We start from the raw sequence: 42,654 nt of genomic DNA on the forward strand, positions 1-42,654 counted from the left end.
GCCCGCCGCGGGGAGTTCCTCGTGGCGGGCGCGCCGGGTTTAAGGCGTGCGGTGAGCCAGCGGGGAGCCCGCCGGCCGACCGTGCGCTAGATGCGGATGCCGGTCATGCGCTCGATCTGGTCGCGCAGCTCAGCCGGGGCGAACTGCTGGAACGCCCAGGCGATGATGCCGCCGAGGCCGAGCACCACGACCAGGGCGCCGATGACGCCCAGGGCGGCGGAGCTGCCGACCGGCAGGGTCGAGGAGCCGCTCGAGCCGTCGTTGCCCGGCTTGTTGTCGTCGCTCGGCTTGCCGTTGTCGTCGTCGCCCGGCTTGTCGTCGTCGGAGTCTTTCAGGTTGAAGCCGACCTTGACCGGGTCGTGGTCGGAGGCGCGGAAGACGATGTTCTCCGGGTCGTCCTGGTAGAAGTCGACGACGTTGTAGTTGCGTCGCGAGTACTCGAAGGCCAGCGGCTCATCGGCGTTGATGTCCCAGACCTTCGCGTCGACGACGCGGTCCATCGCCGCGGCGTTGCCCAGCGCGTGGTCGAGCGAGCCCAGCCGCGCGGAGAACTGGTAGGAGATGCCGGCGTCGTGCTCCTCGGCGATGTTGGTGTAGCCGCCGTGCTCGAGCACGGCCAGGGTGCGCTCCTTGGAGTAGGAGTTCAGGTCGCCCAGGATGAAGGTCGGGGTGTCCGCCCAGTCCTCCTGCTCGTCCAGGTGGGCCAGCAGGGCCTCGGCCTGGCGGGCGCGGACGTTCGGGTTATTGCCCTGGCCGTCGCCGGAGTCGGCGTCGTTGTTGGCCACGGAGCCCTTCGACTTGAAGTGGTTGACCACGGCGACGAAGCTCTCGGCGTCGTCGGAGCCCGCGGCGTCGTCGGCCTCGGTGCCCTCCGCCTCGGTGCCCTCGTCGGCATCGTCGGCGACGCGGGCGGCGTCGTCAGTCTCGTCGGTGTCGTCGGCGTCGTCGCCGGCGCCGGCGGCGCGGAACTCCTGGGCCAGCGGCTGGCGGGCCAGGCCGGTGAAGGCCTCGTTGTCGAAGATGCGCGACTCGCCGACCGGTTCGACGGTGTCCGGGTTGTAGATGAAGGCGGTGCGGATGACGTCCTCGGCGGTGCCGGTCTCCTCCGGGGAGGGCACGTAGGCCCAGTTGCCGCCGGCGGCGTTCAGCGCGTCGACCAGGCGGGAGAGCGCCTCGTCGCGGCGGTCCTTCGAACCGGTCACCGAGTAGGTGTTCTCGATCTCCTCGAGACCCAGCACGTCGACGTCGAGGCGGTTGATCGCCGCGACGATCTTGCGCTCCTGGTCGCCCAGGGCCTCGGCGGTGTAGGCGCCGCGCACCGTGCAGTTGCGCGCGGTGACCGGGTTGTTCTCACGGTCGTTGTAGGAGCTGCAGTTGTGGTCGGCGCCCAGCGAGGTGAAGTAGTTGAGCACGTTGAAGCTGGCGATCGAGTAGTCGCCCTCGACGGAGTCGATCGCCTCGAGCGCGGCCGGACGCGAGTCCTCCCACGTGATCGGCAGGTCGGCGCCGGCGGTGTTGCCGGTCACCGGGGCGGTCGGCTGCAGCGACCAGGCCTCGAAGCGGTAGTCCAGGACCACCGGGTGGGCGAAGTCCACCGCGTCGCCGGTGCGCAGCGACTTGATCGTCTTCGCGTCGTCCTGGGCGATCCACGGCAGCGGGGTCGCCTGGTCGCCGCGCAGGTAGTTGCGCGAGCGGCCGTCGTCGAGGACGAGCACCTCCTCGGTCTGCTCCTCGGTCAGCTTCTGCACCGGCGAGTCCGCGGCCGTGTCCGGCTCGTGGACCTCGGTGGCCTGCAGGTACGGCTCGTCGCCGGTGGCCAGCTGCACGGTGCCGAACTGGTTGAGGTTGTAGTTGCCGGTCACGGTCATGTCGCCGGTCGGCTTGACCAGCATGCCCTCGAAGGCCTCGCGGGCCTCGTCGCCGGCGGGAATGGCCTCGATCTCGAGGGCGACGACGGGCTCGAGGTCCTCGACCGGCTCGACGTCGGTGGCCTTGATCTGGGTCAGCTCGTAGTGCTCGCCCGCGGTGCCGGTGACGGCCACCGAGGCACCGACCTCGGGAAGCTCCTTGCCGGGACCGGTGTAGACGAACAGGCCGTGCGAGGCGTCGCCGGCCTTCGGCTCCTCGGAACCGGTGCCCGGGTCCTGCAGGTAGAAGCCGTCGAAGCCGCCCTCGGGGTAGGCCGCGGTGACCACGCCCTCGACGGTGACGGTCTGGCCGTCCAGCGGGGTGGTCGGCCCGGTTCCCTGGACCTCGGCGGCGGTGACGCGCTCGCCCGGCTCGACCGGGGTGGAGCCGTCATCGCCGTCGGAGCCGTCGTCGGAGTCGTCACCGTCGCCCGGGTCCGCGGCGTCGTCGGAGGCCTGCGGGGTCGGGGTGTCCACGGTGAAGTCGACCGAGTTGTCGTCGGTGTCCACGCCGTCCTCGGCGCGCTGCACCGAGGTGGTGTTGGAGGTGGCGGCCGCCGGGGCGCCCTCGAAGTTCTGGGCGGAACCCCAGCCGACCAGGTCGACGACCTCGCCGTCGGCGTCGGTCAGCTCGGCGATGGCCTGCTTGGCGCTGAAGTTGAAGCCCGCCTCGAGGTCGACGCCCGGAAGCTCCTCGCCGTTGTCGCCGCCGGCGCCGGCGATCAGCAGGTGGCCGCCGGCCGGGACCTCGCCGGTCAGCGTCGTCGCCGCACCGGAGTTGCCCTTGGTGGACTGCTGGTCGAGGGTCCAGCCCTCGACGCTGATCGCCTCGTCGGTCGGGTTGTAGAGCTCGACGAAGTCACGGTTGAACACGGCGCGGGAGTTGCCCCCGCCGCCGTAGACCTCGTTGATGACCACGTTGGAGCCGTCCGGGGCGGCCACGGCCTGCGGGACGACGATCGAGCCGGCGGCCGCCGTGACCGCGGCCGTCAGGGCGGCGGTCACGGCACGGCGCACCGGACGGCGCAGGGGACCGCGCACGGTCGGGGCGACGGGACGTCGGAAATCGGAGGGGGAGGGGCGCGGGGGCGTCATATCTGCACGCTTCCTGGGAGGAGACAGGGGACGAGCTCATTATCAGCGCCCAGGCGGCTGTCGGCAGGGTGTAGGGGCGACGCCCGCGCCCGGCGCCAGCGCGTTCACCCCCGGGGCGGGAAGAATTCCGCCGCGCGCCAACCGCACGCCACCGCAGGTTCACCCCCGCGCGGCTCACTCTGCCCGGCGCGGGCGGGGCCCGGGCGGGTGAGCGAGGTGGGCGGGGCTTAGTTTCCGCAGCACCGGGGCGGTAGGCTCTGTGACGTACCGATACCTGCGAAGCCCAAAAAGGGGAGACCTGTGGCCCGTGTAGTAGTCAATGTCATGCCCAAGGCGGAGATCCTGGACCCCCAGGGCCAGGCCGTCGTCCGCGCCCTGCACCGCACCGGCGTCGAAGGCGTCGCCGACGTGCGCCAGGGCAAGCGCTTCGAGCTCGAGGTCGACGACTCCGTCGACCGCGCCGAGCTGGAGAAGGTCGCCGAGACCCTGCTGGCCAACACCGTCATCGAGGACTTCGAGGTCGTCGTCGAGGCCGCGGGGGAGGCGCAGTGACCGCCCGCATCGGAGTCATCACCTTCCCCGGCACCCTCGACGACGTCGACGCCGCGCGCGCCGTGCGCTACGCCGGTGCCGAGGCCGTGGCGCTCTGGCACGCCGACGCCGACCTCAAGGGCGTCGACGCCGTGGTGGTCCCCGGCGGCTTCTCCTACGGCGACTACCTGCGCAGCGGCGCGATCTCCGCGATCGCGCCCGTGATGGGCGCCGTCGTCGAGGCCGCGGGCAAGGGCATGCCGGTGCTGGGTATCTGCAACGGCTTCCAGATCCTCACCGAGGCCCACCTGCTGCCCGGGGCGCTCACCCGCAACCAGAACCTGAGCTTCCACTGCGTGGACACCGTGCTCACCGTCGAGAACACCGACACCGCCTGGACCCACGGCCTCGACGCGGGCTCGGTCTCGGGGTCCGGCTCGGTCCCCGGTGACGGCGCCGGGATCCTCATCCCGGCCAAGCACGGCGAGGGCCGCTTCCAGGCCTCCGCCGAGACGCTCGCCGAGCTCGAGGGTGAGGGCCGCGTGGTGTTCCGCTACACCGACAACTTCAACGGCTCGATGAACTCGATCGCCGGCATCTGCAGCGCCAACGGCCGCGTCGTCGGCCTCATGCCGCACCCCGAGCACGCCATCGACCCGCTGACCGGCCCGTCCACGGACGGCCTCAAGCTGTTCGTCTCCGCGGTCGGCACCATCGCCGCCTGACCGTCGCGCCCGAAGCCCGAAGGGAGTTCCCCCACACCATGACCGTCCACAACGACACCGTCGCCGCGGCGCAGGCCGACCCGCACGCCGAGCAGCCCTACCGCGAGCTCGGCCTCAAAGACGACGAGTACCACCGCATCAAGGAGATCCTGGGCCGGCGCCCCACCGACGCCGAGCTCTCCGTCTACTCCGTGATGTGGTCCGAGCACTGCTCCTACAAGTCCTCCAAGGTCCACCTGCGCTACTTCGGTGAGACCACCACCGACGAGATGGCCGAGAAGATCCTCGCCGGCATCGGCGAGAACGCCGGCGTGGTCGACATCGGCGACGGCAACGCGGTGACCTTCCGCGTCGAGTCGCACAACCACCCCTCCTACGTCGAGCCGCACCAGGGCGCCGCCACCGGCGTCGGCGGCATCGTCCGCGACATCATGGCCATGGGCGCGCGCCCGGTCGCCGTGATGGACCAGCTGCGCTTCGGCCCGGCTGACGCCGCCGACACCCAGCGCGTGCTGCCCGGCGTGGTCGACGGCATCTCGCACTACGGCAACTGCCTGGGCCTGCCCAACATCGGCGGTGAGACCTCCTTCGACGCCACCTACGCCGGCAACCCGCTGGTCAACGCCCTGTGCGTGGGCACGCTGCGCTCCGACGACCTGAAGCTGGCCTTCGCCTCCGGCACCGGCAACAAGGTCATGCTCTTCGGCTCGCGCACCGGCCTCGACGGCATCGGCGGCGTGTCCGTGCTGGCCTCCGACACCTTCACCGAGGGCGCCGAGCGCAAGCTGCCGGCCGTCCAGGTCGGCGACCCCTTCGCTGAGAAGGTGCTCATCGAGTGCTGCCTCGACCTCTACGCCGCCGGCGTGGTCGTCGGCATCCAGGACCTGGGCGGCGCCGGCCTGGCCTGCGCGACCAGCGAGCTGGCCGCCAACGGCGACGGCGGCATGCGCGTCAACCTGGACAATGTCCCGCTGCGCGCCAAGGACATGACCGCCGCCGAGATCCTGGCCTCCGAGTCCCAGGAGCGCATGTGCGCCGTGGTCACCCCGGAGAACGTCGAGCGCTTCCGCGAGATCTGCGCCCACTGGGACGTCACCTGCGCCGAGATCGGCGAGGTCGCCCCCGGCGACCGCCTGATCATGACCCACCAGGGCGAGGTCGTCTTCGACGCCCCGGCCCACACCATCGCCGACGACGCCCCGCAGTACAACCGCCCCTGGGCCCGCCCGGCCTGGCAGGACGAGCTGCAGGTCCAGCAGCCGGTCGAGCGGCCGGCCGACCTGGCCGAGGCGCTCAAGAAGATGGTCGCCTCCCCGGCGCTGTGCTCGCGTGCGCACATCACCGAGCAGTACGACCGCTACGTGCGCGGCAACACCGTCAAGGCGCTCAACTCCGACGCCGGCGTGCTGCGCATCGACGAGGAGACCGGACGCGGCGTGGCCGTCGCCTCCGACGCCTCGGGCCGCTACACCAAGCTCGACCCGAACACCGGCGCGCGCCTGGCGCTGGCCGAGGCCTACCGCAACGTCGCCGTCACCGGTGCCCGCCCGGTCGCCGTGACCAACTGCCTCAACTTCGGTTCCCCGGAAAACCCCGACGTGATGTGGCAGTTCCGCGAGGCCGTCCACGGCCTGGCCGACGGCGCCCAGGAGCTGGGCATCCCGGTCTCCGGCGGCAACGTCTCCTTCTACAACCAGACAGGTGACGAGCCGATTCTGCCGACCCCGCTCGTCGGCGTGCTCGGCGTGATTGACGACGTCGCGGACGCCACCGGCCACGACCTGGGCAGCGTGCCCGAGCCCGAGTACATCTACGTGCTGGGCAAGACGCACGAGGAGTTCGGCGGCTCCGTCTGGCAGGAGATCTCCGGCGGTGGGCTCAACGGCCTGCCCCCGCAGGTCGACCTCGCCGACGAGGAGCGCCTGGCAGACTTCTTCGTGCCGGCCGCCGCGCACGGCCTGCTCACCGCCGCGCACGACTGCTCCGAGGGCGGCATCGCCCAGGCGGTCGTGGAGATGGCGATGCGCTCCGGCCTGGGTGTGGACCTGGATCTGACCGCGGTGCACGAGGAGCTGTTCACCGCGCTGTTCTCCGAGTCCGCCTCGCGTGCGGTCATCGCGACCACCGCGGACCGCGCCGACGCCGTCGAGAGCCTGCTCGGCGAGGCCGGCGTGCCGTTCATCCCGGTGGGCAAGACCGTCGCGGACTCGCGTGAGCTGAAGGTCATCGGCGAGGACGACGCGTTCACCGCCGACCTGGACGAGCTGACCGAGGCCTGGTCCGCCACGCTCCCCGACCTGTTCGGGCATGCCGTGGGTGCCAACTCGAACCCCGAGGAGCTCGAGGAGCTGTAGGGGAGCGGGGCTTCGCCCTGGTCCTGGGGTGATGCCCCGGGAAGTTCCGGGAGAGTCGCCGTGCCGGAGGACGGTGCGGTGGCTCTTTCGTGCTTCGGGGGTGTTGGGGGCCGGGGGGCTGGGGGTCGGGCCGACGGTTTCGCTGGCCGTCGGGGTGTTGCGGCCCGGGGTACCGGGAAAATGTGTCATGGGGGAATTCAACGACCCGCGTTTTCCCAGGTCGATGAGAACCGGTCGGGCTGGGATGACACAAAAAGTCGGGTCGGGGAGCCGTCCCTGGGGATAGCGGGTAGCCAGACCGGGAAAATCAGGCAGTCCCGGGGAAAATCAGGCAGTCCCGGGGAAATGGGGCAGGAGCGGTGCCCCGGACCTCCCGGCCGGCCCCGGGCCCCCGACCGACCCCGCCCCGCTGCTACACCCGCCCGCTGACCACGTAGTGCGGGCGGGACTCGTGGCCCGGGGCGGTGCCCAGCTCCGCGTCCAGCTCCTGGACCCGCGGCACCTCCTCGACCTGAACGTCCCTCAGCCCCGCCTCGCGGAAGACCTCGGCGAAGGCCTCCGGCCCGCGGGATCCGGCCAAGGGCAGCGTCCGGACCGTCTCGTCCGTGTAGGTCCGGGCGAATTCGTCCGGACCGCCGGCCGACTCGACCTCGAGGTCACCCACGGTGCCCTCGGGAAACCAGTTCGCGTCCACGCAGACCACCCGGCCTCCCGGGGCGAGCAGCCCGGACCAGGACCGGACGGCGGCGACCGGGTCGCGCAGGGTCCACAGCAGGAAACGCGAGACCACGGTGTCAAAGCCCACGCCCGTCCCGACGCCGGCCGCGGCCAGGCCGGGGGCGGGTGAGACGGCGTCGGCGCGCACGAAACGGGCCAAGGGTGCGGCGGCGCGACGTCGGCAATCGAGCTCGGAGCGCGCGGCGGCGAGCATGCCCTCGGCGGTGTCCACGCCGACGACCGCGTGACCGAGGTCGGCGAGCAGGAAGGCGAGGTAGCCCGAGCCGGTGCCACAGTCGAGGACGCGGGCCGGCGGTGCGGGCAGGTGCGCGGCGAAGACGCCGGCCCACAGCTCGCGGTCGACGCGGGCGCGGCGGCCGTGCATCTGGTTGCCGTGGTAGGCCGCGGCGCGGTCGGACCAGTAGCGGTCGAGCCGCTCTTGGAGCTGAGTCAGGTCGGTGCGCAGGGAAGTGGTCATTTCGGCTCCTGGTCCTCCTTGAAGGTGTCGAAGAGCAGCACGATGCGCCCGTGGACGTCGACGCGGTCGACGCGGGTGCGGTAGACGGGCTCGAGGACCTCGGGAAGCAGGATCTCGTCGGGGGTGCCCGCCGCGACGACGCCGCCGTGGTCGAGCAGCACGAGCCGGTCGCAGTAGCGCGCGGCCAGGTTCAGGTCGTGGAGGACCACAACCGTTGACCCCTCCCGGTTCGCGACCAGGTTCAACAGCTCGTACTGGTAGCGCACGTCGAGGTGGTTGGTCGGCTCGTCGAGGAAGAGGTACGGGGTCTCCTGGGCGAGCGCGCGGGCGATGAGCGCGCGCTGGCGCTCGCCGCCGGAGAGCGACTGGACGTCGCGCGGGGCGAGGTCCAGGGCGCCCAGCGAATCGAGTGCGGCCTCGACGATGCGCTCGTCCTCGGCGCGCGGGCGGGCCGTCGCGCCCAAGTAGGGTAGGCGACCGAGCATGACCAGGTCCGCCACGCGGATCGGGATGTCCGACTCCTGTTCCTGGGTGACCACCGCTATCTCGCGGGCCAATTGCTTGCGTGGGATCGAGCCCAGCGCGCGGTCGCCCACCATCACCGAGCCGGCGTCCGGGTCCAGCGACCCGTAGAGGCAGCGCAGCAGCGTCGTCTTGCCCGAGCCGTTCGGCCCGACAAGTCCCAGCACCCCGGACGGCGGTACGTCGAGGTCGACGCCGTCGAGCACGCGCTTGCGCCCGCGGTTCAGCGTCAGCCCGCGCGCGCGGATGCCGGCGGCGCTGTTCACATCGCCGACGCGCCCTGCGCCGGCCTCCGCGCCTGCACTGCCGCCGGCCGCGCCCTCACCGGATGTCACTGATTGTTCTCCAGGAACTCGTCGACCTTCTCCAGACCGTCGACGGCCAGCGGCGTCGGCGGCTCGGCGAAGTTGAGCAGCAGCGGCATGATGCGGTTCTCGCGCACGGCGTTCGAGTTCTCCAAGCCCTTGATCTGCTTGACCGCGTCAACCACCGGCCCGGCCTCGCCCTCGGAGTAGAGCGCGATGATCACGTCGGGGTCGCGCGCGAGGAGGTCCTCGGCGGTGACCTCGAAGACGCGCTCGGAGGAGTCTCCGTAGACGTTCTCCAGCCCGGCGGACTCGACGATCGGGTGCGACATCGATCCGGTGCCGTAGGCGTAGGTCACGCCGCCGCCTACGGTCGGGTAGAGCACGGCGACCGAGCGGCCCTCGCCGCTGGCCTTGTTCGCCAGTTCGGCGACGCGCTTCTCGAGGTCCGCCACGACCTCGTCGGCCTTGTCCTCACGGTCGAAGACCTTGCCGTAGAGGCGCACCTCGTCGTAGACGTCGTCCCAGGTCACCGGCGACTTCAGGGCGTCGCAGAAGCCGGGCTCCTCGAGCATGCGCACCCCGCCGGTGTCGCCCATGGTCTGGCGGTTGACGGTGTCGGTGAAGCCGAGCACGAGGTCCGGCGAGGTGGCCACGATCTCCTCCTTGGAGATCTGCAGGTGTCCGGAGGCGTCGAGCTTGTCGGTGATGCTCGGGATCTCGGCGATCTTCGCGTTGGTGGCGTCGTCGTAGTACTCGGTGGGGTACTGGCCGGCGCGCGCGGTGACGCGGTCGAGCACACCGAGCGCGTTGAGCGTGGCGATCGACGCCGGCTTGAGCGTGGTCACCCGCTCCGGCGCGGCGTCGAAGTCGACGGTCTCGCCGCAGTTCTCGACGCTGACGGCGGCTTGATTGGCGACGCCGCCCCCCTCGCCGTCGGCGGTTCCCTCGCCGTTTGCGCCGCAGGCGGCCAGCGGCAGCACCAGCGTGCAGCAGGCCAGGGTCGCGAGGGCGCGGCGGGATCCGCGGGCGCGGCGGGGGCGGGTGAAGGAGTTCATCTGGGGTCCTTTCGGGGAAGTGTCAGTTGGGTTTTTCAGTTGGTGTGTCTCGGTTGGCGGTCTCAGTTCGCCGGGGCGTACATGCGGCGCACCAGGATCAGCAGGAAGGGTGCGCCGACCAGCGCGGTGATGATGCCGATGGACAGCTCGCGCGGGGCGAGCAGAGTGCGCGCCCCGATGTCCGCCCAGATCAGCAGGATCGCCCCGGCCAGCGCGCTGACCGGGATGACCGCGCGGTGCGCGCCGCCGACGAAGCGGCGGGCCAGGTGGGGCACGACCAGACCGACGAAGCTGATGGAGCCGGCCATCGCGACGATGCCGCCGACGAGCAGGCAGGTGATCACCAGCAGGCCGGCGCGCAGTTTCTCCGGGTCTACGCCCGCGGTCAGGGCGGTCTCGTCGCCGACGGCCAGCGCGTCGAGGTTGCGGGCCAGCAGCATCAGCAGCGCCACGGAGGCGACGACGATGACGGCGATGACGACGAGCGGGCCGTCCCAGCCGGCCAGGCCCAGGGAGCCGAGCAGCCAGAACATCACCGAGCGCGAGGACTCCGCGGAGTCGGAGGCGAAGATGAGGAAGCTGGTCACCGCCGAGAGCGCGTAGCCGATGGCCACGCCCGCCATGAGCAGGCGGATCGACGTCAGCCGGCCCTGCGAGCGGGCCACGGCCCACAGCAGCAGGGAGGCGGCCAGCGCGCCGATGAAGGCGCTGCCCTGCAGGGCGTAGTCGCCCAGTCCCGCGCCGAGGCCGAAGAGGATGGCCAGTGCCGCGCCGGTGGAGGCGCCGGAGTTCACGCCGAGGACGAAGGGGTCGGCCAGCATGTTGCGCACGAGCGTCTGCAGGATCGCGCCGGAGAGCGCGAGGCCCGCGCCGACGAGTCCGCCGAGGATCACGCGCGGCACCCGGATCTCCCAGATGATCGCGTCGTGGACGGCCGCACCCTCGAGCGCGGTGCCGAGGAGGTGGTGCGAGACGACCTGGAGGGTCTCGGTGGGGCGGATGGGCACCGGCCCGGCGCCGACGCCGACGATGAAGGTGATCGCCAGAGCGACGGTCAGGGCCAGTGTCCACAGCGCGGTGCGGCGGCGGGCGGCGGCCAGGCCCAGGGTGTCGGTCATGGCGACCAGCCTACATTCAAACGGTTCCTAGATCAATTGAATGTTTGCCGGTTCCGGCGGCGGTGGGGAGGGCTGCGGCGGGGGTGATCCCGGATGTTGTGCTGGCGTGGGATGCCCGGGCGCGGTAGCGTACCTACGCGACCGTAGGAAAACCTTACGAGGGGGACCACCGTGACTCCGGGACTCCACGAGACCAGTGCCCGCCGCCCCGCCGAGACCGGCCCGGCGACCGGTGCTGCGACCGGCACGGATCCGGCGCGCCCGGGGCAGCGCGGCGGTGCGCCCGGCCCCGTCGGCCCGGACGGCGCCGACGCCCCGCGACGCCGCCGGCCCCTCGTCGACCGCGGCCCGCGCCCTCTGATCCGCGGCTGGTTCCACCTGGTGGCCGCCGGCCTCTCGGTGGTCTCCGGCACGGTGCTGACCACCTTCGCCTGGATGACCCTGCCCTGGTGGCAGGCCCTCGGGGTGACCGTCTACGCCGTCGGTCTGCTCACCCTCTTCGGCGTCTCCGCGGCCTACCACCGCGGCCCCTGGCGCAGCGAGGCCGCCGTGCGCTGGTGGCGCCGGGCCGACCACGCCACCATCGCCGTCTTCATCGCCGCCACCTACACCCCGCTGTGCCTGATCGTCCTCGAACCGGCCCAGGCCGCCTGGATGCTCGGCACCGCGTGGCTCGGCGCGGTAGGCGGGGTGGTGCTCAACCTCGTGTGGATCGGCCACCCCCGCTGGCTCGACGTCGCGGTCTACCTCGCGCTCGGCTGGCTGATCGTCCCGCTCATCCCGCAGCTGTGGCACTCCGCCGGCCCCGCCGTGGTCTGGCTGCTCTTCGCCGGCGGCGTCGTCTACAGCCTGGGCGCGGTGGTCTACGGAGCACGCTGGCCGGGCCGCAGCGCCCGCTGGTACGGCTACCACGAGCACTTCCACACCGCGACGATCATCGCCGCGATCGTGCACCTGGTGGCCGTCTGGATGGTCGTCGTCCAGGGCGGGTGACGTGCGCGCGGCGCAACCGCCCAACCGCAAGGGAAACGCCCGCGGCGGGAACCGCGGGCGTCGTCAATTGAACTAGTCGATGCGCTGGTGGGTGACCTGCGGCGTCAGCGAGAGCGGCGAGTAGTGCCCGCGCAGCTCGCGCAGGGTGTTGGCGTGCTCGGCGAGGCGCTTGTCCTCCTCGGTCTCTGGGACGAAGGTGCGCGCCAGCTGCGGCTCGCCGTCGACGCCGAGGCCGATGTAGGTCACCGTGGCGTGGATGGCGGTCTCGAGCTCGTCGCGGCCGCGGTGGGCGTCGCCGGCGCGCACGTGGATCGACATCTGCATCGAACGGGCGTCGGTGCGCATCATGCGGGCGTCGACCTCGATGAGGTCGCCGATCGAGATCGGCTGGTAGAAGCGGATGCCGCCCGCGTAGACCGCGACGGTGCGGATGCCGGACCACTCCATCGTGCAGGCGGTGCCGGCCTCGTCAATCCACTCCATGGCCGTGCCGCCGTGCACCTTGCCGCCCCAGTTGATGTCCGTCGGCTTCGCCAGGAAGCGCGTGATCAGGCGCGGGGCGTCCGAGGGGCCGTCGTAGGTCTGCTTGGCCATCTCCGTCTCGATGGCCTTGCGCAGCTCGATGCGCGACTCGGCGGCCTGCCAGACGCGCTCCTCCTCCTTGTTGGCCGGGTGGAACTTCGGCACCGCCTGCGAGCGGCCCGTCGCCGTGTCCTTGGCCACGAAGATGACCAGGCAGTCGCAGGCCGGGGAGAAGTGGCCGTCGCGCGGGTCGGCCGAGAGGACCTCGTTGACGATGTGCATCGAGGACCGGCCCGTCATCGCGATGCGCGAGCGGACCTCGACCATGTGGCCCGAGGGGATCGGGCGGGTGAAGTGGATGTGGCCGACGTAGGCCGTCACGCAGTAGGTGCCCGACCACTGGGTGGCGCACGCGTAGGCCGCCTTGTCGATCCACTCCAGCACGCGGCCGCCGGAGACCCCGCTGGCGCCGGCCATGAGCACGTCGGTCGGTGCCGCCATGAACCTCAGCGTCACCGAGGGGGAGGGGGTCTGGGGCTCGGCGGTGGTCTCGGCCATGGTCCTTCTTCCTGTCACTTCACTCGTTGCTTCACTTATTGCTTTCCGACGTCCCGCCGCAGCGCACCCGGGGCGTCCACCCGAGGCCAGGTTACCCGCGTCGCGCGCGAGCCGCGGGGCGGGCGGGTGGGGTTAGGCTGGCGGCCATGAAGAAGGTCGATCCCGCAGAGGCGCGTGCCGCCGTCCTCGCCGTCGCCGACTGGGTCCGCGACCCCGACACCGTGGACCGGCCCGCCCGCCCGGCGGTGGCCGCGGCCGTGCGCGCCACCGCCCGCACGCTGGCACAGGAGGCACCCGGCCACACCGTCGAGCTGCGCGTGCCGCCGTTCGTCGCCGTGCAGTGCGTCGAGGGGCCGCGCCACACCCGCGGCACCCCGCCCAACGTCGTCGAGTGTGCTGACCTGCAGTGGCTGCGGCTGGCCACCGGGCTCGAGGACTTCGACGCCGCCGTGGCCGGCGGGCGGGTCGAGTCCTCCGGCTCGCGTGCCGGGGAGGTTGCCGGGCATCTGCCGGTTGTGCCGTTGGAGTGAGGTTTCGGGGGTCTGGCTCGGCCGGGGTCGGGGGTTCTTGGCTCGGCTGGGGTCTGGGGTTCTGGCCGGGCGCTGCCGGGATCGGGGCCCGTGGGCATTTTGTGTAGGTTTGTCGGGCCGGCGTGACGTTTTCCCGGGTCAGTTTTCGGACTCTCGGGCAAACCCGCCCAAAATGCCCACCGGTGAGTCCATCGGGCACCGGTCCTGGTGCTGATGGTGCAGATGGGGCGCAGCTGTCGGCTCGGGCCCTACCGAGAGGGATGGTGGGCCCCGGCGGCCGAGCTGCGGGACCTGGTGCCCCGGCAGAACCGGAGGATCGGAGCCCGCACCGCCGTCCGGGGCCGATCCCGGGCAAGGGCGTTAGTGTCCCGCAACAACGGGCCGTTAAGATGAAAGACGTGGCAATCGAGAACTGTCCCGGACCGCACGGCGTCGCCGCGGACCTCGACGACCGCGGCGAGAACGAGCCGCGCGAGGAATGCGGCGTCTTCGGTGTGTGGGCTCCGGGTGAGGAAGTAGCCAAACTCACCTACTTCGGGCTGTTCGCCCTCCAGCACCGCGGCCAGGAGGCCGCGGGCATCGCGACGGGCGACGGCGACCGGATCGTGGTCTACAAGGACATGGGCCTGGTCTCCCAGGTCTTCGACGAGTCCCTGCTCAGCGCCTTCGAGGGCAGCGTGGCCATCGGCCACACCCGCTACTCGACCGCCGGTGGCAAGGACTGGTCCAACGTCCAGCCGATGTTCCGCTCGACGCGCGACGGCCTGGACATCGCCCTGGGGCACAACGGCAACCTGGTCAACTACGTCCAGCTGCGCGACGAGGCCGTCTCCAAGGGCCTGATCGACCGTGAGGACGCCTCCGACACGACCGTGCTGACCGCCCTGCTCGCCGACGGCGTGCACGGCGAGACCGGCATCTTCGAGGCCGCCCGTGAGCTGCTGCCGCGGGTGACCGGCGCGTTCTGCCTGACCTTCACCGACGGCAAGACCCTCTACGCCGCCCGCGACCCGCAGGGCGTGCGCCCGCTGGCCCTCGGCCGGCTCGAGCGCGGATGGGTCATCGCCTCCGAGACCTGCGCGCTCGACATCGTCGGCGCCTCCTTCGTCCGGGAGATCGAGCCCGGCGAGCTGGTCGCCGTGGACAACACGGGCATCCGCTCGGAGAGCTTCGCCAGGCCGCGCCCCCGCGGCTGCGTCTTCGAGTACGTCTACCTGGCCCGCCCGGACTCCGTGATCCGCAACCGCCCGGTCAACGCCGCGCGCATCGAGATCGGCCGGCGCCTGGCCCGCGAGTATCCGGCGGACGGCGACCTGGTCATGCCGGTGCCCGAGTCCGGCACCCCGGCGGCCGTCGGCTTCGCCCAGGAGTCCGGCATCCCCTTCGGGCAGGGCCTGGTCAAGAACGCCTACGTGGGCCGCACCTTCATCCAGCCCACCCAGACGCTGCGCCAGCTGGGCATCCGACTCAAGCTCAACCCGCTGCGCCACATGATCGAGGGCAAGCGACTGATCGTCGTCGACGACTCGATCGTGCGCGGCAACACCCAGCGCGCCCTGATCCGCATGCTGCGCGAGGCCGGTGCGGCCGAGGTGCACGTGCGCATCGCCTCCCCGCCGGTGAAGTGGCCGTGCTTCTACGGCATCGACTTCGCCAGCCCCGGGGAGCTGATCGCCAACTCGTCGTCGGCGGCCGACGAGGAGACCGTGGTCTCCTCGATCTGCACCGCCATCGGCGCCGACTCGCTCGGTTTCGTCTCCGTCGACGCGATGGTCGAAGCGACCGAGCAGTCCCGCGACGAGCTGTGCTGCGCCTGCTTCGACGGGCACTACCCGCTGGGTGTGCCCGTGGGCAACGACAACGCGGAGGTCGTGGCGGCCCTCCAGCACTGCGGCAGCGCAGATGAGTTCAACGACCTGGTCATGGCCGCCGAATCGAAAGGAAACCTGAACGGATGAGTGAGAACGAGGCCGCCTCCGGCGAGCAGACCGGGGCCTCCTACGCGGCGGCCGGCGTGGACATCGCCGCCGGCGACCGCGCCGTCGAGCTGTTCGCCCCGCTGGCCAAGAAAGCCACCCGCCCCGAGGTCCGCGGCGGACTCGGCGGCTTCGCCGGGCTCTTCGCCCTGGGCGAGTACCGCCAGCCGCTGCTGGCCGCCGGCTCCGACGGTGTGGGAACCAAGCTGGCTGTGGCGCAGGCCGTCGGCAAGCACGACACCATCGGCATCGACCTGGTGGCCATGTGCGTCGACGACCTGGTGGTCTGCGGCGCTGAGCCGCTCTTCCTGCAGGACTACATCGCCATCGGCAAGGTCGTGCCCGAGCACGTCGCCGAGATCGTCTCCGGCATCACCGAGGGCTGCGTCCAGGCCGGCTGCGCGCTGCTGGGCGGCGAGACCGCCGAGCACCCCGGCCTGATGGAGGAGGGCGAGTACGACGTCTCGGCCACCGCCGTCGGCGTCGTCGAGGCCGACGAGCTGCTCGGCCCCGACCGGGTGCGCGCCGGTGACGTCGTCATCGGCATGGCCTCCTCGGGCCTGCACTCCAACGGCTACTCGCTTGCCCGCCACGTGCTCCTCGAGCGCGCCGGCCTGCCGCTCGACGGCTACGTCGAGGAGCTGGGCCGCCCGCTGGGCGAGGAGCTGCTGGAGCCGACGCGCATCTACGCGCAGGACTGCCTGGCCCTGGCCGCCGAGTGCGAGGTCAAGACCTTCTGCCACGTCACCGGCGGTGGCCTGGCGGGCAACCTCTCCCGCGTGATCCCGGAGAACCTCACGGCCCGCCTGAGCCGCGGCACCTGGACCCCGGGCCAGATCTTCCGCACCATCCAGTCCCTCGGCCAGGTCAGCCAGGAGGAGATGGAGAAGACCTTCAACATGGGCGTCGGCATGGTCGCCGTCGTCTCGGCCAACGACCGTGACCGCGCGCTGGCGATGCTGGCGGCCCGCCACATCCCGTCCTGGGAGCTGGGCACCGTCACCGAGTCCGCCGACGGCGAGGAGCGCGTCGAGCTGACCGGCAGCCACCCCGGCTACTGAGCCCCACACACAACGAAGCGCCGGTCCCTCCCGCTGGGGGAGGGGCCGGCGCTTCGACGTTCACCGCCCGCGCAAAGACCCGGGGACGGAGATCAGCGGCTACCGGTGGCCCGGCCGTCGCCGTCCTCCGTGTCGTCCTCGTCGTCGATGTAGGCGGCGTACGGGTCCTCGTACTCGTCGTAGTCCTCGTAGTCGTCATACCCGTCGTCGTGGGAGTCCTGGCCGGACTTACCGGCCAGCTCCCGCTGCAGCGACTCAAGGTCCATCTCGGGCGTGTAGTACTTCAACCGGCGTGCGACCTTCGTCTGCTTCGCCTTCGCGCGTCCGCGGCCCATGGCCATGACCCCCTTGGAGTTCGGGACTATCCAGGGCAATTCGGATAACCCATCGGCTGTTCAATCGTGATTATTCCTGTAAGACAGGATAGCGGGTACGCGAACAAATTTCTGCAATGGGCCCTGAGCACTACTTATAAGGCAAAGCTGGCGAAAGTGCGGTTAAGTTTCGTCAGTCCCGCCGGCGCCCCCGCCGCCTCAGCCCCGCCGCGCCTCGCGCAGCCGGTCGATCGCCGCGCGCCCGGCGTGCTCGCCCTCGTCGACCGGCAGGCTGTCCGGGTCGACCACCGCTGCGGCCTCGCCGGCCTGCAGCTGCCCGCCGGTGAGCGCCGAGCGCTTGACCAGCCCCAGGGCGACCGGCCCGTCCTCGAAGTGGTGCACCACCGTGCCCAGCTGCCCGACGCGGCGCCCGCCCGGCCCGGCGGTGATGTCCGTGCCCGGCACCGGCAGCTCGGGGGCCGACCCGTCGAGCTGGAGCAGCACCATCAGCCGCGGGGAGCGGCCGATGTTCTCCACCCGCGAGACGGTCTCCTGGCCGCGGTAGCAGCCCTTGTGCAGGTGCACCGCGCCGGCGTGCCCGTGGCGGCCGATCCAGTGGGCGACCTCGTGGGCGATGGACTTGTCGTCCAGGTCCGCGCCGTGCTCCGGCTCCATGGCGGCCACACGCGCGGCCGTCCAGGTCATCAGCCCCGCTGGCTGCACGCCGGCTCCCGTCAGGGCGGCGGCTAAGCCTGCCAGTTCCCCGCGCTCGACGAGGAAGTCGGTGCGGGCGGGGCCCGCCCAGTCCACGGTGCGGGAGACGGCGACGCGGGGCAGCGGGACGTCGTCAATTGAACCCGTGCCACCCAGGACGGTGACCACGCCCAGCCCGGTGGGCTCGACGGTGACCTTGGACCAGAAGATCATCCGCTCGAGGTAGCCGCGCAGCGACTCGGCCTGCGCGGCCGGGAGGTCGAGGTAGAAGGCGTCGGCGGTGCGGGTGACAAAGGCGTGGTGGGCGACGTGGCCCTGGGAGTCCATGTCCAGCGCCTCGGCGGAGAAGCCGGGTTCGGCGTCGTCGAGCTTCTGGGAGAGCAGGTTGTTGAGGAACTCCGCGGCCTCCTCGCCGGCCACGCGCAGCACGCCGCGCTGCGAGCGGTCGATGAACACGGGGCCCTGGGCGGCGGCGCGCTGCTCGCCGAGGGGGTCGCCGTAGTGCCAGGCGACGCCGGCGGCGTCGATACCTGTGGCCGCGGGGTCGTCCGGGTTCGCCGGCGTGGCGACCGGGAGATCCAGAAGGGGGGAGCGGTAGGTCTGCGAATCCGTCACGCCCCCGATGGTAGCCATGCGAAACGGGCATAATCGAGGTATGGCTGTCCCACAAGGAACCCGAGCGCCCGTCATCTTCGTCCTGGAACCGTTCGGGGGTTCGATCCGGCGTAACAACCCGAACCTGCCGTTCATCTTCTGGGACGACGCGGCGGTCACCCGCGGCGACGGCGTCTTCGAGACGCTGCTCATCCGCGACGGCAAGGCCGCCAACCTGCGCCGCCACGCGGAGCGTTTCCGCTCGTCGGCGCGGCTGCTCGACATGCCGGAGCCGGACGCGGAGTACTGGGCGCGCGCGACCGCCGAGGCCGCCGAGGCCTGGGTGACCGAGCGCGGCGAGGGCGTCGACGCCAAGTGCGTGTGGACCTACACCCGCGGGCGCGCCTCGACCGGCTACCCCAGTGCGTGGCTGGTGCTCAGCGACATCCCGCAGAAGACCCTCGACCAGCGCGCCAACGGGGTGAAGGTGATGACGACCCCGCGCGGCTTCAGCGTGGACACGACGCTTCCGGGCGTCGACGAGGTCACCCGCGGCGGCCTGGCGGGCGAGGAGCGTCGCGTCGCGCCCTGGCTGACGGTGGGCGCGAAGACGCTCAACTACGCGGCGAACATGGCCGCGCTGCGCTGGGCGCACGCCCACGGCACCGACGACGTCATCTACGTCGACCCCCGCGACGTGCACCCCGATAAGGGCCCGCGCGTGCTCGAGGGCGCGACCTCGACGGTGGTGCTGGCCAAGCCCAAGAAGCGGCTGCGCACCCCGGTGCCGGGCGGCGAGGTGCTGCCGGGCACCACGCAGGCGGCGCTCTTCGAGCACGCCGAGGCCGCCGGCTGGCGCTGCAAGGCGCGCGACATCTACCTGCGCGACCTCAAGACCGCCGAGAGCGTGTGGCTGGTCTCCTCGGTGCGCGTGGCCGCCCGGGTGCTCTCCCTGGACGGCAAGACCCTCGAGGCCGGCGGGGACCCCGGGGAGGTTCGCGCGCTCATCGAGGGCGCGCTGGGTTCCTAGACGTTCAATTGACGACGTCGCGCCTGCCCCGCGCGGGCGCGCGCGTGCCGGGTGGGTGCGCTGCCCGGCGCCGGGGCGCCGGGGTGGGCGCCTGGCCCCGGGGTGGCCGGGGCCTAGCCCCCGGGTGGGCCGGCGCCTAGCCGGCGTAGCGGGTCAGTTCGGCGGACATGCGCGGGCGCAGCTCGCCGTCGACCATGCGCTCGTCGACCCAGCCGAGGTGGTTGTTGGGCAGCAGGCCGTAGAGGCGCTTGCCGGGGCCGAGGGCCGTCGGGCCGGTCTCGGTGACCATGGTGGAGGCCGACTCGACCTGCCAGGCGCGCTCGGAGATCGGCTTGCCGTAGAAGATCTCGGCGACACCGGTCGAGTGCGTGGTCACGATCTCGATGTTGTCCTTGGCGTCGATGCGCCAGAAGCCGGACTCGCGCTGGTCCTGGCCGGTCGCCTCGCCGTTCTCGTCGATCTTCCAGATGCGGGACTCGTAGACGAGGTAGTTCTCGCCGTCGTGGGCGAAGGTGACCTGCTGGCCGAAGGCGTACTGGCCGTCCTCGGCGGTGTCCGCCTCGCCGGTGCCGCGCCACACGCCCACGAGGGGCAGCAGGGCGAGCAGGCCGTCGTGGATGTTCGGGCCCTGGCGCAGGTTGGCGGTGTCCTCGGCCACGGGCAGGTCGCCCAGGTTCGGGATGTTGCGCCCGGCGGTGTCCTTGGACTGCTCGGCGGCGAGGTTGATCGCCTCGTTGCCGTCGAGGGTGCGCGCCTTCATCGGCTGCTGGTCCGCGCCCTGCCCGGCGGCCTTCCCCGCGGCTTGGGCGTCGGCGGCGGTGTCCGCCCGGGAATCGGGGTTGTTCTGCGCGTTGTCGTGCTCGTGGCTCATGCGCACCAGGCTACAAGGCCCGCGCGACAACGGCGGTCTGGGAGGGGTCTCGGACGGGAGGATGGGCCCGTGGGTCGCGCTGCGGCAGCGCCGTGGGTCGCGCTGCGGAAGTGCGGCGCCCCGTTAGGGTGGGGGCATGCGCGCGCTCCTGATCACGAACCCGAACTCGACGGGTCAGCGGCCCGAGGTCATGCGGCAGGTGCTCGCCCACCTGCTGCCGCTGCCCGGCCTGCGGCTGAAGTCCGTGTTCACGCACTACCCGCAGCACGCCGTCGAGCTGTGCTCCGGGCTGACGCGGAAGGACTACGACGTCGTCATCGGCGTCGGCGGCGACGGCACGCTCAACGAGATCATCAACGGCCTGCTCGGCGGCGACGCCGCCGGTTCCGAAGGGGCGGCCGCCGACACCGACCCGGCGCAGATCGCCGAGGCCGAGCCGGGCGCGCCCGCCCCCGACCCGGCCGAGCTGCCGGCGCTCGCGCTGCTGCCGACGGGCTCGGCCAACGTCTTCGCCCGCGCGCTGGGCTTCCCGCAGGATCCGGTGGCCGCCGCGGAGCTGTTGGCCCGGCTGCTGCGCGAGGACCTGCTCCGCACGATCCACCTGGCCCGCTGGAACGGCAACTGGTTCGGCGTCAACGCCGGCTTCGGCATCGACGCCGACGTCATCGCCCGCATGGAGCGCGCCCGCTCGCGCGGCTTCGCGGCCACCCCGCTGCTCTACCTGACGACCTCGCTTCTGGCCTGGAACCGCATCCGCCGCGACCCGCCGCAGATCAGCGTGCGGGCGACCTCGGTGGACGGCGAGGAGATGGAGCTCGATGATCTGCCGCTGCTCTTCGCCTCGAACACGAACCCGTGGACCTTCCTCGGCCCGCTGCCGGTGGTGACCAACCCGGCGAACTCCTTCGACCGCGGCCTCGGGCTGTTCGGCCTGACCCACCTTGACGGCGTGGGCGGGGTGGCCGGCATGCTGCACCTGCTGGGCATGGGGCACTCGCGCTGGTTCGAGCGGTTCATCGAGAAGCGCACCGTGCGCGTCGACGACGCCGCGGACCTCACGCTGCGCAGCGTGCGCCCGCGCAACTTCCAGGTCGACGGGGAGCTGGCCGGCGAGTTCGACGAGATCCGCCTGCACACCGTGCCCGACGCCATCGAGGTCTTCGCCCCGCGCGAGGAGACCCGCTTCAGCGACCGCACACCGGGGCAGGTGCTGCGCGACTTCCTGCGCTGGCGCTAGGGGGCGCCGCGCGCCGGGACTGCCGGGTCCGCGCAGGCGCGCCGCCGGCACACCGGCCCGGCGCCGCCCGCTACCGCCCCGCGCCGTAGTCCGTAGAGTCGAAGTCGCTGGCCTCGGAGGACTCGATCGGTGCGAGGTCGCTGAGGCTCACCGTGATGTTGCGCCGCTGCGCCTCGAAACGCAGCGAGCCGCCGCTGACCCCGACCGACTCCACGCGCGACTCCAGCGGCAGCACCCGGGTGTCCAGGTCCCAGGCGAACGCCGCGGCGGCCTCCTCCTCGCGGCCCTCGGGGGCCTCGAGGACCTCATAGGGGCGCATGGTGAAGTGCTCGCCGTCGAGGCGCAGCGTGGCCAGCACCGTCACCGGGTCCGAGAAGCCCTCCGGAGTGCCGGTCAACTGCACCTCGGTCGCCCCGCCGCCGGTCGGCGAGATGTCGTAGGGGTTGGAGATGTCCAGGTCCGTCATGCCCAGCTGCTCGCCGACGGCCACCCCGTCGAGGCTGATGCGCCGGGTGCTCAGCTCGGCGCGCGCCCCGGAGATCTCCCCGGTGAGAACCTGATCGGCGGTCACCTTCAGCCCGTCGAGCTGGGTGGAGGCGTTGACCAGGCCGAAGCCGGGGGTGTCCACGTCGAGCACCTCGACGCTCATCCCGGAGATCTCCCCGGTCAGCGTCGAGGCCAGGTACGGGCTGCCGCCGATGGAGACGCGCGGCTCCATCTCCAGGTTGGACTCCCGGGCCACGGCGGACGCCACGTGCGCCTCCGCACGGGCGGCCACCGCGGCGTCGGCAAGCATGCCGCACGCGCCGACGGCGACCACGACGCCGCCGGTGAGCACCAGTTTCCGGGAGAATTTCACAACGAGCCATTGTAGCGGGGGCTCGCGTGGCTAGGGTGGGCGCCATGACCGCAAGCGAGATCACCGTGCACACCGGCGCCCCCGACGCCGCGACCGCCCGCGACCTGGTCGCCCGCACCGCTGAGGCCGACGGCTTCGAGGCCCTCTCCGAGCAGTTCCTGCTCGGCCTCGACGACGCCCGCCTGGGCCACCGCCACCTCACCGTCACCCGCGACGGCGCCCTGGTGGGGCTGGCCGCCGCCGACGGGGAGTCCGCCGAGCTGGTCGTCGACCCGGAAGCGCGACGCGCCGGGGTGGGCCGCGCGCTCGTCGCGAAGTTGGGGCCGATCCCGCTGTGGGCGCACGGCGACCTGGAGCCCGCGCGCGCCTTCGCGCGCGAGCTGGGATACGGCGCGCAGCGTGAGCTGCTCGTGCTCGCCGTCGCCGGAGAGACGCTTTCCGACGCCGCGTCCGTCTCCTTCAGTGCGCCCGGGGTTGCCGAGGTGGGGCGCGAGGGCTTCCTGGCCCTCGACCTGGCGGAGTCCGAGCGCCGCTTCGGCCGCGACGCGGTGCTCGACGCGTGGCTGAAGGCCAACAACGAGGCCTTCTCCTGGCACCCCGAGCAGGGCAGCTGGGACCGCGAGCGCCTCGAGCGTGCGATGGAGGCCGAGTGGTTCGAGGCCGGCGACGTGTGGCTGCTGTGGGGCGGCGGTGACTCCGTCACCGCCGCCAGGGACAAGGGCATCGCCGCCAGGGACAAGGGCATCGCCGCCGGGGACAAGGGCACTGAGGTATCTGTGCCGCCGCTGGCCGGATTCCACTGGACGAAGTGGCACGGCGGGCCGGCCGGCGAGGCCGTCGGCGAGGTCTACGTCATCGGGCTGGCCTCCGACTTCCGCGGCCGCCGGCTCGGCGACCCGCTGCTCGAGGTCGGCCTCGAGCACCTGGTGCGGCGGGGCGCGGACCGTGTCATCCTCTACGTCGAGGCGGACAACGAGGCGGCCGTCAAGGCGTACCGCCGCCGCGGTTTCACCGAGGCCGAGCGCCACGTGGTCTACGGGCCGGCCGAGTAGAACGGTCCGTTATCCCCCACGAACGGGGGTATTATGACCGGACATACTCTGTGATCTTATCCGGAAGTCTCTACGGAGAGTGCCCGTCAACACACAGCTAACAAGGGTGTCTATAAGCAAGTTTCTGTCGGCGACCCCCACCGTTAACGAGCCGTTCATCTTACATTGTCGCTGCGTACGCATCGGTTTCTTAGGTTGGTGCCACGTGAGCAACGGAGGTAGCCGGCATGTCCACGCCTCGGCGTGAAGGCGCACGGCCCGTTGGTTGCTCTCTATCTCTACGAGACATCCACGAGTCCCGCATCGCGAAAGGTTTCCCTGATGAAGAACTTCAAGCGCTCCGCCGCCGTCCTCGGCGTCGTCGCAACCGCCTCTGTCGCCCTGGCCGCCTGCTCTGAGGGTGGCGAAGGTGGCGAGCTGATCGGCGAGGGTGCTTCCTCGCAGCAGAACGCCATGGACTACTTCGGCACCAAGTTCTCTGAGACCGGCTCCAGCCTCGCGTACAACGCCTCCGGCTCCGGCTCTGGCCGCCAGAACTTCATCGGCGGCCAGGCGGACTTCGCCGGCTCCGACTCCCCGCTGAAGGAGGAGCAGGTCGACCCTGCCAAGGACCGCTGCGGCGGCGCTGACGCCTGGCACCTGCCGTTCGTCATCGGCCCGGTCGCCATCGGCTACAACCTGGACGGCGTCGACAACCTGAACCTGTCCGTCGAGAACGTCGCCAAGATCTTCAAGGGCGAGATCACCAACTGGAACGACCCGGCCATCGCCGCCGACAACGAGGGCACCGAGCTGCCGGACCAGGACATCACCGTGGTCTACCGCTCCGACGAGTCGGGCACCTCCGACAACTTCCAGAAGTTCCTCAAGGCCGCCGCCCCGGACATCTGGGAGACCGACGGCCAGCAGTTCCCGACCGCCGTCGGCTCCGGCGCCAACGGCTCCAACGGTGTCGCCACCGAGGTCAACAACACCGCCGGCGCCATCACCTACGTCGAGGCCGGCTTCGTCCACCAGAACGAGAACGTCGAGGTCGCCAACATCGACTTCGGCCACGGTCCGGTCGAGCTCGGCAACGAGTCCGTCACCAAGGCCCTCGACAACCTGACCTTCGAGACCGAGGGCAACGACATGGTCGTCGACTCCGACGCCCTGTTCGCCATGGATACCGAGGGTGCCTACCCGCTGGTCCTGACGACCTACGAGATCGTCTGCTCCGACTACAGCGGCACCGATAAGCCGGAGACCGCCGAGACCCTCAAGAGCTTCCTGAACCTGGCCCTGGATCACCAGGACGACGAGCTGGCCGACCGCGGCTACATCCCGGTCACCGGCGAGCACGCCGACCGCCTGGAGACCGCCGTCGAGGCCATCAAGTAGCCTGACCGAGGTTCATCAGCCTCCCGGTCACGCCGGGCTGACCGCAGAAACGCCCCCGAGGACCCTCGGGGGCTTTGCGGCGCCAGCGTGACGGTGCCCTGCCCGGTCGGCGGGACGCCCAACGCCCCAGAAACGCAAAAATCTTGTGAAGAAGGATCGCCGCCACATGGCAAACACCCCGAACGTCGACGAGCGCGAGACGCTCGACGGGGACCCGGCCCTCGCCGGTAAGACCGCCACCGGAGGCGCCGCCCCGGCCACCGATGAACCCAAGGTGGCCAGCAAAGGCGCCGGGGTCAAGCGACCGGGTGACCGTGTCTTCGAGTTCCTGTCCACCGCCGCAGCAACCCTGATCACCATCATCATCGCCGCGATCGGCCTGTTTCTGATCCTGCGCGCGATCCCCTCGCTGTCCCGTAACGAGGGCGGCCTCTGGGGCTTCCTGACCTACGCCGGCCCCTGGCAGACCCAGGACACCACCGCGATGCAGTTCGGTATCCCGAACATGTTCGCGGTGACCGTCCTGATCTCGCTGGTGGCCCTGCTGCTGGCGATGCCGATCGCCCTCGGCGTGGCGATCTACCTGTCGAACTACGCCCCCAAGCGCGCGGTCAAGCCGCTGGGCTACCTCGTCGACATGCTCGCCGCCGTGCCGTCGATCGTCTACGGCCTGTGGGGCTGGCAGACGCTCGGGCCCTTCCTGGGTGGCTTCTACGACTGGCTGCACAGCTGGGCGGGTGGCTTCTTCCTCTTCGCCACCTACGACAACTCGCCGGGCTTCGGCACCGGCCGCAACATGTTCACCGGTGGCGTGGTGCTCGCCGTGATGATCCTCCCGGTCATCGCCGCCACCGCCCGCGAGGTCTTCGTGCAGACCCCCAAGGGGCAGATCGAGGCCGCCCAGGCCCTCGGTGCCACCAAGTGGGAGGTCGTGCGCATGACGGTGCTGCCCTTCGGCCTGTCGGGCTACATCTCCGGCGCGATGCTCGGCCTCGGCCGCGCGCTCGGTGAGACCATGGCCCTCTACATGGTCGTCTCGCCGTCCTCGCAGTTCCGGTTCTCGCTCTTCGACGGTGGCACCACCTTCGCCACCGCCATCGCCAATGCCGCGGCGGAGTTCAACAACGACATCTCCGCCGGCGCGTACATCGCCGCGGGCCTGGTGCTGTTCCTGCTGACCTTCGTGGTCAACAGCATCGCCCGCGCCATGGTGAAGTCCAAGTAGGAAGGTGGGGAAGAAACAATCATGACCCAGGCAACCAAGGTCACCCCGGGCGGGGACGGCAAGCTCTCCGCCGACGGGCCCGTGTTCAACCAGATCTCCTCCTCCCGCCGGATCACCGACAGCGTCGCCAAGGTGATCATCTACCTGGCGATGGTCATCGCGCTGGTCCCGCTGGTGTGGGTGCTCGCCGTGGTGATCAAGAACGGCATCGGCACCGTCATCGACCCGTCGTGGTGGACTCAGTCCCAGCGCGGCGTCTCCAACTCCTCGCCGGGCGGCGGCGCCGCCCACGCGATCATCGGCACGATCGTGCAGACCCTGATCTGCTCGCTCATCTCGATCCCGATCGGCATTTTCACCGCGATCTATCTCGTCGAGTACTCCCGCGGCGGCAAGCTCGGCCGGATCACGACCTTCATGGTCGACATCCTCTCCGGTGTCCCGTCCATCGTCGCCGCGCTGTTCATCTTCGCGCTGTGGATCTCGGTCCTCGGCCAGGGCAAGTCCGGCATGGCCGTGGCCCTGTCCCTGGTGCTGCTGATGGTGCCGGTCATCGTCCGCAACACCGAAGAGATGCTCCGCGTCGTCCCGGCGGACCTGCGTGAGGCGGCCTACGCCCTCGGCGTGCCGAAGTGGAAGACGATCGCCCGCATCGTCCTGCCGACCGCCTTGTCCGGCATCATCACCGGCATCATGCTCGCCATCGCCCGCGTGATGGGCGAGTCCGCGCCGGTGCTGATCCTCGTGGGCACCTCCAACATCATCAACTGGTCGCCGATCGGTGGCCCGCAGTCGTCGCTGCCGCTGATGATGCTGGACATGTACAAGGCCGGCACGGCCCCCGCCGTCCTGGACAAGCTGTGGGGCGCGGCCCTCACGCTGGTCATCATCATCGCCCTGCTGAACATCGGCGCCCGGATCATCTCCGCCCGGTACTCCGTGAAGCACTGAGGCCATCGAGAGAAATTTACGAAGAAGAGAACCAGGAGCTAGAGATGTCGAAGCTTGAACTGCAGGACGTCAACATCTACTACGGCGACTTCCACGCCGTGCAGGATGTCAACCTCTCCGTGCCAGCCCAGTCGGTCACCGCGTTCATCGGGCCGTCGGGCTGCGGTAAGTCCACCGTGCTGCGCACGCTGAACCGCATGCACGAGGTCATCCCGGGTGCCTCCGTCAAGGGCAAGGTGCTCCTCGACGGGCACGACATCTACGGCCCGAAGGTCGACCCGGTCTCGGTGCGCAACACCATCGGCATGGTCTTCCAGAAGGCCAACCCGTTCCCGACGATGTCCATCGAGGACAACGTCGTCGCCGGCCTGAAGCTGTCCGGTGAGAAGAACAAGAAGAAGCTCAAGGAGGTCGCCGAGCGCTCCCTGCGCGGCGCGAACCTCTGGGAGGAGGTCAAGGACCGCCTCGACAAGCCGGGCGGCGGCCTCTCCGGTGGTCAGCAGCAGCGTCTGTGCATCGCCCGCGCCATCGCGGTCGAGCCCGAGGTGCTCCTCATGGACGAGCCCTGCTCGGCCCTCGACCCGATCTCGACCCTGGCCGTGGAGGATCTCATCCACGAGCTCAAGGAAGAGTTCACCATCGTGATCGTGACCCACAACATGCAGCAGGCTGCCCGTGTGTCCGATCAGACCGCCTTCTACTCGCTCGAGGCCACCGGCAAGCCCGGCCGCCTCGTCGAGGTCGGCCCGACGAAGAAGATCTTCGAGAACCCCGACAAGAAGGAGACCGAGGACTACATCGCCGGCCGCTTCGGCTAAACCTCGGCACGACGCCAAGAGGCCTTCGCCCGCTCACCGCGGGGGAAGGCCTTTTGTCGTGTCTGAGGTGGCGCAGAAGTACCCCGGAGAGCCGGGGGAGAGGCGCTGGCGGGCCCGGGGAGGCGCTTACGCCCTACCGCCCGTGGCGGTGGGAGAACTGCCGCTCGAGTTCGGCGAAGCGGCGCTCGACGTCGGCCTGCGACTCCTCGTCGCGGCGCCGGGCGATGTACTCCTCGCGCACCAGGCCCGTGGTCAGGTAGATCACCCGCGAGGAGACGTTGACCGCGTGGTCGGCGTAGCGCTCGTAGTAGCGGGCGATCAGCGCGACGTCGACGGCCTCCCGGGTGGTGTAGGGCCACTCGCGCTGGGTGAGCACGAGCATGATGTGCTCGTGCAGGTCGTCGACGGCGTCGTCGTCCTCGTTGAGGCTGACCGCGGAGTCGGCGTCCGGGTCGACGAGCAGGTCGCGGATCTTGGCCACCATGTGCAGGCCGAGCCGGCCCATCTCCTCGAAGAAGCCGCGCACCCGCTCTGGGCACGCGTACTCCGGGTGGCGGCGCCGCGCGGCGTTGGCGATGTGCATCGCGAGGGCGGCCATGCGGCGGAAGTCCTCGACGATGTAGATCGAGGAGACCACCTGGCGCAGGTCGCGGGCCACGGGGCCCTCGAGGGCCAGCAGCTCGACGGCGCGGGCCTCGCAGCGGTCGACGATCTCGTCGAGCTCCTCGTCCATGGAGAGCGCCTCCTCGGCGGACTCCAGGGAGGCGCGGGTCAGTGCGTCGTTGGCCTTGTCCATGACAGAGCTGACCAGATCGCACATGACGATGAGGTCATGGGCGAACGAATCGAGATGTTCACGGTAGGCTGCACGCATGCCGAATAGGATACCCGCAAGGGCCTGAAAGACCGCTGTCCGAAGGGCTACGCACGGGGGAACTTTAGGTTAACCATCGGGTAACAATGCACGTCAGAGTGTGCATATCGCGTACTACTTATGGGTTGCCGCCATTTGTGGTGGCCGGTGCGCTTCCGGCCCGGCCCCGCCGCCCGCCGAGGCGCGCTTCCGTCCGCCGCGCGGCAGGCCGCCAGACGCTCCTACCCGCCGCTGTTCTCGATCTCGGCGCCCACCGGCACTGTCTCGTCCTCCGGGTCGTCGAGCCAGCCCTCGGGCAGCGCGACCTTCGCCGCCGAGCCCTTGCGCCCGCGCGCGCCCGAGGCGTCCTCGGCGACGACCCTGGAGTCGCGCCACGGGTCCAGCTCCGCGTAGAGCTCCGCCAGCGAGGAGATCCGGGCCAGCTTTCCGCGCAGGTCCCCGCCGACGGGGAAGCCGCGCAGGTACCACCCGATGTGCTTGCGCAGCATCCGGCAGCCGTGCTCCTCGCCCTCGACCTCGGCGAGCAGCCGGGCGTGGCGCTCGATGATCCCGGCGACCTCCCCGAAGGTCGGCTCCGCCGGGATCGGCAGTCCGCGCAGCTCGGCGGAGAGCTCCGCGAACAGCCACGGCCGGCCCAGGCAGCCGCGTCCGACCTCCACGCCGTCGCAGCCGGTCGCGTCCATCATGGCGCGCGCGTCGCCGGCGGCGAAGATGTCGCCGTTGCCCAGCACGGGTACACCGGTGCCTGCCATGTGCTCGACCAGGCGCGCGATCTCGTCCCAGCGCGCCTGGCCCGAGTAGCGCTGGGCGGCGGTGCGCCCGTGCAGCGTGACGGCGGCCGCGCCCTCCTCGGCGGCGATCCGCCCGGCGTCCAGGTGCGTGTGGTGCTCCTCGTCGATGCCGATGCGGAACTTCACGGTCACCGGGATCCCGGAGTCCCCGCTCGCGCGCACGGCCGCCGCGACGATGTTCGCGTAGAGGCGCCGCTTGTAGGGGATCGCCGAGCCGCCGCCGCGCCGGGTCACCTTCGGTACCGGGCAGCCGAAGTTGAGGTCGACGTGGTCGGCCATGTCGCGGTCGACGACCATGCGCACGGCCTCGTAGGTGTACTTCGGGTCCGAGGTGTACAGCTGCAGGCTGCGCGGCGACTCTTCCGGGTGGAAGCGCGTCATCTTCAGGGTCTTCTCGTTGCCCTCGACCAGGGCGCGCGCGGTGACCATCTCGCAGACGTACAGCCCGGAGACGGTCCCGATCTTCTCCTGCTCGAGGTGCCGGCACAGCATGCGGAACGGCATGTCGGTCACCCCGGCCATCGGGGCGAGCACGACCGGCGAGGCCAGCTCGAGTTTTCCCACGCGTAAACTCACGGCCCCATTCTGGGGGACGCGCACCCACGGCGCCAAAAATTGCCGACGTCGCGCCAAGCGGCGTCGGCAATTGAACTCCGGGTTGCCGGGGGTGACGTCCGCCTACCGGGCGGACGCGACGCTGCAGGTCAGCGAATCGCCATGAGTTTCGGCAGGACACGGGTGACATCGCGTGTCACGTATCACTATCATTGGGTCAAGTGGCGCGGCCAGCCGCGCGAAACCGCACCCCAAGACGTCGACAAGCTAAGGAAGACAATGAGCGAGCGTATCGCCAACGCAGCCCTGCAGGGCAAGGTCATGTCCGCCGAGGAGGCGGCGCAGTTCATCGACAACGGCGCGACCGTGGGCATGTCCGGGTTCACCGGCGCCGGTTACCCCAAGGCGCTGCCGACCGCCATCGCCGAGCGCGCCAAGAAGGAGCACGCCGCCGGCAACGAGTACAAGATCAACGTGCTCACCGGTGCCTCCACAGCCCCCGACTGCGACGGCGTGCTCGCCGAGGCCGACGCGATCAACTACCGCGCGCCCTACCAGTCCGACCCGTCGATGCGTAAGGCCATCAACTCCGCGTCGATGAAGTACCAGGACATCCACCTGTCCCACATGGGCATGCTGGTCCAGCAGAACTTCATCGACGTCGACGTAGCCGTCATCGAGGCCGTGCGCATCACCGAGGAGGGCAACGTCATCCCGTCCTCGGCCGTGGGCAACAACGTCGAGTACATGGACGCCGCCGACAAGATCATCATCGAGGTCAACGAGTGGCAGTCCCTGGAGCTCGAGGGCATGCACGACATCTGGGAGATGCCGAAGCTGCCGAACCGTGTCCCGATCCCGATCACCAAGCCGGGTGACCGCATCGGCACCCCGTACATCGAGGTCGACCCGGAGAAGATCGTCGCCATCGTCAAGACCGACGAGGCCGACCGCAACGCGCCGTTCAAGCCGGCCGACGAGATCTCCGAGAAGATCGCCGGCAACTTCCTCGACTTCCTCGAGGGCGAGGTCGCCGCGGGCCGCCTGAGCTACGACGGCTACATCATGCAGTCCGGCGTGGGCAACGTGCCCAACGCCGTGATGGCCGGCCTGCTCGACTCGAAGTTCAACAACATCCAGGCCTACACCGAGGTCATCCAGGACGGCATGGTCGACCTGATCGACTCCGGCAAGATGACCGTCGCCTCGGCGACCTCGTTCTCGCTGTCGCCGGAGTACGCGCACAAGATGAACGAGGAGGCCTCGAACTACCGCGAGCACATCATCCTGCGCCCGCAGCAGATCTCGAACCATCCCGAGGTCATCCGCCGCGTCGGCCTGATCGCCACCAACGGCATGATCGAGTCCGACATCTACGGCAACATCAACTCCACCAACGTCTCCGGCTCCCGGATGATGAACGGCATCGGCGGCTCGGGCGACTTCACCCGCAACGCCTACATCTCCTCGTTCATCTCCCCGTCGGAGGCCAAGGACGGCAAGATCTCCACGATCGTGCCCTTCGCCTCGCACATCGACCACACCGAGCACGACGCCATGGTCGTCATCACCGAGTACGGCTACGCCGACCTGCGCGGCCTGGCCCCGCGTGACCGCGTGGCCAAGATGATCGCCATCGCGCACCCGGACTACCGCGCGCAGCTGGAGGAGTACTACGAGCGCGCGCTCAAGGGCAAGAACCTGCACACCCCGCACGACCTGGGCACCGCGTTCTCCTTCCACATCAACCTGGCCGAGAACGGCACGATGCGCCTGAACTAGGGCGGTCGCCGCTCCCGGTGGCCGGGGGCTCAGCCGGGGCCTCGGCTGAGCCCCCGGCGCCGGCCGTCGATTCGGCCCGGCGGGCGCCGCCGGGACGCGGCCCGCGCAACCGGCGGGCTGATTGCGGCACCGGTTGTCCTGCACGTTAGGATGACCGGTGTCGCTTCGCCGTTTTCGGCGACGTTCGACCCGCCGTTTTGCGGCGGCGTTGGACCCGCCATTTTCGGCGGGTGTCCCGCTGGTTCGCCGGCGGGTGAGGGCCTCTAGCTCAGTTGGTAGAGCTGCGGACTTTTAATCCGAAGGTCGTGGGTTCGATCCCCACGGGGCCCACAGTCCGGTCCGCGGGGACCGTGCGGGGTAAGGCCCGGGTCGGTGCGCCGGCCCGGGCCTCGCACATGCGCGGGACCCGTGTGGGGGTCTGTGTGCGGCTCGTGCGTGGGGGAGGGGCGTACCGGCGTACCGGCGAAGCGGTTTCCCGGTGCTGGCCGCATGGTTTTACCGACCGGGGGTCGGTAGGCAATTTCGGCCAGATCACTGACCTGCGCTTTCGCAGGCCCGAAAACACGTTTACCGACCGGCAGTCGGTAAAAGCCCGCGCAGCACCGGCGCGGCGGCCGGAAATCGGCGGTAAATCGGCCCGTTCACCCGGGACATACCCGCACAGCCGGAACCCCACCCACTCACCCGAGCCGCGCGCGCACTTCCGCGAGGAACTCCGTCCACGGGAAACCCTCTCCCGGGTCGGTGTGGTCGGTGCCGCCCCACGCCCGTGTGGCGTCGTGCGTCGTGATCCCCGGCAGCTTCGCGACCGTCGCCTGGCGCGCCGGGATGCCGTAGCGCCCACACCAGTGCGCCGCCACGTCCGCGCCGGCGGCCAGCAGCGCAGGCTGGGCCAGCCACTCCTGACGTGACCAGCACGCCTCGGCGACGAACGCGAGGTGCAGCAGCACCCGGTTGCCCAGGTTCCCCGTGGACCAGGTGCACCAGTCGTCCGTGTTCGCGCGCATCCGTCGCCCCGCGGCGTCGACAAGCACGTGGTAGCTGCCGTCACGTGCCCGCAACTGATGCCGCGCGACGTCGTAAATGGAGCCGCTCGCCGGGGTCTCCGTGGTGTGCAGGCAGATGCCCTGCAGTCCCGTCGTGGGGCGCGGGCCGCCGACGGCGAAGCGCGCGCTCCAGTCGACGTCGAACCAGGCCTCGCTCAGGACTTCACCATCCTCTTGATGGCCTTCATCGCCTCGGTGATCTTCTCGTCGCCCGAGCCGTCGCCGCTGTCGATTGCGTTGGCCACGCAGTGGCGCAGGTGGTCGTCCATCAGCGCGACCGAGACGTTCTGCAGCGCTGAGGTCGCCGCGCTGATCTGCGTGACGACGTCGATGCAGTAGACGTCCTCCTCGATCATGCGCTGGATGCCGCGCACCTGGCCCTCGATGCGCTTGAGCCGGCGCAGATAGGCGGCGCGGTCGCTGCTGTAGCCGTGCGTGGCGTACTCCGGGCCCGCCGGATCGTCCGGGGCGCCGGAGCCGCCGCAACAGTGGTCGACAGGGGCACTCATGCAGGAGATTCTACCCCCGGGGCGCGCGTGCGCGCCGCTTGACGACGTCCCGTTGGGCGCCCGTGCAGCGCCCCTCGCGCGGTGCGGGTGGGCGACGATTTGGGCGGGTATGGTCGGATCGCGTATATTTCAACGGGCTGGCCCCGTGCGAGCGTGGTCGGACGCCCCCATCGTCTAGCGGCCTAGGACACCGCCCTTTCACGGCGGCGGCACGGGTTCGAATCCCGTTGGGGGTACGGAAGTCCCCCGGGATTTCCCACAACAGAAAATGGCCCTGTGGCGCAGTTGGTTAGCGCGCCGCCCTGTCACGGCGGAGGTCGAGGGTTCAAGTCCCTTCAGGGTCGCCGACGAGGCGCCGTCCGGTTCAATCCGGGCGGCGCCTTTCTTTTGTGTGGTGGGGTCCTAGCTTCAGAGGGGCGTTGCAACTTTCCCCCTACGGAAGGCCGCCAACTACCATGCCGACGACCGGCCGGGACAAGCTCCGCGGTTAGGGTCGGGCAATGGTCCAGCGACGGGTGGGCGACAGGATTCCGCGCGCCCGCGGGAGGGGCGGAGACGCGCTTTCCGGAGTAGGCGAAAATATGCGGTGAACAGCTGATTTGTTGGGTATCTGGGTTCTGTGTAAAGTAATCACCCGTACCGCACAGCCCGGTCGGGTAAACGGTACAGCTTCATTTCGAGGCCCTGTGGCGCAGTTGGTTAGCGCGCCGCCCTGTCACGGCGGAGGTCGAGGGTTCAAGTCCCTTCAGGGTCGCCGAGAAGGCCGGAAGGCAACTTCTCTGGCCAGATAGCTCAGTCGGTAGAGCGTCCGCCTGAAAAGTGGAAGGTCGACAGTTCGATCCTGTCTCTGGCCACCGCGACACGCTCCCCGGCCCGGGTAACCGGGCCGGGGAGCGCGGCGTTTCCGGGGCGGGGGAGTGGCTTTTCCTGGGGGGAGTGTGGCATTTACGGGCCGGGGGCGTGGCATTTCCGGATTGAGCGGGCCCTGCATCGACGGTTTACCGGGCCAGAGTCGGTAAACGATTTTGGCCGATCAGCTGACCTGGGGTTTTGCGGGGCCGAAAACGCGATTACCGTCCGGCGGGCGGTAAAAGCCGGTCGGCGTCCCTCCGCATCTTGCGGGCCGAGCCCGGTCCATCGCCGTATCGGCCCGTTCCCGCCCCGTCGCACCCCGCGGTTGCATGTGCAGGCGCCCAAGACAGCTATTTGAGTGCCTGGTGCAGGCAACGGTCGCGGGGCGAAGGCTGATCCCCGGCCCGCCGCGGTCATTCACCGGTCCCATCCGCGGACCCCTGCGCTGGCCACTCCCGCGCCCCTAGAGTGTGGGCATGGCTGAAGAATTCGCGCACGACGCCGTCAACACCCGCTACACCGTCACCGTCGACGGCGAGCCCGCCGGCTTCGCCGAGTACGCCGAGACCACCGACGGCGTCCTCGACTTCCACCACACCGTCATCGACCCGGCCTTCCGCGGCCGCGGTCTTTCGGGCAAGCTGATCGCCCACGCCCTGGGTGAGGTCCGCGCCGAGGGCAAGAAGATCATCCCGAGCTGCTCGGCGGTCGAGCGATTCATCGAGAAGAACCCGGACCAGAGCGACCTGATCGCCTGACCGCTTCCCGTCTGACATTCTCGCGTCCGCCCGCCGCCTGCCAAGGTGCCGGTCGAGTGCCTGCGGCGTTCGGCCGTGAGCCCTCCGCGCCCGGCCCGGGAAACACCCCGTGACCCACACGTAAACTCCCGCCGAACTCTTGCGCGCCCCCACGGATTCCCCTTTAACCCGGGGCGAGGTGACGCTACTCATGGATACGGCAAGAAGCAGGGGGCTGTCGCGTCTCCTGCCCCATCGACCGGAAATGTGGTACGGCCATGCAGTTGAACTGGGAAGACGTGTCTTTTCAGTACTCCAGGTACTCGCGTCCCATTCTCGAGGACGTCTCCCTGACCCTCTCCGGGCCGGGCCTGCACGAGGTCCGCGGTCCCTCGGGCAGCGGCAAGTCGACGGTGCTCGACCTGCTCGCCGGGCTGCGCGCGCCGACCGCGGGCAGGGTGCTCGTCGACGGCCGGCGCCTGGCCGCCGGTTCCCCGAACAAGGCCGCCCGGTGGCGCGCCCGCCACGTCGGCTACGCCCCGCAGGCCCCGACGCTCTTGGCCAGCCTGACGTGCGCGGAGAACCTCGAGCTGGCCGTCAACGTCGCCGGCCGTGGCCTCGACCGGGCCGGGCGCGAGCGGCTCCTCGAGCGCCTCGGCATGGCGCCCTTCGCCGAGGCCCTCCCGGATGAGCTCTCCGGCGGACAGCGGCAGCGCGCCGCCGTCGCCCAGGCGCTGTGCTCACAGCCGGACCTGATCCTCATGGACGAACCGGTCAGCGCGCTCGACGACGCCAACGTCGCCGTCGTCGAGGACCTCCTGCACGAGGCCGTCGAGGCCGGGGCGACGGTCGTCTACTGCTCGCACCGCGAGCTCTTCGGCGGTCGCGCCCACACGCTCCTCGAGATGGGGGAGTGACCGGGTGAGCACCGCGACCACACGCCGGGACCGTGAGAACCCGGGTCCGAAGAACCCGCGCCCGGCCCGCAGGACCACGCCCCGTGCCGCCTACCGCCACGAGCTGGCCACTACGGCGGGGCCCCACATCGGCGGCATCGTGCTCGCCGCCGTCGTGATCGGCACGCTCGTCGGCACGATCCTCTACGTCGCCTTCTCCACCGGCGGCAGCCCGGACTTCAAGGCCGGCGTGACCAACATGAGCCTGATCGCCGTCGTCCCGGCCGTCGCCGGCATCCGCCTGGCGCACCGCAACTTCGTCTCCGACCACCGTCCCACCATCGACGCCCTGCGCAACCTCGGGGTGATCGGCGCGTTCTTCCGACGTCGCCTGATGGTCCAGGGACTCCTGCTCGCGGTGTTGGGCACCGCCTCGGCCGTCGTGCTCGGCCGGCTTCTGGCCACCCCGCTCTTCCGCGTCATCCTCCTCGGGCTGAACAAGGAGCTGCCGCACACGTGGGGCTCGCCGCTGGACGTGGCGTGGAGCTCGGCGATCATCATCTTTCTGATCTACCTGCCCGGCGTGGGCACGATCCGCGTCGACAAGGCGCTGGCGCGCGGGGAGGCGGGCGCAGGCGAGCACCGCAGGCGTTCAGTGAGCTTGACGACGCTCGCGGGGTGGACGTTGGCGTGCGTGAACATCGTCGCGGGTGTGTGGTGTATGCTCACCGAGCCGCCCGGCTGGGTGGTCCTGGTGCTGGTGTTCACCCTGCCGTTCCTCGCGGTGACGCTGGCAGGGCCCGTCGGGCGCTTCCTCGCCCGCGTGGTCTCCGAGGGGCTCAGGCGCATCGGCGGCTGGTCCGCGCCGGCGGTGGGCATCCGGTCCGCTGGGAGCGTCGGCACGATGTCGAGGGTCGGGCTGGCCACCGCACTGGTGGCCATCCCGTTAGCCGGGTTCACCGGGGCGCAGGCGGCGCTGTGGGCCGCCGACCACGCCGCCGCGGAAAAGTTCTCCGACGCCCCGGTGGTCGTCGACGGCGACCACCGGCTGCTCGAGCCGGGGCGGGCCGAGGAGGTCTGCGGCGAGCTCGGGGACGACTGCCTGGGCGTGGTCTACTGGCAGCCCTCGGCCTACGGGCCGGAGGGGGAGACCTCCGTTCCCCGCGAGCGAGCCTCGGACTACTCGCTGGCCGGCTCCGATCCACGCGTCCTGGTGGAGGTCCTCGACGTCGGCTGGGCGTTCGGGACGCCGGAGGACGGCGTGCAAGAGAAGCAGGCCCGGGAGAACGCCGGCCAGGAGGAGCAGACGCCGGAGGACGCTGCGCAGGAGCAGCAGATCCCGGGCGAGAACGACCAGGAGGGACGAGTCCAGGGTGGGCCCGCGGAGAGCGGCAGCCCGTTCTACCCGGGCTTCATGGTGCCGTTCTCCGGGCTCTCGGACGACCCGCCGGTCAACCCGGACTGGGGTCTGCCCGTCCTCGACGCCGCGGCCTTCGACGGGCCAGCTGAGTCCGGGAACGGAGACTTTTCCGCCGCCGGGAGGGACCTCGGGGGTCTGCGGGTCGAAGCGGCCGACGAGTGGGCCCGGCACGTCGACATGGACAGCCAGATCATGTACGGCCCGCACGGCGACGGCACGGCCGGGTTCATCCCCACCGCCGCCTACACGTTGCTGGCGATCTGCCTGGTGCTCGCCGTGGCGGTGATGGGCAAGCGGGCGCGGATGCACCGGTTCTTCGCCCCGCTGTGGCTGCTCGGGCGCACCCGGCTCAGCCTGCGGCACGCCCAGTTCTGGGCGATCCTCTTCCCCTACCTGGCCGCGGCGCTGACGGCCGTGCTCTGCGGCCTCTGGTACACGCTCGTCGTCCACGTCGCGGTGACCGGGCGGCCCGGGGTGTTCATGCCGTACCTGCCGCCGGGTCTGTGGGTGCTCTTCGGCGTGGTCTTCCTGGCGACCAGTGCCACGGCGTTCCTGCCCGCCCCCGAGCGGCGCCGACCGGTGACGGCGGACTGACCGGTGCGCCGACCTCCGGGCGTCGGTCTCGCCCCGAGCCTCGCCGCGGCCAAGCTTCAGGCAGACTCGACCGCGCGCCGGATCCCCCTAGATCTCGTAGGCCCCGCGGGAGACGTAGTAGTCCGGGTCGACCAGGTGGCGGCGCTCGTCGCGGCCGCGCGGGCGGCACTGCGCCGGGATGCCGACGGCGATGCAGTTGGCGGGCACATCCTTGGTCACCACGGCGTTGGCGCCCACCGCGGAGCCCTTGCCGATGGTGATCGGCCCGAGCACCTTCGCGCCGGCGCCGATGACCACGTCGTCCTCGACGGTGGGGTGGCGCTTGGTCTGGGTGAGCACCTGCCCGCCGAGGGTCACGCCGTGGTAGAGCATGACGCCGTCGCCGATCTCGGCGGTCTCGCCGATGACGATGCCCATGCCGTGGTCGATGAAGAAGCGCCGGCCGATCGTCGCGCCGGGGTGGATCTCGATGCCGGTGAAGAAGCGGTTGAGCTGGGCCAGGATGCGGGCCGGGCCCTTGAGGCCGCGCACCCACAGCCAGTGCGAGACCCGGTGTGACCAGATCGCGTGCAGACCCGAGTAGACCAGGGCGTTCTCGGCGTCGCCGCGCGCGGCCGGATCGTGCTCGCGGGCGTTCTTCAGGTCCTCGATGATCATGGACACGACACTCATATCGCAATGATAACAACGGCGCGCCACACCCAGCGGCGCTTCGCCCGGCCCCGCGCAGACGGCGACGCCCGCGCACCGGGTGAGGTGCGCGGGCGTCGTGAATTGAATGGGCGGGTGTCACCCGCCCGGGCTGCCGCAGTGGGCGGTGAACCGCTTAGTTGCGGATGTCCTCGTAGAGGAGGGTGGAGACGTAGCGCTCGCCGAAGTCGGTGACGACGGTGACGATGGTCTTGCCCTTGTTCTCCGGCTTGGCGGCCAGGTCGAGGGCGATCTTGACGTTGCCGCCGGAGGAGATGCCGCCGAGGATACCCTCCTCCTCGCCGAGCTTGCGGGCCCAGGCGACGGCGTCCTCGTTGGTGACGGTGACGACCTCGTCGATGACCTTGCGGTCGAGGACCTCGGGGATGAAGTTGGCGCCGATGCCCTGGATCTTGTGCGGGCCGGCCTCGCCCTTGGTCAGCAGCGGGGAGCTGGCGGGCTCGACGGCGTAGATCTGGGTCTCGGGCTTGCGCTCCTTGAGCACCTCGCCGACGCCGGAGACGGTGCCACCGGTGCCGAAGCCGGCGACGAAGATGTCGACCTTGCCCTCGGTGTCGTTCCAGATCTCCTCGGCGGTGGTCTTGCGGTGGATCTCCGGGTTGGCCGGGTTGGAGAACTGGTTGGCGGCCACGGCGCCCTCGCGCTCGGCGAGGATCTCGTTGGCCTTGTCCACCGCACCCTGCATGCCGGCGGCGCCCGGGGTCAGCACGATCTCGGCACCGTAGGCGCGCAGCATGACGCGACGCTCGGTGGACATGGTCTCCGGCATCGTCAGCACGACGTTGTAACCGCGGGCGGCGCCCACCATGGCCAGGGCGATGCCGGTGTTGCCGGAGGTCGCCTCGACGATGGTGCCGCCGGGCTTGAGCTCACCGGAGGCCTCGGCGGCGTCGATGATCGCCTTGCCGATGCGGTCCTTGACGCTGTTGGCGGGGTTGAAGGACTCGACCTTGACCAGGACGTCGGCCTCGAGGCCCTCGGTCAGGCGGTGCAGACGAACCAGCGGGGTGTTGCCGATGGTGTCGGTGATGTTGTCGTAGACGGTCATGTCTGGGATCGCTCCTCAGTGTTCTTTCGATCGGGGTGTTTATCCGGCGCGCGGTCCCCCGCGGCGCCACGGCACACACCCTAACACAGCTTTAGACCGCCTGGTATGAACGCGATAGACAGGACGGTCTGGATGATGTGTGAGTGGAATCACGATGTACGGGCGTCGATACCGAACAGGCCTGTTCGGGCATGTGGGCGCGCCCGGACGCTACGGTTTGCGGCGCCGCCCAAGGGCGCTCAGGGGTGGCTCACATGCAACGCTCACCTGCCTTTTAGGTCTGCGACCTGCGTTATCGGGCACAAGCAAAAGAGATATTACCAATTCGGGGGGATCCCCCGGGGGAGACACATTCCGGAAAAATAATCGCAGTCGGGTCATTGACGTGCCGAAAGGCCGATTTCTTCCCACCCCCGCCGCTGGATATACTCGGGGTGTCGGGTCGCGTCCCGAGAAGCCGGCCCGGGTGTGGTAACTGGGTGCACACGAACGGGTGCACCTCCCAGGAGGACAGCATGGAAGCCCAGCGGATCAAAGATGACGATGAAGCCGTGCGCGTTGCGCTCACCTCGCTGCGCAACGCGACCGGTATCCCGGTGGCGATGTACGCCACTCTGCTTCCCGACAACCGCCTGCAGATAACCCAGTGGGTGGGCCTGCGGACCCCCGCCCTGCATAACCTGGTCATCCCGCCGGGAGTCGGCGTGGGCGGCCGCGTGGTGGCCAGCCGTCGACCGGTGGGCGTCAGCGACTACGCGCGGGCGACGATCATCTCCCACGAGAACGACAAGATCATCCAGGACGAGGGCCTGTACTCCCTGGTCGCGGTGCCGGTCATCGTGCGCCGCGAGATTCGCGGCTGCCTCTACGTCGGCGTCCACTCGCCGGTGCGCCTCGGCGACAAGGTCATCGAGGAGGTCACCATGACCGCCCGCACCCTGGAGCAGGACCTGGCGATCAACTCCGCGATGCGCACCGCCGCGGGGGTGAAGTCCGGCGGCAAGGCCGGCCGCGTGATGAACGGCGCCGAGTGGGAGCAGATCCGTTCCACCCACTCCAAGCTGCGCATGCTGACCAACCGCATCACCGACGAGTCGCTGCGCCGCGAGCTCGAGCTCCTCTGCGACCAGATGGTCAGCCCCGTCCACGTCAAGCAGACGACCAAGCTGTCCGCCCGCGAGCTCGACGTGCTCTCCTGCGTCGCCCTCGGCCACACCAACGTCGAGGCCGCCGAGGAGATGGGCATCGGCGCCGAGACCGTCAAGAGCTACCTGCGCTCCGTGATGCGCAAGCTCGGCGCGCACACCCGCTACGAGGCGGTCAACGCCGCCCGCCGCATCGGCGCGCTGCCCTGATCCGCGGTTGATTTCCGACGCCCCGGTACCGCCTCCGTCGCGGTACCGGGGCGCTGTGCGCGCGGGGGCGGGTGGTCGGTGACGATTTCCGGGCCGTGGTCGACATGCGGGGCGCTGTGCGCGCGGGGGCGGGCGCGTGGCCGTGCGCGCGCCGCGCGTGCGCGGCGGATGCTCCCGAGTCTCCTTGGCGGCGGCGTTGCGGGACGCGCGCGCAGCGCGTGCGCGGCGGATGCGGTGCGGGGGAGTGCTGCGGGCGGCGCGGTGCGGTGGGTGCCGCTAATCTTGCGGGTGTGAAGGACCAGTTTGTCGTTAATGGTGGCGCCCGGCTCAGCGGCCAGGTCAAGGTCGGCGGCGCGAAGAACAGCGTGCTCAAGCTCATGGCGGCGGCGTTGCTCGCCGAGGGCACGACCACGCTGACCAACTGCCCGCGCATCCTCGACGTGCCGCTGATGCAGAAGGTGCTCGAGGGCCTGGGCTGCCACGTCGAGGTCGACGGGGAGACCGTGCGCATCACCACGCCGGCGCGCCCGAGCCACGACGCCAGCTTCGAGGCCGTGCGCCAGTTCCGTGCCTCCGTGTGCGTGCTCGGGCCCCTGACCTCACGGTGCGGCCGGGCCGTGGTGGCCCTGCCCGGCGGCGACGCCATCGGCTCGCGCCCGCTGGACATGCACCAGTCGGGCCTGGAGAAGCTCGGCGCGAAGACCCGCATCGAGCACGGCGCCGTGGTCGCCGAGGCCGACGAGCTGCACGGCGCGGAGATCCACCTCGACTTCCCGTCGGTGGGCGCGACCGAGAACATCCTGACCGCGGCGGTGCTCGCCCACGGGCGCACGGTGCTGGACAACGCCGCGCGCGAGCCGGAGATCGCGGACCTGTGCGACATGCTCGTCTCCATGGGTGCGCGGATCTCGGGGGCGGGCAGCTCGACGATCGTCATCGACGGCGTGGAGAGCCTGCACCCGACCGAGCACCGCGTGGTCGGCGACCGCATCGTCGCCGGCACCTGGGCCTACGCCGCGGCGATGACCCGGGGCGACATCACGGTCGGCGGGATCTCGCCACGCCACCTGCACCTGCCGCTGGAGAAGCTGAAGATCGCCGGCGCCGAGGTGGAGACCTACGAGAACGGCTTCCGCGTGCGCATGGACCGCCGCCCGGTGGCCACGGACTACCAGACGCTGCCCTTCCCGGGCTTCCCGACGGACCTGCAGCCGATGGCCATCGGCATCTCCTCGATCGCGGAGGGCACCTCGGTGATCACGGAGAACGTCTTCGAGGCGCGCTTCCGCTTCGTCGACGAGATGCTGCGCCTGGGTGCGGACGCCACCGTCGACGGTCATCACGTGGTGCTGCGCGGGATCAAGGAGCTGTCCTCGACCGACGTGTGGTCCTCGGACATCCGCGCCGGCGCCGGTCTGGTGCTCGCCGCACTCGTCGCCGATGGGACGACGACCGTGCACGACGTCCACCACATCAACCGCGGGTACCCGGACTTCGTGGAGAACCTCGCGCGCCTGGGTGCGGACATCCGCCGCGAGCGGGTGGAGGAGCAGCCCATCTACTAGTGGGTGGTCGTCCCGGGGTTGGTGGCCCCAGGGAATCCCCGGGGCCGGCCTCCCCGGGTGCCGGAATCGCCCGGAAGATGCGACCTACGGCGCGGGTCGCACAAAACAGGCGCCGAAAAAGCCCCGTATGCAGGTGATTTGTCAGCATGCGGGGGAACGCGTAACTTATCACCTCGTCGCCGCGAGAGGCACCGGCTACCAGGTCAGATGCTGACCGGTCACGGGGTCTCGAGATGGCGGCGGGTACCGTGGGTTAACGCGGGGTTGACGGAAGTCAGCGACGGTGTTAACCTCGGTGGAACCGAGCTTCCGGGGGTCATCGCCTTCAAAAGGGTGTTGGTCCTGGTGTGCTTGTGTTGTGTGAGAACTCGATAGTGTGTTGATGTACTTTTTGTGGTGCGTTTCTTGTGGCTTGTCCGCCGGC

At 70.4% G+C, this 42,654-nt stretch carries 36 protein-coding genes and 5 tRNA genes; 25 read left to right on the forward strand and 16 right to left on the reverse strand.

Translation table 11 applies throughout. The features are described 5' to 3' along the window. Positions 1 to 86: 86 nt before the first annotated feature. Positions 87 to 3,002: an ExeM/NucH family extracellular endonuclease gene (locus QP119_RS09855; protein WP_284775770.1), complete on the reverse strand. Its 2,916-nt coding sequence runs from the start codon at positions 3,000 to 3,002 to the stop codon at positions 87 to 89. Between the two features lie 300 nt (positions 3,003 to 3,302). Here QP119_RS09855 and purS point away from each other — a divergent pair, with 300 nt between their 5' ends. Genes purS through purL form a run of 3 tightly spaced genes read left to right on the forward strand, consistent with a single transcriptional unit; the run spans position 3,303 to position 6,612 of the window. Then, positions 3,303 to 3,554 carry a phosphoribosylformylglycinamidine synthase subunit PurS gene (gene purS, locus QP119_RS09860; RefSeq protein ID WP_075664509.1) on the forward strand — a complete coding sequence of 84 codons (252 nt, stop codon included), beginning with the start codon at positions 3,303 to 3,305 and terminating at the stop codon, positions 3,552 to 3,554. Next, the gene (gene purQ, locus QP119_RS09865; protein WP_284775772.1) at positions 3,551 to 4,258 is read left to right on the forward strand and encodes a phosphoribosylformylglycinamidine synthase subunit PurQ; all 708 of its coding nucleotides are present in this window, start codon (positions 3,551 to 3,553) and stop codon (positions 4,256 to 4,258) included. Before purS ends, purQ begins: the two co-directional genes overlap by 4 nt. A 38-nt stretch (positions 4,259 to 4,296) precedes the next feature. Next, positions 4,297 to 6,612, forward strand: coding sequence for a phosphoribosylformylglycinamidine synthase subunit PurL (gene purL / locus QP119_RS09870; protein ID WP_284775774.1), 2,316 nt, complete (start codon positions 4,297 to 4,299; stop codon positions 6,610 to 6,612). A 412-nt stretch (positions 6,613 to 7,024) separates the two neighbouring features. Here purL and QP119_RS09875 read toward each other — a convergent pair whose 3' ends face one another. The 4 genes from QP119_RS09875 to QP119_RS09890 form a co-directional block, all read right to left on the reverse strand. Beyond that, entirely contained in the window at positions 7,025 to 7,807 is a 783-nt protein-coding gene (locus QP119_RS09875) for a class I SAM-dependent methyltransferase (RefSeq protein ID WP_284775775.1), read from the reverse strand. Then, positions 7,804 to 8,577: an ABC transporter ATP-binding protein gene (locus QP119_RS09880; protein ID WP_284775822.1), complete on the reverse strand. Its 774-nt coding sequence runs from the start codon at positions 8,575 to 8,577 to the stop codon at positions 7,804 to 7,806. Before QP119_RS09880 ends, QP119_RS09875 begins: the two co-directional genes overlap by 4 nt. Positions 8,578 to 8,660: 83 nt before the next feature. Further along, positions 8,661 to 9,692, reverse strand: a complete 1,032-nt coding sequence (locus tag QP119_RS09885; protein ID WP_284775777.1) for an ABC transporter substrate-binding protein — start codon at positions 9,690 to 9,692, stop codon at positions 8,661 to 8,663. A 62-nt stretch (positions 9,693 to 9,754) separates the two neighbouring features. Next, positions 9,755 to 10,810, reverse strand: coding sequence for a FecCD family ABC transporter permease (locus tag QP119_RS09890; RefSeq protein ID WP_284775780.1), 1,056 nt, complete (start codon positions 10,808 to 10,810; stop codon positions 9,755 to 9,757). A 357-nt stretch (positions 10,811 to 11,167) separates the two neighbouring features. Here QP119_RS09890 and trhA point away from each other — a divergent pair, with 357 nt between their 5' ends. Continuing rightward, positions 11,168 to 11,803 carry a PAQR family membrane homeostasis protein TrhA gene (gene trhA / locus QP119_RS09895; protein ID WP_284775823.1) on the forward strand — a complete coding sequence of 212 codons (636 nt, stop codon included), beginning with the start codon at positions 11,168 to 11,170 and terminating at the stop codon, positions 11,801 to 11,803. 72 nt (positions 11,804 to 11,875) lie between these two features. On the opposite strand, the gene QP119_RS09900 is transcribed toward trhA, so the two are convergent. After that, the gene (locus tag QP119_RS09900) at positions 11,876 to 12,883 is read right to left on the reverse strand and encodes an acyl-CoA thioesterase (RefSeq protein ID WP_284775782.1); all 1,008 of its coding nucleotides are present in this window, start codon (positions 12,881 to 12,883) and stop codon (positions 11,876 to 11,878) included. 146 nt (positions 12,884 to 13,029) lie between these two features. Here QP119_RS09900 and QP119_RS09905 point away from each other — a divergent pair, with 146 nt between their 5' ends. From QP119_RS09905 to purM, 3 genes are all read left to right on the forward strand, one after another. Continuing rightward, positions 13,030 to 13,413 (forward strand): sterol carrier family protein, encoded by a 384-nt coding sequence (locus QP119_RS09905; RefSeq protein WP_284775784.1) that lies wholly within the window; start codon positions 13,030 to 13,032, stop codon positions 13,411 to 13,413. A 398-nt stretch (positions 13,414 to 13,811) separates the two neighbouring features. Further along, positions 13,812 to 15,371, forward strand: coding sequence for an amidophosphoribosyltransferase (purF, locus tag QP119_RS09910; RefSeq protein WP_284775786.1), 1,560 nt, complete (start codon positions 13,812 to 13,814; stop codon positions 15,369 to 15,371). Further along, the gene (gene purM, locus QP119_RS09915; protein ID WP_284775788.1) at positions 15,368 to 16,450 is read left to right on the forward strand and encodes a phosphoribosylformylglycinamidine cyclo-ligase; all 1,083 of its coding nucleotides are present in this window, start codon (positions 15,368 to 15,370) and stop codon (positions 16,448 to 16,450) included. Before purF ends, purM begins: the two co-directional genes overlap by 4 nt. Positions 16,451 to 16,542: 92 nt before the next feature. Here the strand turns inward: purM and QP119_RS09920 are convergent, their stop codons facing one another. Together QP119_RS09920 and QP119_RS09925 are read right to left on the reverse strand one after the other, a co-directional pair. Continuing rightward, on the reverse strand, positions 16,543 to 16,785 hold the full coding sequence (locus tag QP119_RS09920) for a DUF3073 domain-containing protein (RefSeq protein ID WP_211272327.1): 243 nt from the start codon (positions 16,783 to 16,785) through the stop codon (positions 16,543 to 16,545). A 198-nt stretch (positions 16,786 to 16,983) separates the two neighbouring features. Further along, a complete protein-coding gene (locus tag QP119_RS09925) occupies positions 16,984 to 18,111 on the reverse strand; it encodes a YgfZ/GcvT domain-containing protein (protein WP_423777800.1) in 1,128 nt (375 codons plus the stop codon). A 22-nt stretch (positions 18,112 to 18,133) separates the two neighbouring features. Between QP119_RS09925 and QP119_RS09930 the strand changes: the two genes are divergently transcribed. Further along, complete coding sequence (locus QP119_RS09930; protein ID WP_284775792.1) at positions 18,134 to 19,102, forward strand: aminodeoxychorismate lyase; 969 nt, start codon at positions 18,134 to 18,136, stop codon at positions 19,100 to 19,102. 136 nt (positions 19,103 to 19,238) lie between these two features. Here QP119_RS09930 and QP119_RS09935 read toward each other — a convergent pair whose 3' ends face one another. Further along, the gene (locus QP119_RS09935) at positions 19,239 to 19,862 is read right to left on the reverse strand and encodes an FABP family protein (protein WP_284775825.1); all 624 of its coding nucleotides are present in this window, start codon (positions 19,860 to 19,862) and stop codon (positions 19,239 to 19,241) included. 247 nt (positions 19,863 to 20,109) lie between these two features. On the opposite strand from QP119_RS09935, the gene QP119_RS09940 reads away from it, so the two are divergent. Beyond that, a complete protein-coding gene (locus tag QP119_RS09940) occupies positions 20,110 to 21,210 on the forward strand; it encodes a diacylglycerol/lipid kinase family protein (protein WP_284775794.1) in 1,101 nt (366 codons plus the stop codon). Positions 21,211 to 21,280: 70 nt separating this feature from the next. On the opposite strand, the gene QP119_RS09945 is transcribed toward QP119_RS09940, so the two are convergent. Continuing rightward, entirely contained in the window at positions 21,281 to 22,069 is a 789-nt protein-coding gene (locus QP119_RS09945; protein WP_284775796.1) for a DUF2993 domain-containing protein, read from the reverse strand. Positions 22,070 to 22,113: 44 nt separating this feature from the next. Between QP119_RS09945 and QP119_RS09950 the strand changes: the two genes are divergently transcribed. From QP119_RS09950 to pstB, 5 genes are all read left to right on the forward strand, one after another. Continuing rightward, complete coding sequence (locus tag QP119_RS09950; RefSeq protein WP_284775797.1) at positions 22,114 to 23,121, forward strand: GNAT family N-acetyltransferase; 1,008 nt, start codon at positions 22,114 to 22,116, stop codon at positions 23,119 to 23,121. A 318-nt stretch (positions 23,122 to 23,439) separates the two neighbouring features. Next, positions 23,440 to 24,501, forward strand: coding sequence for a phosphate ABC transporter substrate-binding protein PstS (gene pstS, locus QP119_RS09955; RefSeq protein WP_284775826.1), 1,062 nt, complete (start codon positions 23,440 to 23,442; stop codon positions 24,499 to 24,501). A 166-nt stretch (positions 24,502 to 24,667) separates the two neighbouring features. Beyond that, positions 24,668 to 25,726 (forward strand): phosphate ABC transporter permease subunit PstC, encoded by a 1,059-nt coding sequence (gene pstC, locus QP119_RS09960; RefSeq protein ID WP_284775799.1) that lies wholly within the window; start codon positions 24,668 to 24,670, stop codon positions 25,724 to 25,726. Positions 25,727 to 25,747: 21 nt separating this feature from the next. Next, positions 25,748 to 26,677, forward strand: coding sequence for a phosphate ABC transporter permease PstA (gene pstA, locus QP119_RS09965; RefSeq protein WP_284775802.1), 930 nt, complete (start codon positions 25,748 to 25,750; stop codon positions 26,675 to 26,677). A gap of 44 nt (positions 26,678 to 26,721) precedes the next feature. Beyond that, positions 26,722 to 27,495, forward strand: coding sequence for a phosphate ABC transporter ATP-binding protein PstB (gene pstB / locus QP119_RS09970; protein WP_284775803.1), 774 nt, complete (start codon positions 26,722 to 26,724; stop codon positions 27,493 to 27,495). Positions 27,496 to 27,628: 133 nt separating this feature from the next. Here the strand turns inward: pstB and phoU are convergent, their stop codons facing one another. Together phoU and dusB are read right to left on the reverse strand one after the other, a co-directional pair. Next, positions 27,629 to 28,369: a phosphate signaling complex protein PhoU gene (phoU, locus tag QP119_RS09975; RefSeq protein ID WP_075664492.1), complete on the reverse strand. Its 741-nt coding sequence runs from the start codon at positions 28,367 to 28,369 to the stop codon at positions 27,629 to 27,631. A 221-nt stretch (positions 28,370 to 28,590) separates the two neighbouring features. After that, the gene (gene dusB / locus QP119_RS09980) at positions 28,591 to 29,736 is read right to left on the reverse strand and encodes a tRNA dihydrouridine synthase DusB (RefSeq protein ID WP_284775804.1); all 1,146 of its coding nucleotides are present in this window, start codon (positions 29,734 to 29,736) and stop codon (positions 28,591 to 28,593) included. A 258-nt stretch (positions 29,737 to 29,994) separates the two neighbouring features. Between dusB and QP119_RS09985 the strand changes: the two genes are divergently transcribed. Then, positions 29,995 to 31,497 (forward strand): acetyl-CoA hydrolase/transferase family protein, encoded by a 1,503-nt coding sequence (locus QP119_RS09985; protein WP_284775806.1) that lies wholly within the window; start codon positions 29,995 to 29,997, stop codon positions 31,495 to 31,497. Positions 31,498 to 31,754: 257 nt separating this feature from the next. Further along, positions 31,755 to 31,827: transfer RNA gene (locus QP119_RS09990), tRNA-Lys, on the forward strand. 350 nt (positions 31,828 to 32,177) lie between these two features. On the opposite strand, the gene QP119_RS09995 is transcribed toward QP119_RS09990, so the two are convergent. Together QP119_RS09995 and QP119_RS10000 are read right to left on the reverse strand one after the other, a co-directional pair. Then, on the reverse strand, positions 32,178 to 32,792 hold the full coding sequence (locus QP119_RS09995) for a peptidoglycan recognition protein family protein (protein ID WP_284775828.1): 615 nt from the start codon (positions 32,790 to 32,792) through the stop codon (positions 32,178 to 32,180). Then, a complete protein-coding gene (locus QP119_RS10000; protein ID WP_284775807.1) occupies positions 32,699 to 33,052 on the reverse strand; it encodes a metal-sensitive transcriptional regulator in 354 nt (117 codons plus the stop codon). The genes QP119_RS09995 and QP119_RS10000 overlap by 94 nt, the downstream gene beginning before the upstream one ends. Before the next feature lie 163 nt (positions 33,053 to 33,215). Here QP119_RS10000 and QP119_RS10005 point away from each other — a divergent pair. From QP119_RS10005 to QP119_RS10035, 7 genes are all read left to right on the forward strand, one after another. Then, positions 33,216 to 33,288 (forward strand) — tRNA-Glu (locus QP119_RS10005). 34 nt (positions 33,289 to 33,322) lie between these two features. Beyond that, positions 33,323 to 33,396: transfer RNA gene (locus QP119_RS10010), tRNA-Asp, on the forward strand. A 336-nt stretch (positions 33,397 to 33,732) separates the two neighbouring features. Beyond that, positions 33,733 to 33,806 (forward strand) — tRNA-Asp (locus QP119_RS10015). A gap of 27 nt (positions 33,807 to 33,833) precedes the next feature. Then, positions 33,834 to 33,906, forward strand: a tRNA-Phe gene (locus QP119_RS10020). 474 nt (positions 33,907 to 34,380) lie between these two features. Then, the gene (locus QP119_RS10025; protein ID WP_284775808.1) at positions 34,381 to 34,662 is read left to right on the forward strand and encodes a GNAT family N-acetyltransferase; all 282 of its coding nucleotides are present in this window, start codon (positions 34,381 to 34,383) and stop codon (positions 34,660 to 34,662) included. Positions 34,663 to 34,940: 278 nt separating this feature from the next. Beyond that, the gene (locus QP119_RS10030) at positions 34,941 to 35,558 is read left to right on the forward strand and encodes an ABC transporter ATP-binding protein (RefSeq protein WP_284775810.1); all 618 of its coding nucleotides are present in this window, start codon (positions 34,941 to 34,943) and stop codon (positions 35,556 to 35,558) included. A 4-nt stretch (positions 35,559 to 35,562) separates the two neighbouring features. Then, positions 35,563 to 37,551: a hypothetical protein gene (locus QP119_RS10035; protein WP_284775813.1), complete on the forward strand. Its 1,989-nt coding sequence runs from the start codon at positions 35,563 to 35,565 to the stop codon at positions 37,549 to 37,551. Between the two features lie 87 nt (positions 37,552 to 37,638). On the opposite strand, the gene epsC is transcribed toward QP119_RS10035, so the two are convergent. Both epsC and cysK read right to left on the reverse strand, forming a co-directional pair. Further along, entirely contained in the window at positions 37,639 to 38,223 is a 585-nt protein-coding gene (epsC, locus tag QP119_RS10040) for a serine O-acetyltransferase EpsC (RefSeq protein ID WP_284775814.1), read from the reverse strand. Positions 38,224 to 38,377: 154 nt separating this feature from the next. Next, positions 38,378 to 39,310 (reverse strand): cysteine synthase A, encoded by a 933-nt coding sequence (gene cysK / locus QP119_RS10045; RefSeq protein WP_284775816.1) that lies wholly within the window; start codon positions 39,308 to 39,310, stop codon positions 38,378 to 38,380. A 515-nt stretch (positions 39,311 to 39,825) separates the two neighbouring features. Here cysK and ramA point away from each other — a divergent pair. Both ramA and murA read left to right on the forward strand, forming a co-directional pair. Further along, a complete protein-coding gene (gene ramA, locus QP119_RS10050) occupies positions 39,826 to 40,665 on the forward strand; it encodes an acetate metabolism transcriptional regulator RamA (protein ID WP_284775818.1) in 840 nt (279 codons plus the stop codon). A 290-nt stretch (positions 40,666 to 40,955) separates the two neighbouring features. Beyond that, positions 40,956 to 42,230: a UDP-N-acetylglucosamine 1-carboxyvinyltransferase gene (gene murA / locus QP119_RS10055; RefSeq protein ID WP_284775821.1), complete on the forward strand. Its 1,275-nt coding sequence runs from the start codon at positions 40,956 to 40,958 to the stop codon at positions 42,228 to 42,230. Positions 42,231 to 42,654: the final 424 nt, after the last annotated feature.

The organism is Corynebacterium frankenforstense (genome assembly GCF_030211955.1).
GTDB lineage: Bacteria > Actinomycetota > Actinomycetes > Mycobacteriales > Mycobacteriaceae > Corynebacterium > Corynebacterium frankenforstense_A.

Coding starts and splice junctions, on each gene's coding strand:
- ramA (WP_284775818.1), top strand. CDS start 39,826: ATGGAAGCCCAGCGGATCAAAGATGACGATGAAGCCGTGCGCGTTGCG.
- QP119_RS09900 (WP_284775782.1), bottom strand. CDS start 12,883: ATGGCCGAGACCACCGCCGAGCCCCAGACCCCCTCCCCCTCGGTGACG.
- epsC (WP_284775814.1), bottom strand. CDS start 38,223: ATGAGTGTCGTGTCCATGATCATCGAGGACCTGAAGAACGCCCGCGAG.
- cysK (WP_284775816.1), bottom strand. CDS start 39,310: ATGACCGTCTACGACAACATCACCGACACCATCGGCAACACCCCGCTG.
- phoU (WP_075664492.1), bottom strand. CDS start 28,369: ATGCGTGCAGCCTACCGTGAACATCTCGATTCGTTCGCCCATGACCTC.
- QP119_RS09890 (WP_284775780.1), bottom strand. CDS start 10,810: ATGACCGACACCCTGGGCCTGGCCGCCGCCCGCCGCCGCACCGCGCTG.
- QP119_RS09855 (WP_284775770.1), bottom strand. CDS start 3,002: ATGACGCCCCCGCGCCCCTCCCCCTCCGATTTCCGACGTCCCGTCGCC.
- QP119_RS09930 (WP_284775792.1), top strand. CDS start 18,134: ATGGCTGTCCCACAAGGAACCCGAGCGCCCGTCATCTTCGTCCTGGAA.
- QP119_RS09905 (WP_284775784.1), top strand. CDS start 13,030: ATGAAGAAGGTCGATCCCGCAGAGGCGCGTGCCGCCGTCCTCGCCGTC.
- QP119_RS10000 (WP_284775807.1), bottom strand. CDS start 33,052: ATGAGTGCCCCTGTCGACCACTGTTGCGGCGGCTCCGGCGCCCCGGAC.
- QP119_RS09920 (WP_211272327.1), bottom strand. CDS start 16,785: ATGGGCCGCGGACGCGCGAAGGCGAAGCAGACGAAGGTCGCACGCCGG.
- pstB (WP_284775803.1), top strand. CDS start 26,722: ATGTCGAAGCTTGAACTGCAGGACGTCAACATCTACTACGGCGACTTC.
- QP119_RS09985 (WP_284775806.1), top strand. CDS start 29,995: ATGAGCGAGCGTATCGCCAACGCAGCCCTGCAGGGCAAGGTCATGTCC.
- pstA (WP_284775802.1), top strand. CDS start 25,748: ATGACCCAGGCAACCAAGGTCACCCCGGGCGGGGACGGCAAGCTCTCC.
- pstC (WP_284775799.1), top strand. CDS start 24,668: ATGGCAAACACCCCGAACGTCGACGAGCGCGAGACGCTCGACGGGGAC.
- QP119_RS09885 (WP_284775777.1), bottom strand. CDS start 9,692: ATGAACTCCTTCACCCGCCCCCGCCGCGCCCGCGGATCCCGCCGCGCC.
- QP119_RS09950 (WP_284775797.1), top strand. CDS start 22,114: ATGACCGCAAGCGAGATCACCGTGCACACCGGCGCCCCCGACGCCGCG.
- purL (WP_284775774.1), top strand. CDS start 4,297: ATGACCGTCCACAACGACACCGTCGCCGCGGCGCAGGCCGACCCGCAC.
- QP119_RS10025 (WP_284775808.1), top strand. CDS start 34,381: ATGGCTGAAGAATTCGCGCACGACGCCGTCAACACCCGCTACACCGTC.
- QP119_RS09940 (WP_284775794.1), top strand. CDS start 20,110: ATGCGCGCGCTCCTGATCACGAACCCGAACTCGACGGGTCAGCGGCCC.
- QP119_RS09925 (WP_423777800.1), bottom strand. CDS start 18,111: ATGGCTACCATCGGGGGCGTGACGGATTCGCAGACCTACCGCTCCCCC.
- QP119_RS09935 (WP_284775825.1), bottom strand. CDS start 19,862: ATGAAGGCGCGCACCCTCGACGGCAACGAGGCGATCAACCTCGCCGCC.
- purM (WP_284775788.1), top strand. CDS start 15,368: ATGAGTGAGAACGAGGCCGCCTCCGGCGAGCAGACCGGGGCCTCCTAC.
- QP119_RS09875 (WP_284775775.1), bottom strand. CDS start 7,807: ATGACCACTTCCCTGCGCACCGACCTGACTCAGCTCCAAGAGCGGCTC.